This is a genomic window from Candidatus Acidiferrales bacterium (assembly GCA_035515795.1).
In the GTDB taxonomy this organism is placed as follows: Bacteria; Bacteroidota; Ignavibacteria; order Kryptoniales; family JAKASW01; genus JAKASW01.
In genome coordinates, this window is the sequence record DATJAY010000004.1 from 1 (window position 1) to 57,671 (window position 57,671).

The window sequence follows — 57,671 nt, forward strand, 5'->3', positions numbered from 1 at the left end:
TACAAAGACAAAACCCGAGAAGGCTCTCATAGTTCCTTTGAAGAGCACAGCCGGAAGAAACAACCAAGGAAGGATCACTTCCCGTCACCGGGGCGGGGCACATAAGAAGTTCTATCGCATAATAGATTTCAAGAGAAATAAAGTAGGGATCAATGCGAAAGTCGCTTCAATCGAATATGATCCGAACAGAAATGCCCGCATAGCGCTGCTCCACTATGTTGACGGCGAGAAGCGATATATCATTTCCCCCGACGGATTGAAAGTTGGCGAAATTGTCCAGACGGGTGAGCAGGCGGAAATCAAAGTCGGCAATGCGATGCCTTTGAAGAACGTACCGGTCGGAACGACGGTTCACGCAGTCGAGCTTAAGCCCGGCAAAGGAGCACAATTGGCTCGCAGTGCGGGAAATTCAGCTCAGCTCGCCGCGAAGGAAGGTGATTTCGCAACCCTCAGGCTCCCATCGGGTGAAATGCGGATGGTCAGAGCGGAGTGCATGGCAACGGTCGGCGTCGTCAGTAATGCAGAGTTTGAGAATATCAGCTGGGGAAAAGCGGGAAGGATGAGGTGGTTTGGACTCAGGCCTCAATCCCGCGGAGTAGTCATGAACCCGGTCGACCATCCTCACGGCGGCGGCGAAGGCAAATCTCCGCAGGGAAATCCGCATCCGGTTTCTCCGTGGGGCTGGAAAACAAAAGGTTTAAAGACACGCAAGAAGAAAAAGCAATCAAGCAAGTACATCGTTAAACGCAGGAAGTAGTAGTTGAGATAATATGGCACGTTCTGTAAAAAAAGGCATTTTTGTCGATCCTAAACTTCTTAAGAAGATCGAGGATCTGAACAAGAAAAATCAGAAAAAAGTGATCAAGACGTGGGCGCGCGACAGTATGATCGTTCCTGATTTTGTGGGTCATACTTTCGCGGTTCACAACGGAAACAAATTTATTCCCGTTTACATAATTGAAGCCATGGTAGGTCACAGGCTCGGCGAGTTTGCTCCCACACGCACTTTCAGAGTGCATCCCGGTGTGAAGAAAGAAACCGAAACCGCGCCGGCATCGTAAGGAGTCTAATCATATGGAATCACGTGCAGTAGCGAGATATATCGGATCGTCTCCAAGAAAGATGCGGCTGGTTGTCGATCTCATAAGGGGCAAAAGTGTCGGTCAGGCATTGTCCATACTTCACTTTTCCCCGAAGCACGCATCTAAGGATGCCGAGAAGGCCGTGAGATCCGCGGTCGCGAACATCATGAATCGGGAAGACGTCGGCAAGGTGGATGAAGAGAGTTTGTACGTCAAGGAAATTTTTATCGATGGCGGTCCGTCCGCGAAGAGAGTTTTACCCGCTCCGCAGGGACGAGCATATAGGATCAGAAAAAGAAGCAACCACATTACCGTGGTAGTTGCTACGAAAGAATGAATTAGGAGGAACTTTTGGGACAAAAAACTAACCCCATCGGCTTCAGACTCGGGATTACTCGCGATTGGGATTCGACATGGTTTGAACGCAAAGGGTATTCCAAATTGCTGGGTGAAGATGAGAAGGTCAGAAGTTATCTGCGGAGCCGCCTTGATAAAGCGGGCGTCTCGCGGGTAAGTATCGAGAGGAAAGGAAGTCAGATGACGGTTTCAATTCATACGAGCCGTCCGGGGATAGTCATCGGAAAAAGCGGCAAGGATGTGAACCAGCTCGAAGCTGAGTTAAAAAAGCTGACCAAGAGAGAAGCGGTGAAGATCAAGACTTTCGAGATCAAACGACCCGAGCTCGACGCTTATTTAGTTGCCGAAAATATAGCGACTCAAATCGAAGGACGGATAAATTTCCGGCGTGCCATGAAGAATGCCATTACATCGGCAACCCGAATGGGAGCAGAAGGAATTCGTGTGATGTGCGCGGGCAGACTCGGGGGAGCAGAAATTGCCCGAACGGAACAGTACCGCGAAGGAAGAGTTCCGCTCCATACCCTTCGTGCGGATATCGATTATGCAAGCCTGGCGGCGAGGACGATATACGGTTTGATCGGTGTGAAGGTTTGGATCTGCCGCGGCGAAGTTTACGGACCTCTGCCGAGGTAATGCAAGGAGAGATTGAAAAATGTTAATGCCGAAAAGAGTAAAATATAGAAAAGCCCAGCGCGGAAGGATGCGCGGCAAGGCCCAGCGCGGAAGCTCTGTCGCTTTCGGAGATTTCGGACTGAAGGCACTTGAACCGGGATGGATTACCGCAAGGCAAATCGAAGCTGCTCGTGTCGCGTTGACGCGACAGATGAAGCGTGACGGCAGAATCTGGATCAGAATATTTCCGGACAGGCCGGTTACCAAAAAACCCGCTGAAACAAGGATGGGAAAAGGAAAGGGTATGCCGGAGTTCTGGGTTGCTGTCGTAAAGCCGGGCAAGATAATGTTTGAAATAGGCGGCGTCGCTGCGCCTCTTGCCGAAGCGGCGCTGAGGCTGGCGGCTCACAAGCTTCCGATTAAGACGAAGTTTGTCGCACGAATGGATTACGAGGGTTAATGAGATGATCAAGCCTCATGAGATTCGGTCGATGTCAGAAAAAGAAATTTTGCAGCATATAAAAGAAAATGTTGAAGCATTGGATAAGATTAATTTCCAGAAGGCTGTTGGCGGAGAAGTGAAGAATCCGGTCCAGGTTAGATTCCTGAAGAAAGAGATTGCGAGAATGAAAACAATTCTCCGAGAGCGTCAAGCTGAAGCGGCGAAGAGTCCTTCTGAAAAGGAGACTGCGTGATGGAAGCGGCAAGCAGAAGTTTGAGAAAAGTGAGGATCGGAAAAGTCGTGAGCACGAAGATGCAGAAGTCTATCGTTGTAAGTATCGAGAGGCTTGTTCAGCATCCTATTTATAAGAAATATTCCAAGAGAACGACCAATCTGATGGCGCATGATGAAAAAAATGAAGCGGGTCTTGGAGACACCGTCAAGATCATGGAGACCCGGCCGCTGTCGAGCAGAAAACGCTGGCGTCTAGTCGAAATTGTCGAAAAAGCAAAGTAGAAACTGAAACTCATGGTACGTGAAGAGAAAAATAAGGTGGATCATTGTTTTTCATGGCACATGAAGAGTAAGAGAAGGTAGATCAGGAAATGATTCAGGAAGAGACTAATCTTGTCGTCGCCGACAATTCCGGTGCAAAGAAAGTACGATGTATTCGCGTGCTCGGCGGACATGATCGTCGTTATGCCGGGCTCGGAGATCTAATCGTGGTTTCGGTGAAACAGGCAATCCCGGGTGCCGAAGTGAAGAAGGGCGATGTGTCGAGAGCCGTTGTTGTACGCACGAAGAAAGAATACAAGAGGCCTGATGGTACTTTCATAAGATTCGATGAGAATGCGGCGGTGTTATTGAATCCGCAAGGCGAACCGCGCGGCACCAGAATTTTTGGGCCTGTTGCCCGTGAGCTCCGAGACAAGCAATTCATGAAAATAGTCTCGTTGGCGCCGGAAGTTCTCTAAGCAGAAAGGTTTCAAGAATGCACGTTCACAAAAATGACATGGTCCTGGTAATAAGCGGCAATTCGCGCGGCAAGACGGGAAAGGTCCTTCGCGTTCTCCCTGACAAGAAAAAAGTTCTGGTGGAAGGCGTAAATGTCAGAAAGCGCCACACGAGGCCGACGCAAAAAATGCCGGCGGGCGGAATACTCGAGCGCGAGATGCCGGTTCACGCTTCGACTGTAATGGTGATCTGTCCTAAGTGCAACAATGCGAGCCGGATCGGCTATGCGAGTGTTGCCGGAGCAGCAGGACGGAAACAAAAGATGAGAGTCTGCAAAAACTGCGAAGAAATGTTTTAAACGAGTTTTGAATATGGCAAAAGAAAAAACTAACGACCCCGCTCACAGGAAAGAGAATCCCCCGAAGGAATCGGCCGCGGCTGATCCTAAAACGGAGGCTGTGGAAAAAAAGAAGAAGCCTGCTCAGGCAAAACCGGCTACTGAGAAGTCCAAGGCGAAGCCGGAGAAAGCCAAAGCCGAGGAACCGCCGGAGCCGAAAGTACCCCCGCGTCTATTTGAGATTTACAGGAAAGATATCATCCCGGCTTTGATGAAAAGGTTCAGTTATAAAAATACCATGCAGGTGCCGAAGCTGGAGAAAATTGCTCTCAACTGCGGTGTCGGCGCTGCAACTCAGGATCCAAAAATTCTTGACACGGTTGTTCGGGAATTGACGGTTATCGCCGGTCAGAAACCCTCAATCAGAAAATCGAAGAAGGCGATCTCGAATTTCAAACTCCGTGAGAATATCCCGATCGGCTGCAAGGTTACGCTGCGAAGAGAGAAGATGTATGAATTCATGGATCGCCTGATAACTCTCGCGATTCCCCGCGTTCGCGACTTTCGCGGGGTGCCTGATAAATCCTTCGACGGCCGCGGCAATTACACGCTCGGCTTAAAAGAGCAAATCATTTTTCCGGAGATCGATGTCGACAAGGTAGAGAGAATTTTTGGTATGGACATCACTTTTGTAACTACAGCCAAGACCGATGAAGAAGCTTACGAATTGTTGAAAGGCTTCGGGATGCCTTTCAGAAAACGCGAAGCGTCCGAGGGAGAGTTTGGGAAAGCTGCCTAATCTCAAAAGGAGTAATTGAAAAGTGGCACGAACTGCAATGATCGTTAAGGCTCAGAGAGAGCCGAAATATAGAGTGAGAAAGCATAACCGATGCACGATATGCGGCAGGCCGAGGGCATATTATCGCAAGTTCGGTATTTGTCGTATATGTTTTAGAAAATTGGCGCTGGAAGGGTTAATACCCGGCGTCAAAAAAGCAAGTTGGTAATTTAATTTAGGAGTGGAAGTCGATGTCAATGACTGACCCCATTGCTGATTTTCTCACGAGGTTGAGAAACGCCGCGCTTGCACGACAGAGAAAAGTCGATGTGCCGGCAAGCAATTTGAAAAAAGCAATCACAAAAATACTTTATGAACAGCACTACATAGATAAATACACCGAGCTTCAGTCTCCTCCGCAGGGGACGATACGGATTTATCTTAGATACTACAACGGCATGCCGGTTCTTTCCGGAATGAAACGCGTTTCCGTTCCGGGACGCCGGGTGTACGCCGGAGCGGAGGAGCTTCCTCGCGTCCTTAACGGACTCGGGGTCGCAATCATCTCCACCAACAAAGGCGTGATGACCGACAAGGATGCGCGTCGCCTAAACGTGGGCGGTGAAGTAATCTGTTATATATGGTAAGGAGTTTCTAAAGTGTCACGAATTGGTAAAAAGCCCGTTCCCATTCCAAAAGGAGTAACGGTACAGGTCACCGGAAACGAAGTGAAAGTCAAAGGACCGAAGGGTGAAATGTCTACGGTTCTTCACCCCGATATTTCGATAGAAGTGAAACCCGAAGAAGTTGTTGTCAGAGTCAATAGTGACGATAATTTCCATAATGCCCTCCATGGTTTATGGAGAGCCAATCTTAACAACATGGTTAATGGAACGACCAGGGGCTATGAAAAGAAGCTTGAAATAGTAGGAGTTGGATATCGTGCCGAAATGAAAGGAACGAATATTCAGATGACACTTGGTTTCTCGCATTCAATTCTTTTTAAGCCTCCGAAAGGGATCAAGGTCGAGACACCTTCGCCTACCAACATCGTCGTGTCGGGTGTCGATAAGCAGCTTGTCGGACAGATTGCTGCGAAGCTAAGATCTTTTCGCCCGCCTGAGCCGTATAAAGGCAAAGGAGTCAAGTATGAAGGTGAGTTTATTCGCCGCAAAGCAGGCAAAGCAGCAGCTGCGGCCAAGTAAAATTAAAGGTTTGATTAAATGGGACGTCTTCAAGTAAAGAAAGAGCGCAGGGAAAGAGCCAAAAGAGGACTAAGGAAGAGTATCAGAGGAACATCTGACTGCCCGCGCCTGGTGATTTTCCGAAGCCTGAAACATATTTACGGCGCAATTGTCGATGACACGCAGGGGAAGACAATCCTGCAGGTGTCAAGCTTAAGTAAAGAAATTGCCGACGCAGTGAAGGCTGCGAAAGGGAAAACCAACCGAAGCAAAGCAGTTGGTGTTGCACTTGCCAAGAAGGCGCTCGAGAAAAACATTCAGAAAGTGGTATTTGACCGCGCAGGATATCTGTACCACGGCAGACTCAAGGCGTTTGCAGATGGTGCCCGCGAAGGCGGATTAAAATTTTGACCATGATTAAAGGGGTTTGGAAATGAAACTAAAAAACCTAAAAGGCGCACAAAGAGTTAAGCCGGATCAAACGGAGCTTAAAGAGAAGCTGGTTCATATTAACCGCGTTGCGAAAGTCGTCAAAGGCGGACGGCGTTTTAGCTTTAACGCGATAGTTGTTGTTGGTGATGGGAAGGGAAGCGTCGGCATCGGACTCGGTAAGGCAAACGAGGTCAACGATGCCATCAGCAAGGGAGTTGATGACGCGAAGAAAAACGTCGTACACGTAGCGGTTCTTAGAGGAACGATTCCTCACGCCATCGTCGGAAAGTTCGGAGCCGCGAAAGTTTTGCTGAAGCCGGCTACTCCGGGTACCGGTGTAATTGCCGGCGGAGGCGTACGGGCAGTTCTGGAGTCCGCGGGAGTTCAGGATGTCTTGACGAAGTCCATGGGTTCATCGAATCCACATAACGTTGTTAAGGCAACGATGCGCGCGCTTTTGAATCTTTCGGACCCAAGAATGGTAACTGAAAGAAGAGGACTGCAAATCAGGGATCTGTTCCCTCTAGAGCGGACGTCTTCCGACTCCAGTGCGGATGGATCGCAAGAATCTCCGCAGGTGACGAAATGAGTAGCGCGAAGAAAATCAAGATCACACAGATTAGAAGTACGATTGAGAGGCCTGAACCGCAGAAACGTACCATCAAGGCGCTTGGTTTAGGTAAGATCAGAAAATCGGTTGTAAAAGCAGACACTCCTCAGATAAGAGGAATGATTGCAAAGGTTCGACACCTGATTCAGGTCGAAGAGGCATAGGAGTTTTTTAGATGAATATTCTCGGAAATTTGAAGCATTCGCCGGGCGCGAGGAAAAAAGTGAAGCGGATTGGACGTGGCGTCGGCTCGGGACACGGCAAGACTGCCGGCAAAGGTCATAAAGGTCAGCGTTCACGGTCGGGAGACCAAATCAGGCCATGGTTCGAGGGCGGACAGATGCCTCTCAATCGCCGGATTCCAAAATTTGGTTTCAGGAGCCCGTTCCGTGTTGAGTACCAGGTTATCAATGTATCGACACTCGGCAAGTTGGCCGAAGCTGGTAAATTGCCGGATGGTGTGGTCACGCCGGAGATTCTATACAAAGTCGGCGCGGTGTCGAAGAAATCTCGGCCCGTGAAAATTCTCGGGGACGGCGAGCTCTCTAAAAAATTGGATGTCTCAGCGAACGCATTTAGCGGTTCAGCATCGAAAAAAATCGAAGCTGCCGGCGGCTCGGTGAAGAAAATCACGGAGCTATCCGCGGCAAAAACAATTGAGTCGTAACAAATGTCAAGACTAACTGACAGCCTGAGAAATATTTTCAAGGTCGAAGACCTGAGGAAGAGAATTCTTTATACCGCAGGGTTGCTTATCGTGGTACGCATCGGCGCACATATTACCCTGCCGGGAGTTGACGCTTCGTTACTAGCGGAGTCGATTCGAAACCAGTCACAGAACACTTTGTTCGGTCTTTATGATCTGTTTGCGGGCGGCGCGTTCCAGAACGCGGCGATATTTGCAGAAGGAATCATGCCGTATATCAGTGCGTCGATCGTCATACAGTTGCTGGGCGCCGTAGTTCCATATTTCCAGAAGCTCCAGAAGGAAGGCGAGGAAGGTCACAAGAAAATCACTCAACTGACGCGTTACGGCACGGTTTTGATCTCGGCTCTGCAAGGCTGGGGAATCAGCGTCAGACTCCAGAGCATGGTTGCAACCGGGGGTCTTCCTGTCGTTCCCGATCCAGTTCGTGGACTCGGATTTACGATCTCAACGGTCATAGTTCTGACGGCAGGGACGATCTTCATGATGTGGCTCGGCGAGCAGATGACCGAAAAAGGGATCGGCAACGGGATTTCGTTAATAATTACTATCGGCATCATCGCCAGGTTTCCGAATGCAGTTCTCGATGAGTATCAGCTTGTCAGCTCCGGTACGCGCGGGTTTATTTCCGAGGTTGTGATTGTCGCCCTCATGATTGCGATCGTCTCGGCGATTGTTTACGTCACGGACGGCACCCGAAAAATTCCCGTTCAATATGCGAAGAGAGTGGTCGGCCGAAAGGTTTACGGCGGTGTGACGCAGTACATTCCGATCAGAGTCAATACGGCAGGCGTCATGCCGATCATCTTCGCGCAGTCGATCATGTTTGTGCCGCAGACGATCTTGACTTTTTTCCCTGAAAACGAATTCATGCAGAGTATATCGGGATATTTTTCATATACGTCGTGGGTCTATTCGTTCATCTATGCACTTATGATTATTTTCTTCACGTATTTTTACACTGCCATCGCTTTTAATCCGAAGGACGTAGCGGACAATATGAAGAAACAGGGGGGGTTCGTCCCCGGAATCAGACCCGGGCAACATACTGCAGATTTCATTGACAACATTCTGACGAAAATCACTTTGCCGGGATCCATTTTTCTTTCGATCGTTGCCATTCTCCCCGCGTTTATGGTGAGATTTGGCGTAAGTTCATCATTCTCGTCGTTCTTTGGAGGAACAAGTTTGTTGATTATCGTCGGAGTTGCCCTCGATACGGTTCATCAAATCGAGTCGCAGCTCGTGATGCACCACTATGATGGCTTTATGAAGACGGGAAGATTGAAGAGCCGTCGTTACTCTTGATGGCTTATGATAAACATCAAAACATCCCGCGAAATAGATCAGATGCGCGAGGTCGGAAGAATAGTCGCTGGAATTCTTGATTTGGTTGAGAAAAATATAAAGTCTGGAATCACGACCAAGGAATTGGACGAACTCGCGGAAGATTATGTTCTTTCAAAAGGTGCGAAGCCTGCCTTCAAGGGCTATGGATTTGACAAGAAGAATCTTTTCCCTGCCACGATTTGCTTGTCGATTGACGATCAGGTCGTGCATGGCATCCCGGGTGCCCGCAAGTTAGAGAAAGGGCAGATTCTCTCCGTCGATGTCGGCGCTGTAAAGGATGGATATTATGGAGATGCCGCGAAGACTTTTGCGATCGGAGACGTATCCGAGGAAAAGAAAAAATTGGTGGAGGTGACGGAAAAAGCGCTTCAGCTCGGGATTGAGAATGCCGTAGCAGGAAACCATGTTGAAGATATTTCCCAAGCCATCCAGGAGTATGTCGAAGGAAACGGATTTTCCGTCGTCCGCGATTTGGTAGGCCATGGGATTGGAACAAAATTGCACGAAGATCCGCCCGTCCCCAATTACGGCAGGAAAGGGAAGGGATCTCTGTTGAGAAATGGAATGACGATCGCAATTGAACCGATGGTCAACGCAGGAGCCTATAAGGTTTTTACTGCGGAAGACGGTTGGACGGTCTATACATCGGACGGCAAACCTTCGGCGCATTTCGAGCACACGATCGTTGTGACTGATGGACGACCAGAGATATTGACGTTTTTAAATGGCTAAACAGGGACAAATTAAAGTCGACGGAACGATCACTGAGACTTTGCCGAACGCAACTTTTCATGTGAAGCTGGAGAACGGTCATGAGGTCCTGGCTCATATCTCCGGCAAGATGAGAATGAATTTCATAAAAATTCTTGTAGGAGATAAGGTCACGGTGGAGCTTTCGCCGTATGATCTCAGCAAAGGCAGAATCATTTACCGTTACAAATAAATATTTTGAAGTGGCAAAAATTTTATTAAAGAGAATCTAAGATGAAAGTCAGAGCATCGGTCAGAAAACTTTGCGATAATTGCAAGGTGATAAAACGTAAAGGCGTCGTTAGAGTCATTTGCAAGAAGAACCCCAAACACAAACAGCGCCAGGGGTGAGAGAGAATAAGGTGTCAGTCGATGACGGATGCCGATAGTTAACAAAAAGGAGAATTAAGTTGGCGAGAATTGCTGGAGTAGATTTACCGAAAGCCAAGCGCGCTGGCTACGGTTTGACATATATCTTCGGGATCGGTCACCATTCCGCCCTGCAAATATTGGACAAGGCAGGTGTGGATCCGACGAAGCATGTCGGTGAGCTGACCGATGAGGAAGTCGCGAGAATTCGACAGGTGATTACTTCGGATTACAAAGTTGAAGGCGCACTCAGAAGTGAGACACAAATGAATATCAAGCGCCTCATGGATATCGGTAGTTACCGCGGGCTCAGACATCGTAAGGGGCTTCCTGTGAGAGGACAGCGCACAAGGACGAATTCCCGCACCCGTAAGGGAAAAAGACGAACAGTTGCAGGGAAGAAGAAAGTTTTAGCTAAGAAGTAAAAAATAGGAGATTTTGATTTGGCGAAGGTTGCAAGCAAGAAGCGGAAAAAAACATCGGTCGATGCTCATGGAATAGCGCATATAAAAGCAACATTCAACAACACCGTTGTTGCTCTGACAGACATCTATGGAAACATTGTGGCGTGGTCATCTGCCGGCAAGATGGGATTCAAAGGGTCGAGAAAGAGCACACCGTATTCGGCGCAGATGGCCGCAGAGGCGGCAGCGAAGGAAGCTGCAAATCTGGGAATGAAGAAAGTAGAAGTGCTCGTGAAAGGCCCCGGGTCAGGCCGCGAGGCAGCTATCAGAGCGCTGCAAACCGGCGGTCTGGAAATTACAAGCATACGCGACGTCACGCCTATTCCGCATAACGGTTGCAGGCCCCCAAAGAGACGCAGAGTTTAATTAAAAATTTTTCGGAGTGGTAGATGGCAAGATATGTTGACGCAAGTTGCAGACTTTGCAGAAGAGAGAGACAAAAACTGTTTTTAAAAGGAGTAAAGTGCTACACGGAGAAATGCCCGCTCGAGAGGCGTAACTACGCTCCCGGTCAACACGGACTCCGCAGAAGAGCAAAGGTGAGCGAGTATGGAGTGCAGCTTCGCGAAAAACAAAAAGTGAAGAGGATTTACGGAGTGTTTGAACAGCAATTCAGACGCTACTTCGAGATGGCGACTCATCAAAAAGGAAGAACCGGCGAGAACCTGCTGAAACTTCTTGAGCGAAGACTCGATAATGTTTTGTATAGAATCGGATTTGCTCCATCCAGGAAATCTGCAAGGCAGCTTGTGCTCCACGGCCACTTTATGGTTAACGGCAGAAAAGTCGACGTCGGGTCTTTTCTACTCAGAGCGGGTGATGTAATCAAGGTTGCGGAGCGAAGCAACCAGGTCGATACGATTCACTCCTCCTTGAAACGAGTTAAAGACGGAATGTTGCCGTCGTATTTGCAGCTTGACAAGGCACAACTTACCGGTACATTTCTGCAAATCCCGGAACGCGCTGAAATACCGCTCCCGGATGTTAACGAGCAACTTATCGTCGAACTGTATTCCAAATAATACCATGGTACGTCTGAATTTCAGGATTAACGAAATCTTGAGAATTCTCTGAATCCAGGTCAAATTTTAATTGAGGTGAAAATCTAATGAGCACCGTGAAATTGCAAATGCCCGAAACGATAGTTTTAGACCAATCAACCTATAGCAACAATTTCGGCCGGTTTTTTGTGGAGCCGCTGGAACGCGGCTTCGGGACAACTTTAGGAAATTCATTCAGACGAGTTCTTTTGTCTTCAATTCCGGGATGGGCATTTACCCATTTTAGGATTCCAGGTGCTCTTCATGAGTTTTCGACCATAAAGGGTCTGTCGGAAGATCTCGTCGACTTTACCCTGAACTTGAAGGGTGTCCGGATCAAGCTGATAGATAAGAAATTGAACAAAATAAATCTTAAGCTGAAAGGTCCGATGGATTTCAAAGCTGAAGAAATTCAGAGGCAGTATCCGCAGATTGAGGTTTTGAATCCGGAACATCACGTAGGAACGTTGAGCGATTCTAAGGAATTGGAAATTGAATTGCGGATAGGAAGAGGAAAAGGTTATGAGCCCAGTGAGGATCATAAACTCACCGAGGCGCCGGAGGATCTGGTCTCGATAGACGCACTTTTTTCTCCGATCAAAAATGTCAGGTTCTTTGTCCAGCCGACCGGAGTCGGTGAGAAAACGACACTCGAAAAATTGACGATTGAAATCGAGACCGACGGTTCCATAACTCCTGAAGATGCATTGACCACTGCTGCGAAGATGTTGCAGGACCACATCCAATTATTCTTGAATCTTGGAATACATCAGGAATCCTCGGACGAGAGTTCGGCGGCGGAGGAAGAGGCTGCACGAATCAGAAAACTATTGAAAATGTCGGTGGACGAACTCGAACTTTCCGTCCGAGCTCACAATTGCCTGAAAGCTGCAAACATCCACACCATTTCTGAACTCGTGAACAAAGATGAGGCGGAACTTCTTCGCTTCAGAAACTTCGGACGGAAATCGCTGGCCGAACTCGCTGAGAAAATCGGGAGCATGGGACTCAATTTTGGGATGGACATCAGCAAGTATTTGAAAGACGACAACGAATAAGTTGAAAGCTAATAGTGAAGAGCTAAAAACGGGACGCTCCATTATTCTTAACTCTTCACTCCTGAAAGAATTGCGGAGTTTATTGAAATGAGACATCTGAATAAAGGAAGAAAACTGAAGAGAACGGCGAGTCATCGAGAGGCGCTGATGGAATCGCTGGCAACAAGCTTGATTCTTTACAAGCAAGTGCGGACGACTCTTGCTAAGGCAAAGGAAATGCGCAGTTTTATTGAGCCTCTGATCACGAAGGCAAAGAGCGATGGGGTTCCTGCACGGCGACAAGTTGCAAGATTTATCAAGAATCGGGATGCGGTGAAGATTCTTTTTAGTGAGATCGCGCCAAAGGTTATGGAGAGAGCAGGCGGATATACGAGAGTAGTGAAGTTGGGTCAACGGCATGGTGATGGCGGCGAGGTAGCCATTATCGAGCTGGTCGACTTCAATGCCGCCGACGAAGCGGAGAAGCGTCGGAAACAACCGAAGGAAAAAGAAGCTCAGCCAAAGGAAGAGAAATCTGAAAAGGCTACTTCAGGACAGGAATCAAAAGCAGAGTCCGCTGCCTCAAGGCAGTAATCGACACCTCCACCAGAGAGGCGCCCAATAAAGGACCAGCCGTGAAAGAAAAACTGTCACAGGCCGTCATTGTCTGGGTAGATTGAAATTTTCCCGCCTTTTTACTAAATTATAAATGATGTGAACAAGTCTAACTTTGATGGGGATATGACCTTATGAAAATTGACACGGCGAAATTTGTGACCAGTGCTGTGGACTACTCCCAAGTACCGGACACGGAATTACCGGAGATCGCATTTATCGGCAGGTCAAATGTCGGCAAGTCTTCCCTGATAAATAAGCTCTGCAATAAAAAGAATCTTGCGCAGGCAAGTTCAACTCCCGGGAAAACACGTTCTTTGAATTTTTTCCTGATAAACGAGGAGCGTTACTTCGTTGATCTACCGGGGTACGGTTACGCTATTGCTCCTGAACATATGAAATCAAGCTGGGCGAAACTAGTCGAAACCTACCTTCAAGAGCGAAAGCAGTTAAAACTTGTAATCCAGATATTGGACGCGCGACACGAACCGATGGAGTTGGACAAGATAATGATAGGCTGGCTTGAATTCTACAAAATCCCCTACGTGATAGTCATGACAAAAGCTGACAAGCTTTCCCAGAACAAGATGAACACGCACATGGCCCGTGCAAAGGCCCAGCTGCCGAACCTGAGGCTCTGTCAGTGCTTCTTACCTTTCTCGGCAATCTCCGGACAGGGACGGCCCGAGCTTGTGAAACTCATAGATGACTTCTCGCAGTCGAAAGACTGAGAGAAACAGGCTTAAATTCTACTTACACTATTAGGCGGGACCGCGGTGACGATGCGGGTCCAGCGTGTCGACCTCGCCTTGCTGCCCCTTAGCCGGCATAGATCTTCAGCCTCGTGAGCTCACTGCGGCTTTGTCTATCGCCATCACTTTAGAAATCATCCATCCAACAACACCAAGCCCCGCAACGAACAGAAGAAGAAAAATTATCATCGGGCTCCACTGAGTGTTTACGGTCTCCGTTGTAATATCCCGAAATCGAGATAGCTCTGTATTCTGCACCCACTGCCTGCTGATTGCATTCAATGTTATGACCACGAACTGCGCAAGTGCCGCAGTCGCTACCAAGCTCTTACTCGGCAGCAGATTCGATTTGACTCTCATGAACATCAGCAGCATAGCAAGCCATGGAGCACCGGGTGAAAGTGCGGTAAAGATGAAAAGAACAATCACCGATGGAGAATTACCAACGCGAGTCAGTGTGAACTCATCCAGCGCGCCGAAAATGTACCAGCTTCCGGTAACGGCGAACCAAATCGCTGCAAAGGTGAAAATGCCGAAGGCAAATCGTATAGCCCACGCCTTGTATCCGCTCGACGTAGAATCTTTTCTGAAGTAAAAAGCATCGAACACAATGTAAACAGCCGTCGTCATCATCGCTATCCCGAACATCATCAGCCACCGGGGAAACAGGGTCGGATCGGAAATGTTCAAGGCCTGGCCCGTCACTGCTCCTGCCGCGTTCGTTCGTTCGAAGATTCTTGTCCACTCGTTTACATTTACCATCAAACTAAAGTTGTTGGCAAAAAGAAATCCGATAATTATGAAAAGGATCGAGCTTACCCACGCCGATGCGACAGCGAATTTCGTCTTCCTGTTATTTCGAACGTTGAGCGAGTAGACGTAGACGCCATAGTAAGCAAAGACCAGAAGGAAGATCACGCTCAGCCACGGCCATCCTATTAAAACTCCGGCCGGATAGTAAAATTGATAATAGCTGACCTGTGTGAAGAGAAGAGGAACGATGCCGAGGTTGACACCCATTGCAACGATTATCGGCATACTTCGAGAAAGACGATGGGAAAGCTCTTCTGCGTGATTTTTCCCGAACGTTCCAAAGACCGCGACGATCAACATCCCGGCATACCAGATATTCATCGGGATCATGTGAAGAATAAATCCTAGGACTTTGAAGAAAGTTATGAACCAGAATGGTGCGGGGTTTCCGAGCGGTGAGGATGGCGCGATAAGATCTTGTGGATTCATTTCCCAATACCTCCTCCCTTCATTTGGGTTATGTCGGATTTTGAACGAATTGTTTCTCCCGAAAATATCATCCCGCTCGGGGAGTTGAGGGATATGCTTTCAAGAAATTTTGTTAGCAATATAGCCTCCTCCCTAGTTCCGCACCATGGCGGCATAAAGTAATGTGCCTTGTCGAGGTGGGTCACCACCGTATTGATCATGCTTTCACTCCAGCCGCGGGTGTATTCAGACACGCCCGAGAATCCTTTTTCCGAATGACAATCATTGCAATGATATTGGAAGAGGATTTTTCCAACCGCAAGTTGATCCGTTTCAGGCAACTGCAACAGTTTTGCACCATCTATATTTCCGTCCAAACCCATGACCTGCGGGTAGTGAGATCTAACAAATGCTTTTGTCCAGACCCCGCCGTTAAGGTATCCGGTCGCCTGCAGCTTTGGTATCTCTGAAGTGAGGACGTTGTTTCCTACCACATAATTATAGATGATGAAGGGTTTGCGCACACCTTCGCGGATGAACTCGCCGGTCGATGTGGCTGCTATTCCGATCGCAAAATATAGTATCGCAAATCCCGGATTGATCCAGCCCGGGTTCTTATGCGGGCCGAAGTACAGCATGAAGAAAACGACCGCCGAGGCTGCGAAGACGAGTGCGGTCAATACATTCAATGCGCTGGCGCCGGCGAGAGCTGCTTTACTGCTCGCAGGAAGGTTTATGTACCACCATGCTCCTCCGATCGTCACGAGCGCGGCTCCCACCATCGACCACGTAGCCGTTCTAGTTTCGACCAGAGATCGCAGATTTGAGTCGTTCTTCAATTTGAATGCCGCGTGCAAATAAATGTAGAGCGATGCCATCAGGAGGGAAGCTCCGCTTCTTGCGACAATCTGAGGCAACGTTTGCGGATTAAAAAATGCTACCCACATTCCTTTGTCGGGAGTCCAGGTTCCGATGTCAAGTTGGAACGCCGTAATGCCGGTTATTATCACGAGGCTCATATAGGCCGATACAGCATAGATCCAGCCTATGATCTTGTGCGTATGCGGGTCCAACTTTCCCCAGTAGTAGAAGAAAATAAATGCGGACGAAATCTCGAGCACGAAGAAGACGTACTCCATCGCCCATCCGAAAACGAATATATGAATCAACGATTCCGTGGCGAGTGGAGAGGAGAGTCCAATTATCCACCATATTCCGACCCCGGTTATTGCCCCGAAGACAACGGTGAGGAGGATAAAGAAAAACGTGTGTGATCTCAGGTAATCGAGAAGAGATTTGTTGTTTATTTTGTAGGCGTGAGAAACCTCACCTGCTAATACTATTCCACCGCCAACGGCGTACAACGAGGTGAAAATATGGATCGTGGCGATTAAAGCGATGAGCATTGGGGAGGTGAGGTATGGTACGTACCACCATGGATAATGCATTCAGTCCTCCGAAAAGGTTACGGCACAATTGAACGATGATGTATAGTGAAAAGTCTATAATGAATGGTCAACGGTGAGACCGCATTTTCTTTTGTCGATTCACTTTTAACTATTTTTGCGGAGAGGGAGGGATTCGAACCCTCGATACCCCGAAGGGTATTCCGGTTTTCAAGACCGGTCGATTCAACCACTCTCGCACCTCTCCAGTACGTCCTGGCACGATTTTTGGCTCCGGCCATGGTTGATGGCCGCCATGCGTTCAGGGACTACAGCAACAATTTACAGGTCTTCAGATAGAGTTACAATTCTTATAGCTGATTTCCCTCGAGTGACCTCTTGAAGATCACGAAGTTCAGGCCAAATGGAATCGGATGAGTATATTCGCCGGGTTTCAGTTTCTGAAGCACGTCTTGAACTTCATCTTCATACATGTGAATATCCACGGGCCCTAAATCTCCGCCATTTTGTGCTGAAGGGGAAGCGGAATATTTTTTAGCCAGAGACTCAAAACTATCTCCGGTCTGCAACGCAGCGTAGGCTGAATCGGCATCTGCCATAGTGGTACACATGATTTCTGAAAGCTTCATCATTAGAGGCGGCGACGGGATGACATGAGCAAGTTGTGAAATCTTTAACTGGATCGGCTTCCCGTTAGCCATAGCGGGTGAGTATCTCCATTGAAGAATGCACTTTACTGCCGCAGAATCCCATTGCGGATCGCCTGTAGAATTCTGAAGTTGTGCATAAAGGACTTTGCCTTCCTTGCTAATGAGCAGGTCCATTTTGAGATTGAAGTCAGATGATTTGAGAGCCGGTGGCGGAGAAGGAAGTGGAATCTTCTGGATCAACGTCGGCGGAGTGATTTCCGATCCCATTTGTCCGAATGTCGCGCAGCCGACATACAGAAATACTACGAGTCCCAGCGGAAGAACCTTTAACCCTGACATAGTAATCTCCTTTCTTTGTTCGTTGTTTTTACATTACTAACAAATGTTTTTAAAAGCAACTCTGGGGCCTTGTGGTCCAGTAGACTCGCTCGTGGACCTTGTCTCGTGTCAAAAACAAGAATAATGTCTCCACCAATAGAGGCAACTGATGGAGAAATCTCGACCGAAAACATGCAAAAGGACTTTTCTTAAGGTTTTGATCCATAGACTCAGGCGCTCCTTTGCTGAAAGAGCTGTGGTGTGGGTTGAACAAGTAGATTCCTTAATGTATATTGCTTTACTCCGACTAGTGGCCCGGAATTTCTGGGCTATTTTTTTAGAAGATATGGAAAAAACAGAGAAAATAGAGAGTTTAAAGAGATTGTTGAAACCGGCGATCGAAAGTAACGGAGCCTTCTTGGTAGATATTTCTCTTAAGGGAGACCAACGGCGGCCACTCCTTGAGGTCTTTTGTGAGACAGAGAGCGGAATATCAATTGACAAGTGTGCGGAGATTAGCAGAGAAATATTACCGTTGATCGACTCATCCAGAGTTCTGGGAGATAATTTCCGTTTAGATGTCTCTTCGCCGGGTATAGGAGTGCCACTGAAGGACAAGAGGCAATTTAAAAGAAACATCGGCAAGCTGATGTCCATCAAGTACCGTGACGAGCTAGAGGTGAAACATATTGAAGGCGATATGATCGATATAAAAGATGAGAAAATGGTCGTAAAGACGCAAAGTGGTACGGTCGAAGTCGGTTTTGATTTGGTCGATGAAGCAATTGTAAAAATAAGATGGTGACATCAACAACGAACGCCATCGGGAGAAGATAAATGCATACTGAAAAAAGTGAAATAATTTCAGCGGCTGCGGAGATTGCTAAGGAGAAGGGCATCGACAAAGAAGTCGTTTCGGAAATTTTGGAAGAGGTCTTCTCGGGAATTGTACAGAAGAAATACGGAGAAGACGTAGAAACAGATATAGTCACGAATGCGGACCGGGGTGAGATCGAGATTTACGTCATCAAGACGATCGTGGAACACGTGGATAACCCCGCAAAAGAAATCAGTCTTGAGGCGGTGAAACAATTGGACCCGAGCGGTGAGTTTGAAATAGGGGATCAGTATCCGGAAGAAATTTCTCCAGTGGATCTTGGCAGGCGGCTCGTGGTCTTTGCCAGACAGACGTTCCTACAGCGTCTCCACGAGTACGAAAAGAACGTCATCTACGACGAGTATAACAAGATGATCGGAGAGATCGTCGTCGGAGAGATTTACCAGGTCAAGCGCGACTTCATACTTGTTAATCACAACAGGCGTGAACTTTTTCTCCCACGTTCGGAGCAAATCTCGAATGAGCATTATAGAAAAAATTCTACGATCCGCGCCGTGGTCAAGGAGGTGCGGAAAGGAACTTCGGGACCTCAGGTGATCATATCGAGATCCGATCCGATGTTTCTTAAAAAACTGTTCGAGATGGAGATCCCTGAAATTTTTGACGGCGTTGTGGAAATCAAAGCAATTGCGCGTGAACCCGGCAAGAGAGCAAAAGTTGCGGTTCTTTCTATAGATTCGCGAGTTGACGCCGTCGGTGCTTGTGTCGGGATGAAAGGCGTGAGAATTCATTCGATCGTTCGCGAGCTGAATAATGAGAATATCGATGTCCTGAATTATTCCGACAATCCCACTCTTTTCGTAGAACGAGCACTTACTCCGGCAAAAGTCACGCGTGCTGAAGTGGACTTGGAAAACCACAAGGCTCAGGTGTGGGTCGACAATAATCAGGAGTCAATAGCGATCGGTAAGGAAGGCGTTAACGTGAAACTGGCATCGCGGTTGACAGGTTTCGACATAGATTTGATGAGAGAGAGCGCAGCACCCGAAACAAAGAGGGGTGAAAAGAGGCAAGCTGAAGAATATGATATCGATCTGTCCGAATTCAAAGAGGAACTTGGCGAGGTATTGTTGACAAGTTTTCTGGATGCCGGTTACCTGACTGCAAGGAACGTCTTGGAAGCGACAGAGGAAGAAATAAAGACCGATGTCGATATCTCTCTCGAGGAAATTTCCAAGATAAAGGACATGATGCGCAAAGAGCTTGAGGACGAACCTGAAAGCGAAGATGAGAATGAAATCGCAGATCAGCCGCAGGGTCTGAGCCAGACTCATGATGAGAAGACGGAATCTACCGAGGCGGTTCGCTCGGGCGAGGACAATCCAGCCGCTTCCGGAAATTCAGATGATGGGCCTTCCGCAGACGGAGAAACCGATAGCGCAAAGGTTGAGGATTCTGGCTCAAATGATGGAATAAATCCGGGCGTGAAAGAAGAATAGAGGCAAAGAGAAAACTCGACATGGCAGAAAGTACATTCAAGAAAAAACTCGTAACAAAAGTGGCTTCTGAGTTTCAAGTCTCTGCAAATGACATCGTAGATTTTTTGAAGACTAAGGGACACGACAAAATCAAGCGTACTTCGTCCATAGACGAGCAGATGTATAATGAGCTCGCTGCTCATTTTAAAAAGGAGCTTGATCAGGTTGAAAAGCGGCAGAAGATCAAAGAGCAGCTCACGGAGAAGCAAGAGGAAAAGGTAGCCGTCAAAAAACTAGTCGATACCGTGACTATTGAGAGACGCCTGCACATCGATGCAAAGGCGACTTCTCACATGCAAGAGGCTCCTTTGGCCGCTGAGGTAAAGGCTGAGCCAAGAGAAGACAAAGCCCTAGATGATGAGGTTTCCATCTCCTCAGCTGAGGTCTTAGATCGTGGCAAGATGGCACAATCTGACACTGTTTCAACGACGGCTGGAGGGTTTGAGAAGGAGCTCGAGTTAGGATCTGCCGAAACAGTCTCGGATACCTCGCCTATTAAGACGGAGGTCGAAAAAAAGGCTGCGAAGAAAAAAGCTGCGGAGACTCCTCAGGCAGCCGTGGATGTGAAGGCCAGGCATGCTGAAGTTCCTCCCGCAAGCAAAGAAGAGGGCGGGTTAAAAATTCGGGGACGGATCGACCTTCGTACTGGAAGGAAGATAACCGAGGAAGAACTCAGGTTGCAGCATGAACTCGAAGAAGCCGAGAAAAAAACAAAAGAAGCTGCGGCCGAACTGGAGACAGAAACATCAGCACACAAGAAGAAGAAGAAAAAGAAGAAAAAAATTCGAGAGGAAAGCTCTCCGGAGCCTGTGGTTGCAGCGGAAATTACCGAAGAAGACCTCAAGAAGCGGAAAAAGAAAAAGGGCAAACACCCGGATGTCGACGAAGCAGAGGTTGAGTTGGCTTTCCAGCGAACGATGGCAAGCCTCGATGACGCCGGGGAATCCGACCGGGCGGCGATGCGAAAGAAGAAAAGAAAGGAAAAGTTTGAGGCCGCCCAACGTGCTATCGAGGAGCAAGAAAAAGAGAAACGCAAATTAAGGCTTCCTGAGTTTGTCTCGGTCGGTGAGCTCGCAAAACTTATGGAAGTTGATGTTGCTGATGTTATTTCAAAGTGTATTTCCTTCGGCTTGATGGTTTCGATCAATCAAAGGCTTGATCTCGAGACAATTACTCTTCTCGCAGACGATTTCGGTTATGAGGTCGAGTTGCAGGAGGAATACACGGACGAACTCCTCGAGGATAAACCCGATTCCCCGGAGAGCCTGAAGCCTCGCCCGCCCGTTGTTACCATCATGGGACATGTAGATCACGGAAAGACTTCCCTGTTAGATTTCATAAGACAGACTAACGTAGTGGCGGGCGAAGCTGGTGGAATTACTCAGCATATCGGCGCCTATCAGGTAAGATTGAAAAACGACAAGCAAATAACTTTCCTCGATACGCCGGGGCATGAGGCGTTTACGGCTATGCGCGCCAGGGGCGCTCAAGTAACCGACATCGTCATTCTCGTGGTTGCCGCCGATGACAGCGTGATGCCGCAAACAATCGAAGCCATTAACCATGCACGCGCCGCCAATGTTCCGATGATCGTAGCAATAAATAAAATTGACAGACCTGAGGCCAATCCGGATCGGATTAGGAAGCAGTTAGCGGATCAGAATGTTCTCCTGGAAGAATGGGGTGGAAAGACTCAATCGGTGGAAATCTCTGCAAAAAAGGGAACTAATGTTGAGCTCTTGCTGGAAAAAGTTTTGCTCGAGGCCGAGATACTCGATCTCAAGGCGAACCCGAACAGGCTCGCAAGGGGCGTCGTGATAGAATCGACACTTGACAGAGGTCGCGGTGCAGTTGCGACCGTATTGGTTCAAAAGGGAATTCTGAAAATTGGAGATCCGTTTGTGGCGGGGACAAGCAACGGAAGAGTCAGGGCCATGGCAGATGAGCGCGGAAATCGAATCGAAGCCGCATTGCCATCGATGCCGGTTCAGGTCATCGGATTTGACGAACTCCCGACTGCGGGTGATATCATGGTCGCGGTCGTGAACGACAAGTTCGCTCGCGATATCAGCAACCGCAGAAAAATAATAAGACGCGAGCAGGAGATGCGCGGTACGCGCCAGCATGTGACTCTTGAAGATATCTCGAAAGAAATTAAAGAGGGGATGATTAAGCAGCTTAACATTGTCGTGAAAGGCGACGTCGATGGCTCAGTTGAGGCGTTGAGTGACGCTCTTGCAAAATTATCCAACGATGAGGTCCGAGTACAGGTTATCCACAAAGCGGTGGGCGGAATTTCCGAATCGGATGTTTTGCTCGCTGCCGCTTCGAATGCAGTTATTCTCGGATTCCACGTTAGGCCGGGGTCTGCCGCGAGGAAACTGGCGGAGACGGAATCTGTCGAAATCAAATTATACAGCATTATTTATGATGCGATTGAGAATGTACGGAAAGGATTGGAGGGATTACTTAGCCCGGAGATTCACGAAGATGTGGTGGGTTCGGTAGAAGTCAGACAAGTTTTCAAGGTCCCCAAGGTGGGAACGGTTGCGGGCTGCTATGTGGTCGACGGAAAGGTTCAGAGAAGCAACCGTGTAAGACTCATTCGAGACGGAATCGTAGTTTATGAAGGCACCATAGGCTCGTTAAAGAGGTTTAAAGATGACGTCAGGGAAATTGAAGAAGGTTATGAGTGCGGTTTGAGTCTCGAAAACTTCAACGACATAAAGGTTGGTGATACCATTGAAGCTTTTGTTATTGTTGAAACTCAACGAACGTTGGACTAGCGGCTAGCCGCTAGCGATAGGTATTTGGAATCCAGTATCTAAAATTTGTCCTAAAGTGTCTGTTAGAACAGAAAAAGTAGCTCACTTAATCAAGCAAGAAATCAGTCTCCTCATTGAACGGGATTACAGAACTTCAGAGATGGGGTTTATGACGGTTACGAAGGTAACCATGTCGCCTGATCTGAGACTGGCGAGAGTTTACATAAGCGTTCTTGGTGACACTAAGACGCAAGAGCGAACGCTCTTCCTGTTAAATGAAGCGAAGAAAGATATCAGGCAGTTCATCGGCAAAACGGTGAGGATTAAATTCACGCCTGAGATCGTCTTCTTCATCGACGATACCATGGATTACGTCGCCAACATAGAGCAGTTGTTGAAGAAAGCTCGTGAGAACGATGGCAAGTAGGATGAATGAGTGATGAGGTTGAGAGAATAATAAAGTGAGAACATTAGGAGAAATCATTCCGGTTTACAAACCGAAAGGTGTCACTTCCTTCGAAGTCGTCAGGATATTGCGGCGAGAGTTGTCGAAGGTTTCACCTGAGCGAAAGCCTGAGAAGATAGGCCATGCCGGCACACTTGATCCGCTGGCAGAAGGGCTGCTCATCGTTCTCACCGGGAATAAAACGAAACTGATGAACGAGTTCTTAAAACTTGATAAAGAGTACCTGGCGACATTCAGACTAGGAGCTACGTCGAAAAGCCACGATCTCGAGACGGAGCTTGTTGAACAGACCCCTCACGTAAGTTTGTCCGAGGAGCAGGTTCGCGACGCTTTGAAAAAATATATTGGAAAAATCGAGCAAATACCGCCGGAGTTTTCGGCGACGCGCATCAATGGCAAGAGGGCATATAAGCTGGCGCGACGTGGAGTGAAGTTCGAGTTGAAACCCAAAATAGTGTCAATAACCGAATTGGACGTTGAAGAATTTGCAGCAGCGCATCTCAAGGTGAGAATCGTGTGCTCAAGCGGTACTTACATTAGAAGTTTGGCAAGAGACATCGGCCGCGATCTTGGGTGCGGCGCGGTGCTGGAGGAACTCATCCGGATTCGTATCGGCTCTTACTATGCGAAGAACGCCGCTAAGCTTGACGAATTGAACTTGTCGGATGGCGTTTCCGGGAAGTCCGGGCCTTCGAATAATAAGCACGAAAGGGTCGCCGCGTGATTTGTTATTCCCTTGAGGAAATCAAACGCGATCCGAAATCGGTGGTCACTGTCGGGACATTCGACGGGATGCATGCGGCTCATCGCAAAATATTGGACACGCTTGTTGAAAAGACGATCGCGATCGGCGGAAGGAGTGTCGTGATTACCTTCAAGCCGCATCCACAGGAGACTCTTGGTAATGGAAGCGTCGAGCTTTTGATGACGGAAGAGGAACGTGTCGGGATGATGAGCGATGCCGGCATCAACGAGATTTGTGTCCTCCACTTCGATCGCAATTTTTCCCTTGTAACTGCCGAAGATTTTCTCGTTAAGCTGGTGAAAGAAAAAATCGGCTTGCACGAACTGGTACTCGGCTATAATCATACTTTCGGGCATAAGGCCCAAGGCACCGTCGAATTTGCCCGCGAAGTTGGCGGTAGAATCGGATTTGGTGTAGATTTCGTTGACAAAGTTCTGATTGAGGGAATGATTGTTTCAAGTTCCAGCATCAGGAAGCTTTTGAAAGAGGGAAACCTTCCTCTCGCAAACAAGATGCTCGATCGCTCATATTCGTTCGAGGGCTTCGTGATACGCGGCAACGGGCGGGGAAGACTTCTCGGTTATCCGACCGCAAATCTGAAGCTGGTCGATGACCGCCTCCTGGTTCCTTCTTTCGGAATATATATCGTGGAAGTCGCGGCGGAAGGGGAAAAATTCGTGGGACTCGCAAGCATCGGTGTGCGGCCGACATTCGAAAATTCCGGGCTCCCTATCGTGGAAGTCTGGATCTCCGACTTCGACCGGGACATTTATGGTAAGAAGATAAGAGTTTCTTTCATAAGGAGACTTAGAGAAGAAATGAAGTTCAATTCATCTGATGAGTTGATCTCGCAAATGAATGAGGATAAAAAAATGATGAATGAATATTTGATCAAAACATTCAGTAAACAAAAATAGGAGTCTTGTAATGCCTTTGACAAAGGAGCGAAAGCAAGAACTAATTAAGAAGTACGGCAAATCCACGAGTGACTCGGGTAATACCGAAGTCCAGATTGCAATTTTGACCGAAAGGATTAATGAACTATCGTCGCATTTCGAAGCCCACAAGGGAGATAACCATTCTCGCATGGGACTCCTCGGGATGGTCGGAAAAAGGAGACGTCTCCTGGACTATCTGCAATCGAAGAATATCGATCGATACAGGAAGATTGTGGACGAATTGGGACTCAGAAAGTGAACCCGCTGACCTTAAAGGTCTTTGAAAACTGTGAGGCCTTCGGGAACTTAAACGAAAAGGATAAATAATGGAAGATTTTATAAGTAAAGAGATTGAAATTGGCGGAAGAAAGTTGACTCTTGAAACGGGTCGACTTGCTAAACAGGCAAGTGGAGCAGTCTTGGTACGATATGCCGATACACTTGTTCTCACTACGGTAGTTGCAGCTGAGGAGGCGGTTGAGGGAACAGATTTCCTGCCGCTGCAGGTTGAATATCGGGAGAAGACTTCCGCTGCCGGAAAAATTCCCGGCGGGTTTATAAAGCGAGAGGGGAAACCGAGCGAGAAAGAGGTCCTTTCTGCAAGGCTGATCGACAGGCCGATCCGGCCGCTTTTTCCGAAGGAGTGGCGATATGAAACTCAAGTAGTCTCGACCGTTTTCTCGTTCGACGGTGAAAATGACGGCGACATTTTAGGTGCAATCGGGGCTTCGGCAGCGTTGGCAGTTTCAGATATTCCGTTCGACGGGCCGATTGCTGAAGTAAGGGTGGGAAGGGTCGATGGCCAATATGTGATCAACCCGACCATCCCACAACTGGGAAAGAGCGATATCGATTTGACTGTTGCCGGCACTGAAGATTCGATCGTGATGGTCGAAGGCGAAGCGAGGGAGATTTCGGAAGCTGAGATGATAGGCGCACTTGAGCTCGCGCATAACCACATAAAGGAAATTGTTGCTCTTCAAAAGGAATTTGCCGCTCTCGTTAACAAAACGAAGCGGGAAGTAAGTGCCCCGGAAGCAAACGAGCCGCTTGTCGTCGAAGTAAAATCCCTTGCTTGTGATCGCATCCGCGAATCAAACAGGACCCTTGCAAAGAAGGCAGAGAGAAGCGAGCGGACGAAAGCGATAAAGGCGGACGTACTGGCTGCACTTGCAGAAAAACATCCAGTCGAAGATCCTGTCTTGCGCGAGAAACAGGAAATGATCATCGGTGAGATTCTTCACGATATCGATCGGGAAGATATGCGTCAAATGATCTTGAAGGAAGGCCACAGGCTGGACGGAAGAGGATACAAGGACGTTCGCCCGATATCGTGCGAAATCGGCGTCCTCCCGCGTACTCACGGTTCTGCTCTCTTTACGAGAGGCGAAACTCAAAGCTTGACGACGGTTACGCTCGGGACGAAATTGGACGAGCAAACGATCGACGGTTTGCTCCCTGAATCGACCAAGCGCTTCATGCTTCACTATAACTTCCCGAGTTTTAGTGTGGGAGAAGTTGGAAGAATGTCAGGACCGGGTCGACGTGAGATAGGACATGGAAATCTTGCCGAGCGGGCATTGAAAAATCTCGTTCCCGGCGAAAAAGAGTTTCCGTACACGGTACGCATCGTGTCGGACATTCTTGAATCGAATGGGTCTTCTTCGATGGCGACTGTATGTGCGGGTTCTCTGGCTTTGATGGATGCAGGCGTGCCGCTTGCAAAGCCGGTTGCCGGAATCGCGATGGGATTGATCAAGGAGGGCGACGATGTTGCAATCATAACGGATATTCTCGGAAACGAGGATCATCTCGGCGACATGGATTTCAAAGTTGCCGGCACGCGAGATGGCATTACCGCGTTTCAGTTGGATATAAAAATCCGCGGTATATCGTTCGAAATCATGACTCGTGCGCTTGATCAGGCGAAAGAAGGGCGACACCACATTCTCAACATCATGGAACGGGCAATCTCAGAGCCCCGTAAGGAACTCTCAAAGTATGCACCTCGATTGACTTCGATCAAAATTCCTGTTGATATGATCGGAGCGGTGATAGGGCCGCAAGGAAAGGTCATCAAAAACATAGTCCTGCAAACAGGTGCCGAAGTAAACATCGAAGATGACGGGACGGTACTTATTGCAGCTGTATCCGGAGAAGCGAGTGATAAGGCGAAAGAAATGATTGAGCGACTTGTGGAATCGCCGGAAGTCGGAAAGATCTACAAGGGAACCGTAAAACGCCTCATGGACTTCGGTGTGTTCGTTGAATTTCTTCCGGGCAAAGAGGGTCTACTGCACATTTCGCAGATAGATCACAAACGAGTTAACAAGGTTGAGGATGTCTTCAAGGTCGGCGATGAGGTTGAAGTCAAGCTGATGGAAGTTGACGACATGGGAAGATACAATTTGAGCAGGAAAGTCTTGATCGAAAATCCTAATCCAAATCAGAACCCATCTGAAGGGTCCTTTGGAGAAGAGGAAAAACACAGGCATTCGCAGCATCGACATTCGCATTCCGACAGATCAAAGGGAAGAAGGTAAGCGTTGAGAGTCTAGCAGCTGTGGATTAGTACTTGGTCTGCAGCTCACGACCTGCATGTAAACCCATATATTGTTTTTTGGCCGACGGCCTTTTAATTTTATAACCCCATGCCGAAGTGGTGGAAATGGTAGACACACTGTCTTGAGGGGGCAGGGCCCGAAAGGGCGTGCGGGTTCGAGTCCCGCCTTCGGCACTAGACCGTGGGGTTAAACCACCTCTAGAAATTAATTCCCCGACATCCGTTTATTGTCCCTCGCGCTTGCTTATGATGATATTATGGATGGCCATGAACCATGGTTTAATGAGGGCGGATATGGTCTTCTTCTGCTTAGGATCTGAAGATGTCCATCAAAGATTACGGCCCGGTTGAACTACATAGGGTGCGGTTAGTTTATTCTTCGCCAAGGTATCCATGTTGTACTTTCGTGGTATGAAGTACCCCGTACTTTATTTTTGTTGTTGACAAATACAATTCAGTGAGTTATTATACAGCCGTAAAATAAATAGGAGAAAAGTCATGACTAGTGATGTTCAAAAAAGATTGAAGATAGTTCAGACTTACAAGAAAGTTGGAAGTCTTAGAGGTACGGCTGAAAAGGTTGGTGCCAATGTCAAGACAGTCAAGAAGTGGATTGACAGGTACTCCAAGTTCGGCCAGAAGGGACTTACAGATAAGAGATTCAAATCACCGAAAAGATAGATCACGCTGGCTGGGAGGACGGAAGTTCTAAACCGTCCTTTAAATTTGGTTGACGAGACTCGAAAATTCATTTTCGTTTTGCCGGCATGGTTAGAATAAGTCGGAGTCAACGCTTTGAAGAGACATTGGTGAACAATAGAGATAATATTTGCCAAAAAGAGATGTGAAAATTTGTGAGTCGTGGCCCGGCGAAGTGGGCGCCGGGAGCTCACCCACGCAACGGCAGAAAGTCCTTCAACATCTCCGGTGAGAATTCATTTTTAGAGTCAGTCTTAAGTTTGCTTTAGGGAGTTTCCGCAGATGATACAAAGTATGACAGGTTACGGAAAAGGCGAGGCAACGGTAGGGGTGTGCTATGCGCTGGCAGAGATACGGAGTGTCAATAGCAGATATTTAGAAATAAACGTCAAACTTCCCCAGAGTCTTTCAACTCGCGAGATTGACGTTCGAGAAATGGTGCGGCAGCAGATTTCTCGCGGGAAGCTATCGGTCCTTGTTTCAATGATTGGTCTAGGCAGCGAGGACGAAGTCACAGTTGATCCCGAGTCCGTAAAGCATATCTTAGAGCTTTTGAAGTCCTTGAAGAAGTATGCCAGAATTTCCGGTCCGATAAAGTTGGAACATGTTCTAAGCTTTAAGGATATTTTCAAAGGAGCAGCGAGTGAAACGTTGAACGGTGATGATTGGCAAGCAATCAAATTGGCAATCAATGATGCTATTGAACAACTGAAGCAGGCCAGACTCGCAGAAGGGTTATCGCTGAAGAACGACCTCTCAGTACGGATTGATAAATTGGACGCGGAACTCGGTAAGATAGAGAAGCTCTCGCATCTTAATATTGATGAAGAAAAGTCAAAACTCCGTCAAAAGGTTGATGAAGTTTTGAACGGAAAGGAAATTGATCCTGCGCGGATTGAGCTTGAAGTCGTATTGTTGGCTGACAAACTTGACATAACTGAGGAAGTGGTTAGATTCAGAACTCACAACAAGTTTTTTAGGGAGCTTCTCAACAGTGAGGACTCAAATGGGAGGAGATTGAATTTTCTTCTTCAGGAAATGAACAGGGAAGCAAACACAATGGGTTCAAAGGCGTTTGATGCCGGGATGTCTCACCTTGTTGTGGAGATCAAAGAGGAATTGGAGAAAATAAGAGAGCAGGTGCAAAATCTGGAATGACGTGATGTCAACACGGGCGGACTGATCTAACGCTGGTTCTGATATCCGCCTGAAAGAACTCCAAACATCGGATTCCAAATCCTGCGATGCCGGTATTCGGCGTATGATTAAATATCTTTGACGAGATAAGTTCGGAGCACAGACCGTTTTTCTTTCTAGTTTGGAATTTTAGGCTTGTGATTGTTTAGAATTTAGGCTTGAAATTTAGGACATCACTGGTGAACAGAGGATTGCTTCTCGTAATTTCGGCGCCCAGCGGGGCGGGGAAAACAACGATCGTGAGAGAGGTTTTACAGCGTTTCCCATCGTTTGAGTTTTCCGTATCAGCCACTACCCGTGAAATGCGACCCGGCGAGATAAATGGGCGAGATTATTTTTTCCTATCAAAATCGGACTTCGAAAATAAGATTGCCGGCGGTGAGCTCGTCGAATATGAAGAGATATACTCAAACTACTACGGCACGTTGAAAGGCGAAATCGAAAGAGCAATATCTGCGGGAGAGAACATAGTTTTCGACGTTGATGTGAAAGGTGGTTTGTCGATCAAGAAGAAGTTTCCTCAGGCGGTGACAATCTTCATCAAGCCGCCGAGCTTCGAAATACTGAAAGAAAGGCTTGAGATGCGAGGAAGCGAGACGAAGGAACAGATTGAAAGACGGCTGAAGCGGGTGCCGATGGAGCTTGAGAAAGGGGAATTTTATGACTATATTATTATAAATGATGATTTGGAAAGAGCGGTTTCTGAGGTTTCCGAGATCATAAATAACAAAATGAAGGAATTTTCCGGTGGGACTAAAACCAATTGAATTGTCACAACTCGACGTCGTAACGGGTAACGCCTACGAGGCGATCGCAGTCGCATCGCAAAGAGCAAGACAGATCAGCGACGAGAGAAAAGTCGAATTCACTCAACGGCTTGAGGGCATAAAACAGGTCCAGGAGTCGCTTGAGGAGGATGAGAAAGTAAATCCGGAGCAAGTTGAATTGAGCAAAGAATTCGATAAATGTTCGAAGCCAACGGAGCAAGCCCTCGATGAGCTGGTCCATGGCAAGATTGCTTATCGCTATAAATCGTCCGAATAAAAACCAATTCTTAGTTCATGCCCCATAGCTCCTAGAGTATATCATGGTCGTTCAACTATAAATTATGAGCCATGACCTCTCAACCATCATTTCTCAAAGATAAAAAGATAATTCTAGGAATATGCGGAAGCATAGCGGCTTATAAGAGCGCATATTTGCTCCGTGAGCTTCAGAGGAAGGGGGCCGACGTCAGAGTGGTAATGACTCGACCCGCTACTAACTTTATCGCACCCCTTACTTTTTCATCGCTCTCTCATAACCAGGTATATGTTGAAATGTTTCCAGATCAGGACACTTCCATCGAACATGTTAACCTTGGTTTATGGGCTGATGCGATGCTGATCGCGCCGATAACGGCATCTACTATTGCTAAGCTCGTTCAGGGTTTCGCGGATAATTTTCTTACTTCGACAGCGTTGGCGCTTCGTGCGCCGCTGATTATTGCGCCTGCCATGGACGTTGATATGTATGTCCACCCGGCAACGAAAGCCAATATTTCTAGATTGAAAGAGCGCGGCGTTGTGGTCATTGATTCTGAAGAAGGAGAGCTTGCCAGCGGACTCAGCGGTGCGGGACGACTCGCCGAAGTGGAAAAAATTGTTAATGAGGTCGAACGTTTATTTGAAAGTGGCCGTTGCGATCTCTCAGGCAAGAATATTCTTGTGACTGCGGGCCCGACTCAGGAGCCGATCGACGCAGTAAGGTTTATTTCGAACAGAAGTTCAGGCAAAATGGGGTTTGCTCTAGCATCTGCCGCGGCGAACCGAGGGGCCGAGGTGAAGTTGATTTCCGGTCCGGTTTCTCTGGAAACACCGCGAAATGTTGCAAGAGAAAATGTTTCGACGGCATACGATATGTATGAGGCTGTGCAGAAAAATTTCGATTGGTGCGATGCGCTGGTGATGACTGCAGCCGTATCTGATTACAGAGTCCCAGATCCATTCGATAGGAAGTTGAAGAGAGAGGGATCCGGCGGTCGGAATTTGGAGATCAGACTTGTCGAAAATATTGACATCTTGAAATCGCTGTCCGATAAGAAGGGAAAGCGGATAATTGTCGGCTTTGCACTTGAGACAGATGATGGCGTCGAAAATGCCGTCAAAAAACTAAGAGAGAAGTGCCTGGACATGATCGTGCTGAATAACCCTCGCGACGAGGGCTCTGGTTTTGGAACCGACACCAACAAAGTGACCCTCTTTTTGGGAGACGGCGAGAAAAAGGATATTCCGCTCTTGCCAAAGTACGAGGTAGCTCTGAAGATATTGGATGAGATAGTTGTCTTTCTTCGAGAGAAAGTTTGAAGTCGAAGCTTGTCCATGTGGCTTCTCAAAGCAGATGTTTCGGCTGACCATCAAGAAGTCGAGCCCCACATAATTTATCACACCTTCTGCCCCGGAGACATGCCGCGGATAGTTTCGCACAACAGGGCAATCTGCAAATCAACACTGATTAGATGATGCATTGAGTCGGAAAAGCTAAGCCACGCGCCCACCGAAATCTCAGCGCGGTAGATACGATTCATCTAATTGTTTTTCGTTTCAGGCTTTATTTCTCAAAGAGATTTCCAGTGATCGCGGTACATTCTGATCCGATCATTCGGTTGGTCGGTTAACTTTCCATAATTTCATGCAAATGACTGCAGAATAACAATTCGCATTCGTGGAAGAGTTTCCAACCATGTAATGTGCACTTTTCGGTCGCCTTTCAAAAGAATTGTGGTTTACCATCCTTCTAAGTCCAATGTTAGCGCTAACTTATAAAGATGCCCCTTAATTTTTCTCGATTTCTTAGCATTTAGAACCGCTTCCATAAGACAGAAGAAATCCTTAAGAAATGACTTGACAGGAATCTTTTGGTTGTTTATCATTTGGAACCGTTTCCAAAAATAAGAGGTTTATGGCTTTAAAGGTTACAATCTACGATATCGCAAGAGAGGCTAGCGTCGGCATCGGAACTGTTTCACGCGTTCTTAACAATCACCCAAATGTAACTCCTGAAACTCGCCAACGTGTGAAAGATGTTCTCAGAAGGTTGAAGTATCAGCCGCACACATATGCCCAACGCCTTGCACGCAGACAGTCTGAAACCGTTTCTGCAATAATTCCATTTTTTACAAACTACTTCTTCATTGAAGTGCTCCAGGGCGTCCAGGACAGGATTTCCCAGCTGGGATATGACTTGGTGCTCTACGGGGTAAACGATGTCAGTCAGGTTGAGGCCTATCTTGCGCGCGCTCTTCAGAGGGGGAAAGTGGATGGGATTTTATTTTTTTCCATGAAACTCCCTGAAAAAATAATTCCGAGATTGGAAGAGACCGGACTTCCCGTTGTGCTCGTTGATACCACGTCTCCCGATTTCGATTCGATTTCGGTGGCGAATGCCGAAGGTGCATACGCAGCCACAACACATCTAATCGAACTCGGCCACCGCAAGGTGGGATTGATAAATGCAAAACTCGCCAGCACGCCGGCTATCGAGCGGCTTCAAGGTTATAGACGCGCTCTTGAGAATCACGGGATAATTTTTTCCGATACTCTCGTAAGAACCGGAAACAACAACAAGCAAGATGGATTCAATCGCGAGGCGGGCTACGAAGCCATGATGGAGTTCATCAAGACGGGTTCGGAAATGCCGAGAGCATTTTTTATCTCCTCGGACATTCAAGCGATGGGCTCGATAGCGGCACTGGCGGAGAATGGATTAAAGGTCCCTGAGGACGTCGCAATTGTCGGATTCGATGACATTGAGCTCGCGAGGCATATCAAGCTGACCACAATGCGACAGCCGATGTACCAAATTGGAGTACTTGCCCTTGAGCGGCTTGTAGCACGGATGGCAAATCCGGATATGGAAGTGTTACACACCACATTTTCGCCGACGCTTATCGTGAGAGAAAGCTGCGGTGCTTTGAGGAGAAATCAAAATTGAGGTGACGATGCAAAAGATTTCTACTGCTTCATTGATTTTTTTTCTTTCATTAAAAGTTTTCGCCGGAGACACAGGCAAGATAGCCGGAAGAGTAGTGGATGGCTCGTCGAAAGAACCTCTAGTCGGAGCAACAGTCATGGTGGTAGGAACTTCCTTTGGTGCTGCTACCGATCTTGATGGAAGATATGTGATCCTGAATGTACAGCCGGGCGTGTACACAGTCCGGGCGAGCGCTGTCGGGTACCAGCCTGTCGAGAGTAAGAATAATAACGTATCAATTGATCTGACAACTGAAGTTGACTTCGAATTGAACGAGTCTGCCGTCACGACTGAACCCGTGGTAGTGACGGCACAGAAGCCGTTGGTCCAGAAAGACATGACCGCATCCACGGCGGTTGTCAGCAGCTCTCAGATCGAGGCCATGCCAGTTACCAGCATGCAGGATGTGCTGAATTTGCAGGCCGGAATTTATGTCGATAGAGATTTACACTTGCATGCCAGAGGCGGCCGCTGGGGTGAGGTAACCTATATGATCGACGGTGTGCCGGTTACAGACAGCTATGATGGCTCAACTGTTGTCGACGTCAACAAAAACTCAATTCAAGAAATGCAGCTCGTTACCGGTGCCTTCAACGCGGAATACGGACAGGCGATGAGCGGGATCGTAAATATTGCCACCAAGACAGGCGGCGATGAGTTCAAAGGGAGCATCACGGCGTATGGCGGGAGCTATGCGACTTCACACTCAGATATTTTCGCAGGGCTCCAAAAAATAGATCCGCTTTCTATTCGATGGCTCGAAGGATCGCTTGACGGCCCTATTGTCAGCGATAAGCTCTTCTTCTATGCCGATGCTCGTTATTACTACACGGCGGGCGACCTGATGGGCATTAGAAAGTTCAACACCTATGATCGGACAAATGCAATTGCTGCGAGCCCAAGTGATTGGATAATACGAGCAACCGGCAATGGGCAGGTCGTTCCGCTGGCTCCGTACTTGGAGGGATATGGCCAGGGAAAGCTCACATATAAAGTCACTCCGGAATTCCAGTTGTCATACAATTTTATTTTGGACAACGCGCGCGGAAAGGATTTTGACTGGAGTTACAAGTATAACCCTGATGGGGAGCTGAGCAATTTTAAGAAAGGGTACCTGAACACTCTTAACCTAACTCATACGTTGAACCCCTCAACATTTTACACTCTTGGACTTTCCTACTATTTCAGAGACTATCGCGAATACTTGGACGAAAGTCCTTTTTCAATTTCAGATTTGTTCGCAAGGCAGGACCCATTTAACCAGCAATATGTTCATACTGCACTCCTGCAGGCTCCTGAAGGGACCTTCCTCACGGGCGGAACGAACATGGCACACAATATTCACAGCACGAACACCTATGTCGCGAAGTTCGACATAACCAGTCAGGTCTCCGACGAACACATGATCAAAGCAGGTTTGGAATTCGACCAGTATCAATTGTTTCTACATAACATAAATTTGCAGATGCAAGGAAAAGATATCGAGCGTAACCCTATAACGGATGCGGATACCAACGCGTTTCTCGAATCACCTATATTCATCCCCGGGACAGAATCTCCGAATAACCTGATGTACCTCCATAAGCCGCAGCAATTCTCCGCTTATTTGCAGGACAAGATGGAATACAAGTCTCTTATCGTCAACTTAGGAGTGAGATTGGATTGGTTTCATCCAGACGGACAGATCCTTGCTAGTCCTGCCGATCCCAATGTGTACGCACCAGTCGAGCCGCAATATCAGGACAGTGTCATCGCTCCTGTTGGCAGCAGGATCAACGGCGTCACAGTAACATCGACCAATCAGCATGACCTTGCAGTGCAACAGAGGATGAAATTCTGGTACAGGAATGCCTCAGATAAATACCAGCTCAGTCCGAGGCTTGGCGTGTCGTTTCCCATAACGGACCGCGGCATCGTTCATTTTTCCTACGGGCTTTTCTTTCAAATGCCGTCGTTTGATGAGTTATATCAGAGCCCCGGCTACAAGTTACAGCTGGCGGGAAATTCCAATCTCGGAGTCATAGGAAATCCCGATCTGCAGCCCGAAGAAACGACGAGCGGCGAACTCGGGCTGCAGCAACAGCTCACGGACGATATTTCGATTGACATCACGGGATTTTTCAGGGACATCCGAAATTTGGCTGGAACGCTTAACGAGATTGAATACGTGGCAGGAGGTTCATATGAGTACAGCAAGTTCGTGAACACAGATTTCGGCTTTGTGAAAGGGATAGTGATCTCAGTAGACAAGAGATTCTCAAATTCTATTTCCGCAACGGTAGATTATACATTTCAAATCGCGAAAGGCGATGCATCGGATCCCAACGCTGCATTCAACCTGAGAAACAGCGGCGTGCAGCCCGAGACGCAGTTGATTCCGCTCGATTGGGATCAGCAGCATACTCTCAACGCATCACTCAATTACGATAACGCCGATGACTGGGGAGCCAGCTTCATATTCAGATACGGTAGTGGTACACCCTACACTCCGCAGGGGCTCTCGAATGTCGGAGAGCTTGTATATAACTCCGGCCTAAAACCTTCGACTTACAACCTGGATGCTCGCCTGTACAAGAATTTCAAACTCGGAACGACTTTGCTGTCGATTTTCTTGAGTGTCAACAACGTGCTCGATACGAAAAACGCCGTCAATGTTTACAACGATACAGGTTTGCCGGACGTTTCTCTGGCGGAAGAGTCGCTCCTGCAATCTAATCCTTCGCAGAGAGTTGCGACAGTTCAAGATTGGTACACAAATCCAAGTTTTTACTCCGAACCGAGAAGAGTCGAATTTGGAACAACAATTTCCTTTTAAGGTCAAGGATTGATCATGAGTAAATTCTCAATTGCATTTCTCGTCCTCCTTTTTTCAAGCGCAGGATTCGGACAAACGCCGGAGCTTCTAAACTGGGCGAAGACTCATGGAGGCAAGGCGCTCTATACCCGGTTTGGTGTTCACAACGGTAACAGAGTAGCGATCTCATTTCGCAGTGACGGCTCAATTTCAGGAACAAACGCAAACGATATTCGTGGAGAATGGCCCTATCCTGCGACCCATGATAGTTATATCGGGGACGTCACGCCTTTGGTGGGAATTGAAATACCGATTAGCGATTACACCGGCGACGGGATTCCGGATACTTTGCACTCAGTGACAATTTCTCCAGGCCCAAGAAACGGACAGAGCAACAAAGTCGATCCGAACACGGGTCAGTTTCAAGGATTTGAGCCTGAACCAGGATATGTCAATCTGAATCAGGATACAGTTGCGATGAGCCATATCCCTTCCAGTTGGCCATCAATATGGCCGGATCATCCGGATTGGATCGTTCCCGGCACCGGAAAATCATACTGGGACGGCTATTTCGGCAAAGGCGTCAATAACGCCGATCAAGAAAGCTATTTCGTGATGGATGATGCACAGGACAACAGCGTTCAACAGAGGACGCATTACTTGTTTCATCCGGACTCGACCGACACGTCCCGAAGCGGGATGGGATTAGTTGTAGCCGTCCGCGGTTTCCAGTGGTCGCAGATACAAGCTCAGGATGTGATCTTCTATCTCTACGATATAACCAACATAGGTACTACAAATTATAGTAAAGCAGATTTTGGTTTGATCATAGGAGGATGCGTCGGAGGTTATGACAACGATTTGAACGATTTGGGCAATGTATGCAAAGACAATCTTGCGTATTTCGATCTAAATAATAATCTGACTTATACATGGCAGGCGAACGATAATGTGTACGAAGTTCGTTTCACTCCAATAAGTCAGGTCTTACCTGGAGTTCGGAATAGCATAGGCTATGCCGCATACTCATATTTGGAAAGTCCGGGGAACCCGTACGATGCCATCGACAACAACAACAGCAGCGAAGAACCGAATGCTCCTGTGTTCAGCGAGAATGATTTCACTTTCAATTCGTCGACGGCCAGTTATCTTGCCACGCGGACCCTACATAGGACGGATGATGGCAAGAATCCTAATTTCCCCAGCGATAAGATTGTCCTGATCACTCTTACTCCTGAAATAATCACAGGCGGTACTCAAACACCGTTCCAGGTGATTCGGTACGAAAGACAGGTTGTTCTGTTGGATACGCTCCTGAGGAGCGCGGCGGATACGGAGACTGTCTATTCGCAAGGAATCCCTTACAGGATATATGACGGCGAGGTTTTAGCCGATATTCCGAATAACGGATACGACGATAATCTCAACGGAATAATCGATGAGAATCACGATCTGCATTATCAAAGAATATTTCGAGATGCAAATGGAAATGTAATCAAGCAAGATACCAGACCCCTTGCATACGCCAATTATGTGACGGGAGCAGGTACGGACAATACCATGGTCGATGAGGCACGCGACAGCGGGCCGGGGCACGTAGTCACCGGATACGTTCCCGATTACACGCAGCCCCGCGATTTGTCAACCGGTAAGTATCCTCCTGCCATGAAATCGCATTGGTCGGGTGATGAGAATGGAAACTGGAATCCGAATTTTGATGATGTTGGAGCTGACGGCGTCCCGCATACAGGTGATTTTGGAGAAGGTGACGGCATACCGACCGAGGGTGAGCCTCATTTTGATCAAACGGATGTTAATGAGTCCGACCAGCTCGGATTGACGAGTTTCAATTTCTTCAACCAAAGTGAATCTCCCGACATGAGCAAAAGCGAGGTCCTATGGAACAGGATGATCCCGGGATATTTTGACGTCATACCGCAGACCCCGATGGATGGAGATTTCATTTTTGCGTCCGGTTACTTCCCGCTTCCTTCGCTGCACACCGAGAGATTTTCTATGGCATTGGTATTCGGTCCGGACAGTTCGACCGTATTTGAAAACAAACAAGTTGTCCAACAGATTTACGACAACAATTATAATTTTACCAAGCCACCGTACAAGCCGACGCTGACCGCAATTCCCGGAGATAAGAAGGTTACTCTTTTATGGAACTCGATTGCAGAGAGCTTTGTAGACAATACGATTCAGGATACCACAAAGCAGCACACATTTGAAGGATACAAGGTTTATCGCTCGACCGACCCGGGATTTACTGAAGGAGATGGGCAGGCTATAGCAACATTTGATCTTGTGGATCAGGTGAGAGGTTATTTCCTGCCGCAGACACAGGCGCTTGCAGCCTTGCCGAAGTTCTATCTGGGGAATGATGTTGGGTTGGTTCACACTTACGTTGACAGCGGCCTTCAGAATGGTGAGGGATATTTCTACGCGGTCACAGCATATACAAAAGGCGATGCGGGAAACAGCGTCTATCCTGCGGAGACTCCTAAGTTCGTTACTATTGACGCTCAAGGGATTGCGCATCCTGATATTAATGTAGCCTATGTCGTTCCCCAGGCCCCATCTGCGGGGTACAATGCTCCCGGCACACCTAACGTCCTTTCGGCGGTTCCCGGCACCACGCTCACAGGAACGGGAACTGTCAGCCTCAATGTTGCGAATCCTCGCGCGGTTTTCAACAAGACTTACCGGGTAACATTTAGTGACACGCTCGCAAATTTCGTCCCCTCAACCACCGGTTACTATGTGGTTGATTACACGGACTCATTATCGCCGGATACGCTGGTGAAAGCACAATTGGTGCAAAATGAAACCGTTGGGACATTCGATAACTATTTGTTCGACGGCATGTACATAACTGTAAACAATTCGTGGAGTGTTTCGCCGATCGATACATTATCGGGCTGGAATAGGAACTACGCGCTGCCGAACTATACTTTCAAAGGACCCATACCTTTGCCGGCAAACAATATCCCTAACACCATGGATGTAGGTGTTGCATATCCTGAAGACTATATCATCGTATTCGACTCGACCCTCTCTGACACGACGACTGCGTTTTCGTTTCATACGAAGAGCGGCGGGCTCCTTCTGGCTCCCAGAATAGCTGTCAACTTTCGAGTATACGACGCACATACGCATGAGCCGATCGGGTTTGTTTTTTCTCCCGGGACTTCAACCAAATACCGGCCACTGGGTTTCGTTGTTGCAAATTCCCAGGTCATTCTGCTCAAGAATGTCAAAACTGCGTCTGGCGCCGACTCCGCAATTACGACATGGTTCTATACATTTTCGGGCGCAGATTCGACTCGCCATATCCCCTCGGTTGGAGACACGCTTCTCCTTTACACTTCCAAACCTTTTTCAAGTGCAGATGTTTTTCAGGCAAAGACTCAAGCCCAGGGTGTCAACAATAAGCTTGGCGCCTCACAACTTGCCAATATAAGAGTGGTTCCGAATCCTTACATCGCCGCGACGACGCAAGAGCAACCTCTACCGCCGGGAATCAACAGCGGCCGTGGCACAAGGAAAATTTCATTTATCCACCTGCCGCCGCGTTCAACGATTTACATTTTTACGTCACGCGGAGAACTGGTGAAAAAGATCATCATGCCTTCCGGGCAGGATATTGCAGATGGCACCGTCGATTGGGATTTGCGAACCGATGCAAATTTGGACGTGGCATTCGGAGTTTATTTCTATCTCGTCGACGCACCCGGCGTCGGTCAGAAGTACGGAAAAATTGCGATTATTAAGTGAGGTACGCAATGAAGGAAAAATTAATAGCTATCATTTTGATTCTGAGTGCTGCTCAAGCGTATTCCCAAAACAAAGTGGGAACAACCGCCGTCCCGTTTCTTGGAATCGGTGCAGGGCCAGCCGCGATTGGCATGGGCGGGGCGTTTACCGCGGTTGCAACGGATCCGTCCGCGCTATACTGGAACCCCGGAGGTATCTCAAGAATCGGACAGACAGGCGCTTTGCTGGAGCACACGAACTATCTCGTCGGCACTAGCTATAACTACTTCGCCGGCGTTGTCGCCTTCGATGAAGACAACGCCGTAGGTTTGAGCATAACCGATCTTAACTATGGCAGCGACATTGTGACCACTGTTGAAAATCCCGACGGCACGGGTGAGACATGGAGCGCCAGCGATTGGGCAATTGGGCTGACTTACGCTAGAAACTTAACCGATAGATTTTCTATAGGTGGCACGGCCAAGATGATCATGGAGAACATTTATCGGGAATCTTCGACGGGATGGGCGCTCGATGCCGGGCTTCTCTATATAACTCCTTTTAACGACATGAAAATTGGAATGGAGATCTCGAACTTCGGCACGGACATGCAGCTCTCGGGTTCCGATCTTTTGATCACTTATGATCCTGATAAATCGCTGGCAGGAAACAACAAAAACATTCCGGCGCAATACTACACAGAGTCTGCTCCCCTGCCTCTCTTCTTCCGCGTCGGCCTGGCGATGGATGTGGTTAAAGGCAATGACAACCGTCTCACGCTCGCGGTGGATGCCATTCATCCGAGCGACAATCTGCAAAGCGTCAACGTCGGAGCGGAATATTCATGGAACAACCTTCTCTTCGCGCGCGCAGGCTATAAGTCGCTGTTTCTTCCGAACACTCAGGAAGGATTGACCCTCGGAGTGGGACTTCGCTACGAGATAACTTCTCTCCTCACAGTAAAGTTGGATTATGGCTATGAAGATTTCGGAATCTTGAAAAACCTGCAGGAGTTTGCCTTGACAGTTGGATTTTGATTCGGTCAGGATATGAGATTATGAACGGAAAAATTTTCTTCTTTTTGGTTCTGACGGCGACGGTTTCATTTGCACAAACGTCGACGATTCCGGTCACGTTTTATCTGAACAGAACACTTCTATCAAATGAAGTCGGCATCGGCTTAAACGGCACATTTAATAATTGGGGAAATAATTCCGACGGCACAGGCTCCAACAAACATTTGATTCCGCTGACAGATAACGGGAGTAATCTGTGGACCGTAACGATAAATGTACCGGCCGCCGTGTACGCTTATAAGTTTATTACTTATTCGGTTAATGCAGGCGATACGATCGTTGACGTGTGGATAACTGATCCGGACAATCCGAAGGTCGATGGATCAGGATATAACAACAGCATTATCAACGTGAAGGACCCTATGATCTATTACGTTACGCCGTTGGACGGATCCACCATCAATAATTTTTCGTCGACGATATCCGCGAAAATTTCATGGGCCGACAGTTCGGACGTTACCGGGGCCAATATCGGGATCTCCGTCGATAACTTTTCGCTTGGGAATACAGGTCAATATTTCGATAAGACTTCTCGCGTTATCTCCTATACTCCTACTCCGTTTACTTTTACGACCCATTCGGTGATGATCACCGTAAGAAATTCGCACGGCAGCGTCGACACGGCAGTTTCAACATTCAAAGTTGTAAATCAAATTATCGCTGCGCCATATACCTTCTATTTCGATCCGGGGTCGCCCAATCTTCAGCTCGTCGGCAAACTTAATTCCATTTCTGTAAAAGGATTATTCAACAGCTATGGGAGTGACCCGCTCTCGGGACCGGACAGCGACGGCGTATATTCGATTACTGAGCAGCTCGCGATCGGTGTTCCATTTCCATATCAGTACATAATAAACGGCGGACAGTACATCGATGATCCGGACAATCCATTGATGACTTCGGATTTCGAGACGATCGCCATCAAGCATGTCATATCCAATCCGTACTTCAACGTGGTTTCTCCACGGCAGGGCCAGGTTTTCGCGGCAGGCAATGCATTATCAATCGGTGGTTATTTGATGATGAGCGATTCCGGAAAAGCGATCGATAAATCATCGATTGCCGTTTATCTGGACGGCTCTCCAATTTCCATTGCTGCCGTCGATTCCGTCGCGGGCGGAGTTTCTTTTCAGACAGGTACTTTCACTCCGGCGCAGGGAAGACATCAACTTAGATTTTTTGGATCCGACATAGGAGGAAATTCAACCACCAGTTATCTGACGTTCGGCTCTTTCCAGCCTAATTCAGGGTTTCATTATATCGATGCAGATCTCGATGACAACGGACCGGGCAATTATAAGTACCCATCATTTAGTCCAAGCGGTTCTGCCGACATAAAAGAAATAGACATTGATACAAACGCGACCGACGATTCGCTCGTGTTTAATATCGAGATGGCTTCCATCTCGGACTACACACGTATGTCATTCGAGATTGTAAATTCTCTCGGCGATTCACTGATCATGGATCCGAACAAAGCGGGAATTCAAATTCCGGACTTTGCTGACCATGGCGTTTATTTCATCCTTGCTGCGCCGAATTCGTCCGTCCTTGCGGGAACTGAAAACCAGATTTACGCGCAGCAGAATATTTATTCTCCTTCGGTCGCTAATATAGCGGTCAACTCCGATGCGAAAGCTTCCGGGATATTCAGATTCGGAATCCCAATAAGCTTGTTGGAATCGACGATGGGAACTTTTGCAAAAGGGTGCTACTTCATCGCGTATTCCTATCTCGGGAATACGAACGGCGCTTGGAAGGTGACTCAGACTTATGGCGGCTCACTTTTCGACGAACAACCAAACATCTATGACGGCGCATTTTTCTATAATTCACAGATTGAGAAACGCAACCTCGCAAATTTTAATTACTCATTCAACAACGGCGGCTCGCGGTATGTAAAACTCGCCTCAAACCGCAGGGGAGCCCTGCTTATAATGCCGGGCGACATATCTTCATCTCTCGCCAATAAACCTTATGTCAAAATTCTCACGGACGGCGGAGACATAAGGTGGAGTGATACCATTAAAGTTTATGTTGCCGTGAGTGATTCCAGCGCGCATACTGGTACACTATCGGTTGGCGGGACCAATTATGATCTAGATTTTTCGAGTGACACGGCTTCAGTCAATATCACTCTTCTGGAAGGAATAAATCAGCTTCAGGCATCTGTGCCTTACGGATCCGGCCAAACGAGCTACAGTACGAAAGTCTATTTCGATAGAATCAAAGATCACGAGCCGGCGATAACGATTGTGAAAGGTATTCCTGGAGGTACAGCGTCACTCGACGGCAGCGGCACGACAAATCCAGACGGACTCCCGATGACATTCGCATGGTCGCAAGACCGTGCAAACCCGCAGGCAGTGAATTTTTCTTCGACGACGTCATCGTCGGTAACGTTTTCTGCCCCCACAGCAAAGGGGGACTACTTCTTCACCGTCACCTGTTCGACATCTAAAGACACATCTTATCAACGCGTGGCGTTGGTCGTCGACTCATCAGGTAATCATTTCCCGGACATCTCCAATTGGCACGCATCATGGATTGATTCCGCAGTGATTTACGAAGTATACGTAAAGACATTCAGCCTCGACGGGGATTTCACTGCACTTACGAACAGGATCCAGCAAATAAAAAATCTCGGTATAAATGTAATCTGGCTGATGCCGATTCATCCGACTCCGCAACTCTCGCCGAGCAATCCGGGTTATGCGATTGAGAATTATTTCGCCGTTAATCCGCAGTACGGCTCATTCACCGATTTCAAGACTTTTGTCGATTCTGCACACGCGAACGGCATAAGAGTAATGATGGACTATGTGGTCAACCACACTCACAACACGCACGGTTTCATGCTTGATGCTATGAAATATGGCATGGCGTCCCCGTATCATGGATTCTACGATTGGAATCCCGATGGAACGTACCAGTATATGTTCACCTGGACGGACCTTCCGTCGATCAGCTATGACGGTCCGGACAGCGCGAGGAACATGAATTATCTCATCAACATGGCAAAGTTCTGGATGGAGAATTATAGAGTTGATGGGTTCAGATGTGATGTTGCATGGGGAATAAACGACACGCGCAGAAACGGCCCGGAGTTTTGGCAGAAATGGCGGCAGGCATTAAAGACAATCAAGCCCGACGCGTTTCTGCTCGGCGAACTTGATGCAATGGATACCTCGCGCACGTACTTCGACAAAAAATTCGACGCCGGCTATGACTACAGTACGATTAACGCTTTGCGAAATGCGCTCTCAAACAACACTCTAATTCCGCAGCTTGGCCTCGTTGAAAACTATTACGCATCTCCTAGTTATCCGTCCTATGCGGTTCCGATGAAATATATTGAAAATCACGATGAGCCCCGGTTTATATCTCAATATAATCCTGCGGAAACGAAAGCCGCAGCCACTATAGAATTTACACTTCCGGGCGTTCCGTTAATTTACGCAGGGCAAGAGGTAGGAGAGACGACCCAACGCGGCCTTGTGACCTGGACTGACCCAAATGGTCTCCTGCCTTTTTATCAGAAGCTTGTCAGTTATCGACACAAATTCAAAGCGCTGGAGTTTGGAAAATATCTTACGGTGAACACCACCGCGGCGGATACTGTTTTTGCTTTTGCCCGTGTCTCCGATACTCTTCCCGCGATCGTTGCCGCGAACCTTACCGGCGGGCGTGCCACTTTCGCTCTCTCGATTGATTCAACCACATTCAACATGGCGCAATCGCGATCATATTATCTTAACGATTTGATGAGCGGAAGCATCTATCCGGTCAGCCGAACGACCATAGGGAATTTCACAATGACTCTTGCGCCCTACCAGACCGCCGTCATGATTCTCGCCGATACGGCGTTTGTCACTTCGGTCCAGGAGCCGCCGAACATTGCCACCAAATACGAACTTCTCCAGAATTATCCAAACCCGTTTAATCCGAGTACGATCATAAGCTATCAGCTGCCGGTGGCCGGCCATGTTACTTTAAAGGTTTATGATGTGCTGGGCAGAGAGGTAAAAACACTGGTCGACGAAGCTAAGCAGCCCGGAAGATACGAGATCAGGTTCGACGGATCGCGTCTCGCAAGCGGGGTTTACTTCTATGTGCTTAAGACAAACACTTTTTTCCAGGCAAAGAAAATGCTGATGATAAAATGACGAATCCGTTTCATTGGGAATCCTGCCTGGGCGGAATTTCCTTCAAAGTGAGGAGGTGGTACATCCATCGAGTTTTTCTGTCTAAGATCCTCCCGTGATGCGGGAAGAGATTTGAACTTATTAACAACAACCAAAAAGAGGAGTAAAAAAATGTCAAAGCGTTTCATGACATTAATGGCTGCGGCTTTTGTAATAGCAACGAGCTCGCAGTCCTTTGCCACAAAGAACGTGACGTTCCAGGTGGACATGGGCATCTACGTCCAGATTGGCTTGTTCAATCTCGCTACGGATACTGTTGTAATCCGTGGTGATTTCCAACTGATGGCCGGGGACACCGGATATTATGGCGCCGGCCTCACCAGTCACAACTGGGGTGGAAGAGCGTTTATGATGGCACCATCCATGACGAACGATTCCATTTACACCCTGACCGTGGCTTTCCCCGACTCTGCTGCCGGAAAGACGATCAATTATAAGTTCGTCATCATTAACGCGGCCAATCACTACGTTGATAGCACCACAAATGGCGGCAGTTGGGAGAGTATAAACAATCGCACGTATGCGATTACATCGGATGCCAATCAACAGATTCCGGTTGATTATTTTAACCAGCGTTACACAGCCGGAGTGCAGGCGAATATTACTTTTCAGGCTGACATGACAAATCTGATCTCCGAGGGATTTGACCCGGCTCACGATTCGATAGGCGTGAGGGGCCCTACTGCACCTCTCAGCTGGGGAAGTTCGATAACGATGGCGCCAATTTTTGGGACGCCCACCACGTATTCTGTTACGGTATCAATGACTGCTGCCGTCGGTTCATCACAAGAATATAAATTCTTCGCGCAAGGAAGAGATCTGTTCACGAATGGTGGATGGGAAAATTCAGGAGCCGGAGATGGTTGGGATGCTGGCGGCAACAGAGTCTTTACGTTCCCGTCGGCCAGTGACACAACGTTAACCGCGGTCGCCCCGAATCTCGATGTCACTGCTGCAACAACGACTGCAGACACCGTCACTTTTTCGGTCGACATGACCGGTGCTAAGGAGCGATACCACAATAGTGAGATTACCGGACTGACGCTCGTTGTCTTGAAAGGCGGTGATGCGCCGCTGACCTGGGGAGGAACCTGGGTGACTGGTGATACCGCATCGCCAAGTACAGACGTAGTTCTCGCGGATTCCGGCAACGGCATTTGGTGGGCAAAAGTAGTTTTCCCTGTCCAATCCGTTTCAGCTCTTGGTTACAAATATGGTTCGTACTTTTCCGGCGCCGATACTCTCAATGGCGGCACAGACTATATGGATAACGAGGCTGGTTTTGGTGTGAACCATAATGTGACTCTTGCTGGCACCAATCAGTATTTACACAGCAAATTTGGCGACCAAGCAACTGCCATACGTCAGAACCCGAACGGGGTCAAGCTGCCGCAAAATTATTCTCTGAGCCAGAATTATCCGAACCCATTTAACCCGACTACTCAGATCAATTATTCCATACCGAAGAACGGATATGTGACTTTGAAAGTTTACAACGTTCTCGGACAGGAAGTTGCGACGTTGTTTGAAGGCAATCAAAAGGCCGGGGATTACATCGCAACGTTTGACGCGAACAGATTTGCCAGCGGAGTTTATTTCTATCGTCTGGAAGCCGGCACATTCTCCACCGTCAAAAAGATGGTATTGATGAAGTAACCATTATCTCTCCAATTAACTATCCCGCAAAGTCGCCGAGGCTTTGCGGGATTCTATTTTCAAAAAGAGAAGTGAAACCCTCCAGCAAAGAAATAGAAGAGTCTCAAGGCCGATTCGGGTCGAGGAGGCAAACTGCAATTTTCTACGTCGCCATGGTGTTGATCCCTGTCCTTTTCTTTGTTCTTTTGGAGATGGTGCTGAGAGTCTTCAACTACGGTGATGGCTTTGCACAATGGACGAGCTACGGAAATGGGACACTCAAGTTAAATCCTGACATAGCACGCAAGTATTTTTACAGCATTCGGAACATTCCTCATCCTGACGGAGACACTTTTGACGAAATCAAAATGCCTGACTCCTTCAGGATATTCGTGCTCGGAGAAAGTGCAGCTGCCGGCTATCCTTTTTTGCCGAACGGAGCATTCTCACGATATCTTCAGCAGCGTCTCAGCCTTGCATTTCCCGCATCGAAAATTGAAGTGGTCAACTGTGCCATGACGGCCATTAACAGTTTTGCGATGCGCGATATGATGCCTGGCATTCTCAAAGAGAAACCGGATTTGATAGTAATTTATGCGGGGAATAACGAATATTACGGCTCACTTGGAGTGGGTTCTATGGAGTCATTCGGAACTTCGCGTGCCATGGTCGATATGGTATTGTACCTCGAACGGTTCAGGACGTTTCAACTATTAAGAAATCTAATGAGGGACATCGGCGGCATCTTTCTGAAGCAGCAGGAGCCATCCGGCACGCTGATGTCCCGTATTGCACGCGACCAGTACATCGGTCTTGGTTCAAAAATTTATAATGAGGGAATTGAGCAATTTGAAGGAAATATGGGAGATATCCTCGAGATGGCGAGCGAACGTCATGTCCCGGTTATCCTGGGAACTCTTGCCTGCAACTTGAAAGATCAATATCCGTTTATCTCGATCGCCGAACACGGATTTCCACGAGCCGACTCTGTTTTCAGACAGGCGAACCGAGCACTTGCGGGCAAAGATCTTGATGCCGCCGATTCGCTTTTCAGGTATGCGAAAGACCTCGACGCTCTAAGATTCAGAGCTCCCTCCGAGCTTAACGATGTGATAGAAAGTTTGGGAATAAAATTCCATGATCCTGTTATCAAAATCGATTCCGCATTTGATGCAATGAGTCCCGACCACGTCGTCGGCGATAACCTCATGAGCGACCATCTTCACCCTACTCTTTACGGATACCGGCTAATCGGTAAACTCTATTACGACGAGATGGAACAGAAAGGATTGCTCCCGAAATCCAGGCCGCTCGGTATCAACGACGGGGAGCAGGACAGTCTCACGATTGCAAAGTTCGCATTCTGCCCCCTTGATTCGGTAATAGGCGATTTTAGAATAAAACTATTGAAAAATGATTGGCCGTTTGTGGAGAAGGATGATGAAGCGTCCAAATATACTCTGCTTGGGGCAAAGAATTACATCGATTCTCTCGCCTATGAGGTCATTGAAGAGAGAAATGATTGGGCGACCGCTCATCGTGAAGCGGCAAGATGGTACGCCGAGAGGAGCGACCTTACCTCCTTTGTTCGGGTGATGAACGTTCTGATTGCCCAATATCCATCGACAGTTGAGAATTATGATTATGCTGCAGATGTACTCATGAAGTCAAAGCAATTTGATGCGGCGTACGATTATTTGAAGAAAAGGAATGGAATAGCCCACAGTGCATATTCGGATAAATGGCTCGGAGCCATCGATCTTAATGAAAAACGGATTTCATCCGCAAAGGATTACCTTTGTGAAAGCATAAAATATGATAACAGCGACCCTCAGGTGTGGTACAACCTTGCAGGTGTATACATCGCAGAAAAGGATTTTCAAGATGCACTTCAGTCGATCAATATGGCACTGTCATTGCTTCCGAATTACTCGAGTGCAATCGCTTTGAAGGAACAGTTGATTAAGGCGGTCAAATGAAAAGGGACGCAAAAAATATTTCAATTGCCGGCCGTTTTGGAAAATCCACTTTAGTTTGTCGTTCTTTCCCGGGCTTGGCGCCGCCAGGGAGACTACGACAAAACATGCGCCGACGTCAAGTGAAACTTTTGGAGGAGGAAATATGAAAAGATTGATTCTAATAATTATGATGCTCGCATGGTCATCATTTGTAACAGCGACCACTTATCACACCGTGAGCTTCTCAGGGACGCCGAGCTCTGATTTTGCTTCCGATGAAGCCGTCTCCACTTCATCCGGCGGGGTCACTGCCTACCTGACGTGGGACGCCACGAACCTTTACCTCGCTTATGCCGCTAACAATGGAGAACCGGTCGTCATTTATATAGACACCGATCCGCAATTAACTCCGACAAATGGAACCGGAACGACTGGAGGTTTTAATTATGACGGCATAACGCCGTCGTTACCATTTACGGCAAATTTTGTCGCGTTCTTGAAAAACGGCTATCAAGAATATCGAACTTGGACGGGCAGCGCCTGGAGTTCCAACACAACGACTGGGATTTCCACTTACTTTGGGACGAATACCGAAGAGTATTCAATTCCGTGGTCGACGATGGGCGGAAAACCGACGACAGTTTATTTCCTGATGTACAAAGACAACGGCGGAACCTACGTATATGGACAAGCACCTGCACAAGTGAGCGATGGAACGAATTCATCGCCGACATTCGCCTATTTTTACTCCGATGAAGTGACGACTGGAATTTCTCCGTTCGGCAGCTACGATGTAGCCCTATCGGTTGATATGTCCTCCTATTCAGCAAGTTATGCTTACAACGCAGTTACTTTGAATTGGAGAACTCAATCCGAGATCAGCAATGCAGGATTCAACATTTACCGCAAAGCGTCGACCGATGCGAGCTATTCTGGAATCGCAAGTTATGCCAGTGACATTTCTCTTTGTGGTCTCGGTACAAGTGCGACAGGCAAGTCGTACTCGTTCACAGATAGGAAGATAGCGGGCGGAACAATTTATGACTACAGGATAGAGGAAGTATCAATGAGCGGCTCGATTAGAGAATTCGGGCCAATCCGGATTCAAGCGTCGAATTCGATTCCGTCTGCGTACCAACTCCACCAAAATTATCCGAACCCGTTCAATCCATCCACCACTATAACGGTCGATGTGAAGAAAGACGGCTATGCCCGCCTTGAAGTTTTCAACGCACTCGGAGAAAAAGTCGTGACTCTTTTCGACGGCTACATTCAAGCCGGAACGCGCCCGTTTACATGGGACGGTTCAAAGACGCCGAGCGGAATATATTTGTATCGATTTACCGTCGACGGCTTCACGGCGGTGAAGAAAATGATTTTGATGAAATAAGTTTTTGTTGGATCCTTCTGATTGCATGGCTGAAGGTGACAGGGCTGTGGGCAGTTTTTTCCTGCCGCAGCTCTTTGTTATTTGTCGGTTGCCGGAAAGTTCCGGCAACCTTTAGGACATTCCGAACTGGTTCGGGGTCTTGAGAAGTCGAGATCTCGAATCGTGTTCCGGATGGCAAAAAATAGGAACGAAGATGCATAAGATTTTTCTTATCTCCACGGCGGCTTTTTTAATCGCAAGCTCTCTGTATGCCCAGGACAGCGTTGACGTAACTTTTTATTTTAAACCTACGGACAATCCAACCGTCGTTTACCTGCCGGGCGAATTCAATAATTGGGCAAACAATAACCAGGGCGTTATTGCGCCGGGTTCGCCTACTGCGATGACGAAAGATGCTGGAACGGGTATCTGGTCAAAGACTTACCGGTTGAAGGTGGAAGGACCACAATCTGGAGGCGGAGTCGCCGGTGCGTACCAATATAAGATCAACGAAAATGGCACATCGAATGGATGGCTTCCGGATCCGCTTAACCCGTATCAGAATTCCGCGGACAATAATAATTCGATGCTCTACGTGAAGAGTCCGACAGTTTTTCATTTTCTTCCGAATTCAAAATCAGGGATTGTCAGCTCGCAGCAGCCTGTGATCTCCGCGTACATTTTCCCTTCACTTGCGAGCGCAGTCGACACGTCAAGCTTCATGGTACAGATTGACGCGGTCCTATATAAAATAGCCGGAGCGGCTTACAATCCTGCAACGAATTTTCTAAGCTTCCTTTCTCCAATCTCATTGCAAAATGGCACGCGGACCATGAAGCTTTCTGTGAAGAACCTAGCGGGAAATTTGATTTCGGACTCGACCTCTTTTGTCGTCGAGGCGGGCGCAATTCAAATATTAAATCAGGGCGGACATGTGACCGTCAAACCGGGAACGACAATTCTCGGGGTTGTGGAGGATACTTCAGTTCATAACGTGGAAATTGTTCAGAACGGGACGGATACCATAGGCGTCCCTGCAAATGACGGAAATTTTTCTTTTAGCGCCTCGTACACCGAGGGACTAAACACTTTTGTTGCAGTCGCAAAAGACAGCAGCGGTGCAACGATAGTATCCAGCCCATTCACGATCACATATCTTGTCAATCACTCGCCAAACGCCGTGATCAGTTTCTCGTCCAATGGAAACTCTATAACTCTTTTCGCAGGAAACAGCACCGACCCGGATCCAGGCGAGTCCGCACTACTGACTTTTGCATGGGGGGTAGATCCATCTAATCCTTCCGTCGTAAATGGAGTTCAAGGATCGACATCCTCATCGATAACCGTTCCCCGGCCGTCGAAACCGGGTGAGTATTATTTCTCGTTGATCGCCACCGATTCGAGCGGCAACAAAGATACCACACGTTCATATTTCACGATTGATACAAACGACTCAGTGACCTTTCCGACGTACGCTTCAAATCCTCTATGGGCCAAGATGGGACGGATCTATGAGATTTTCTTCAATTCATTCACACCGCAGCAGACGATCAACGCCGCAACTCAGAAGCTGGACTATTTGCAGGAGATGGGCTTTAACATTATCTGGGTGATGCCGGTCATGAAAAACAATCAGCCGATCGATAATTCATCCGGAACCGGTTACAACATCGTTGATTTTTATACTGTGGCACCTCAATATGGTACAAATGCCGACTTCAAGGACTTCGTCGATAGAGCTCATCAACTTGGCATGAAGGTCATTCTTGATGTCACCCCGAATCAGACGAGCTACAATCATCCGTTTGTCAACGACGCACGGTTGTTCAAGACGTATTCTTTCTATTGGGGATTTTACCAGCATCAGCTTATTACCAATTCCAATTATCACCCTAACTTTTCGGAATCCATAACGAGTGATGGTTTCGTTTACTACAGCGGCTTCAGCGACCAACTCTTGAATTATAATTGGAGCGATCTCGATTCGCGCACGTACATGGAAGGGGTTTACAAGTGGTGGGTCCAGCAGATGGGACTTGACGGGTACAGATTTGATTCTTATTGGGGTCCGCACGATCGAGCGGATAACGGGAATGGCGGCGAAAATGAAATGGGAACTCCTACACGGACTCTGCTTAAGCACATCAAGCCGGATATTTTTTTCCTTGGAGAGACTGCGGGAACTGGAACGGGAACCGAGGTTAATTATGCAGACGACGGAGGGGGTCTCGATGCTGCTTATGATTGGAACATGCTTCACAACGCGGTTCAGTCGTTCAACTTCGGAAGTTCGTCGAGCGTCTCGAATCTGAATAATTATGTCACGAATGGCGGAGGCGCGTCCATGGGATTTACTCCAGGTCCGAATGCGCTGTTCATGCGCGGCATGGAGAACCACGACGAGGATCGCATCGCGTATACTTATGGCTCTTACGCCAAGACGATGCCTATGGGGACCGTGATCTTCACTATTCCGGGAATTCCAATGCTCTACTCCGGGCAGGAGGTGGGATGGGGTCTCGGTATTTCAGATTTCGATCAGCGCCGGCGAGGGGTTATAGATTGGAATAGTGCGGGCAAGTCGCTGCTGACTCCACATTACCAGAGACTCGCGTGGATTCGGGCGACGTTCGCGGGATTTTCGACACAGACGTTTGATGAATTGTCCACGGGAAATGGCTGGGTCTATGGTTACACGAGGCCCTATGTCGATCAGAATGGGATCGCTTTAGAAAATTTCGGCGGTTCACCTGCAACGGCGAGCATCACGCTTGTCGGGAGCGGAAACTCGCCGAACGTTTACTTTGCAGGCGGAGCGGTCGATGGGAAAACTTATTACATGAACGACGTTTATAACGATTCCTCTTCGGCGGTTACATTCAGCGGCGGTTCGTTAAATTTAAGCGTGACGCTTCCCGCATATGGCTCAGCAGTTTATGTCCTCAGCGATTCGCTTATAAACCTGGCCGTGCCGACTTCGGTAAGAACCGGTGACTTAAACATTCCCGAACGCTGCACGCTGGAGCAAAATTATCCGAATCCGTTTAATCCCACCACGGTCATCGGTTATCAGTTATCTGTTGTGACTCACGTAACGCTAAAAGTCTACGATGTGCTTGGAAGGTCGGTCGCCACACTGGTAAATGAAAAGCAGGGTGCCGGCACCCATGTGGCCACGTTCGACGGCTCGCGTCTTTCGAGCGGCGTTTATTTTTATCGGCTGCAAGCCGGAGCATTTACGGATGTAAAAAAGTTGATGCTGATGAAATAATGCCGAAGGATAAAGTGAAAAAAAAGAATTTGAGTCTTGAGTGTCTGCCTGGTTTCTTATCTTTTCTCCTTTTGATCTTTTCACCTCCGCCGGGAATTCTAGCCCAGAATCAATCTAGCACCGGCTCACGCAAGGTTGATACTCTCGCTGTCGTTGATGGCCAGCCGATTACGAGCGAAGATTTTCTCAACCGGTTTGAAATGTCCGTCTATCCAGGGAAGGACAACCCGACTTATCTTGAAGCCGAAAAGCGGGAGTTCCTGAATTCGATGATTGCTGAGAAACTCCTTTCGAATGCGGCTTCACGATCGAACTTACCTTACACGGAGCAGGAGGAAGAGCTTTGCATGGTGATGGAAGAGATATTCATGCGCGATGCCCTGTACCGGCAGGAAATTGTTCCGCACGTCAAAATAAGCAACGACGATTTGCTTCACGGCTTTGATATTTCCGTTTACAAATATTTGGTAGATGCCTTTTATTTTGACGACAGCGCTTCTGCCGGCAGTTTCTATTCGCTGCTGCGAGAAAATTCTAGAGAGAATATTTACGCTCTGGCCGATAGTCTCCACATATCTCATGACACATTGGAAATTCCCTATGGCGAATCGACCGATAAGATCGAAGATGCATTCTTCGGTCATAGGAAAGGTTTTGTTTCCACACCTGTAATCACGGAAGACGGCTGGGTGATTTTCAAAATTCTATCCCGCTCGTTGAACGAAAGATTTACGACCGGTTCGACCCCCGATCGGTTAGGCAGAATTCGAGAGATCCTGGCCGGCAGAGAAGAGGAACAGTTGGGCAACCTGTATATAGAATCTATGATGAAAGATATAGAAGTGAGTGTCAACTACGAAATCTTCCGACCATTGGTTTATGCTATTCGGAAGATTTTTGAGAAGAAAAATCCCCCTTCTTACGACCCGTATTATCAACTAAATCCGGCGGATCTGACGGCGCTCGCGAATAAATTTTCTTCCTATCTGGATGATCCGCTGCTGAGTTTTAAAGGCGGCTCTCTGTCTCTGCGGAAAGTTTTGCTGGAGCTTCCTACGGCAATGTTTGCGGCTAAAGATTCAACGGTCCCTGAAATCACTTTTGCGCTTCACAGTTCGCTCCGTTTTATTTCCCAGAATTATTTTCTTGTAAGGCGGGCCGATGATCTCGGCCTGGAAAATTCTCAAGAAGTCACATACAACGTGCGGATGGTTCTCGATGCGTTCAGATCGTACAGGATTGCGAACGAAATTACCGACACGGTGAGGGTGACGCAGGGTGAGGCGGATAAATTTTTCGCGGAGCACCACGATGAGGTTTTAAACTCGGTGAGACTGAAACTGAAGATGTACGGAGTCGATAACATAAATCAAGCAATCGAAGTTTTTGATGAGGTCAACAAAGAGAAAAACGATGCCACCGACACTCTTGGAGCGACCTGGATAAACGCCTTCAACCTTGGTGAGATCGGGGCTGTCCTATCTGAACTGAAGAAGGGCGACGTTTACGGACCGGTCGAGGACAACGGGAAATTTCACATTTATCAATTATTGGACAAGAAATCTTCTATCGATGATTCCGCAATTGAAAACAGTATCGAGGTTGCAAAAGAGATATTGTCGGCTCAAGAAAAAAGAAAGGCTCTCGGTAGGTATATTGCAAAGTTAGCCGAAGATGATAACGTAAAGATCTTTCCGCAAAAGCTTGTCGATGTGAAAGCGACGCCTTTTCAGATGTTGACTTTTCGATATATCGGCTTCGGCGGCAGGATTATCGCGGTGCCGCAGTTGTTTCCTCGAGAAGACTGGGTAAAGTACTATCAATACAAGAAACCTCCTGTACCATGATGGGAATCGGTGCCGTTCGATCTTCAAGGTCGTCATGAAACCTCTCGGCCACACTCTGCGCTTCTGTGCCTTTGTGCTTCTGTGTATGTGTAGTTTTTCTTGTTCAAGGAGCACTCTCGAAGATCCGCACCAAATCGTCATCTGGCATACGATGCATCCCGATGAGCAGGAAGAGTTTAACAAGATTTTGCAGGAGTACATGGCCCAAAATCCGGATATCAAGATCACGGCTCTTTACAAAGAAACCGAGACGCTGCGCTCAGGTTTTCAGATTGCCGCCATCGGAGGCGCTGGCCCGGACATTGTTTGGGGACCTTCGGATCAGGTCGGACCGTTTGAAGCGATGGGGATCATACTCCCGCTGGACACTCTGTTTGATAAGAAGTACCTCTCCAAATTTGATCCGAAAGCCCTTGTTTACGGACACGGGCATTTGTATTCCATCGCCGACAAAATCGGCAACCATCTCATGCTGATCTACAATAAGTCGTTGCTTCCCGATCCACCCAGGACAATGGATGAATTGATTGCGGACGGAGAAAAATTCGATGAGGCAACGAAGGGACACGCGCTGGTTTGGAATTACACCGAGCCATATTTTTTCATTCCTTTCCTGACCGGCTTTAACGGATGGGTCATGGACTCGCTCGGCAATCCGACTCTCGATACTCAGGCGATGATTAGTGCACTCGAATTCATGAAAGACTTGCGGGACAAATATGAAATTATCCCGAAGTCATGCGACTACGAGACCGCGGACGCACTTTTCAAGGAGGGAAAAGCAGAGATGATCATCAATGGTCCATGGTCGTTCGGAAGTTACAAACGAGCGGGGCTCGATTTCGGGGTGGCGAGGATTCCTTTCATGAAAGAAACAGGATTATGGCCCGCGCCAATGGTATCGCCGATGGGGTACTCGATCAATGCTTCGATTCCTTCGTGGAAAATTCCTGAAGTAGTGAAGTTCGTAAGGTTCCTTCTCAGTCCGCAAGTCCAGCTTGAATTCACGACGCACTTCGAGACGATTCCTACGCTCACCGAGCTTTACAATGACACGTCGGTCCAAAACAATGAAGTCATAAAAGGTTCTGAAGATGAAATGGAGGTCGGCCGGCCGATGCCGATAATTCCGGAGTTGAGGGCAATATGGGATGCCATGAGACCGAGTTATCAAGCAGTCCTTGGAGGGACCGAAACTCCTGAGCAAGCCGCGAAAGAGATGCAGAGGAGCGCGGTGCAGAAAATAAAAGAGATGAACGAGTGATGAGAGCGAGGGGTCATTATCAATTATCGATCAGCACATTATGATTCAACAAAATAAAGAGTGTCATTCCGAGGAACGAAGTGACGAAGCAATGACAGGTGCGCCGGATTTTTGCAGGCAACTGTAAGGATGTCCTTTTGGAAGAACGAGTGAAAAACGATTCGGCAGAAAAGATGTCATCGAGAGCTTTTTTTGACACGGAGAGAATTTCTCCCAACACATTCGCCTACATTCTCATGGTCCCGGCGGCGTTGGTAATGTTCGGGGTCGTCATCTATCCTTTCTTCTACAACGTCCTGCTGTCGTTTTCCAACATGAGTTTGCGCCACTTCAAAGACTGGCATATTATCGGCTTCAGGCAATATGGAGAAGTATTCAGCGAGAAAATATTTTATTCGGTTTTCTTCAAGACGTTAGTCTGGACTTTTGTCAATATTTTCTTTCATGTTACAATCGGAGTTGCGCTTGCAATAATCCTGAATAGGAAACTTTTTGGAAAGGGTGCGATTCGTACTTTGTTGATCCTGCCCTGGGCAATTCCACAGGTCATTGTTGCTTTGACATGGCGCAGCATGTTCAATTATGAATACGGTGCGATCAATCTTTTCATCGCGCAATACTTCCACATGACGCCCATTCAATGGCTGGGGAAGCCTCTTGAAGCGTTCAGTGCCTGTATAATAACAAACATCTGGCTCGGCTTTCCTTTCATGATGACGATTGCACTCGGAGGACTCCAGAGCATTCCGCGGGAGCTTTACGAGGCTGCCGACATCGACGGCGCTACCGGCTGGCAGAAATTCTGGACGGTCACCGCCCCTCTACTAAGGCCGGTTATGATACCTGCAATAACGCTCGGCATAATCTGGACATTCAATAACGTAAACATAATCTGGCTTGTGTCGAATGGAGGCGAGCCATCAGACCAAACTCACATTCTCGTTTCGTACGTTTACAAAGCGGCATTTAACCTTTACAGGTACGGTTACGCCGCAGCATTGTCTATGGTAATCTTTGCGATACTACTTATTTTCAGCCTGTTCTTTTTGAATAGGACGAGAGCGTCGGAGGCAGCGTACTGAGGATGAAATCAGAGGTCAAAAGGCTTGCCCTGAACGGAGTGAAGGGTCAAAAGTCAAAATCCCAAATTGTAAATCTTAAATCTAAGATTTCAAATCTCATTCTTTATTTCCTTCTTCTCGGCTTCACCCTTGTCGTTCTTTACCCGATCATAAACGTCTTCAGTATTTCACTGCGTCCGTCA

The 57,671-nt window shown here is 47.8% G+C and carries 54 protein-coding genes and 2 tRNA genes (1 of these 56 running past the window's edge); 52 read left to right on the forward strand and 4 right to left on the reverse strand.

Features of this window, described 5'->3' with window-relative positions; translation table 11 throughout:
• From rplB to yihA, 25 genes are all read left to right on the forward strand, one after another.
• On the forward strand, positions 1 to 757 hold a 757-nt coding region (rplB, locus tag VLX91_02700), incomplete at its 5' end, for a 50S ribosomal protein L2 (GenBank protein ID HUI29101.1).
• A 13-nt stretch (positions 758 to 770) separates the two neighbouring features.
• The gene (gene rpsS / locus VLX91_02705; GenBank protein ID HUI29102.1) at positions 771 to 1,061 is read left to right on the forward strand and encodes a 30S ribosomal protein S19; all 291 of its coding nucleotides are present in this window, start codon (positions 771 to 773) and stop codon (positions 1,059 to 1,061) included.
• A gap of 13 nt (positions 1,062 to 1,074) precedes the next feature.
• Entirely contained in the window at positions 1,075 to 1,419 is a 345-nt protein-coding gene (gene rplV / locus VLX91_02710) for a 50S ribosomal protein L22 (protein HUI29103.1), read from the forward strand.
• A gap of 14 nt (positions 1,420 to 1,433) precedes the next feature.
• Complete coding sequence (gene rpsC, locus VLX91_02715) at positions 1,434 to 2,075, forward strand: 30S ribosomal protein S3 (protein ID HUI29104.1); 642 nt, start codon at positions 1,434 to 1,436, stop codon at positions 2,073 to 2,075.
• Positions 2,076 to 2,100: 25 nt separating this feature from the next.
• Positions 2,101 to 2,514: a 50S ribosomal protein L16 gene (gene rplP, locus VLX91_02720; GenBank protein ID HUI29105.1), complete on the forward strand. Its 414-nt coding sequence runs from the start codon at positions 2,101 to 2,103 to the stop codon at positions 2,512 to 2,514.
• Between the two features lie 31 nt (positions 2,515 to 2,545).
• Positions 2,546 to 2,749 carry a 50S ribosomal protein L29 gene (gene rpmC / locus VLX91_02725; GenBank protein ID HUI29106.1) on the forward strand — a complete coding sequence of 68 codons (204 nt, stop codon included), beginning with the start codon at positions 2,546 to 2,548 and terminating at the stop codon, positions 2,747 to 2,749.
• The gene (gene rpsQ, locus VLX91_02730) at positions 2,749 to 3,012 is read left to right on the forward strand and encodes a 30S ribosomal protein S17 (GenBank protein HUI29107.1); all 264 of its coding nucleotides are present in this window, start codon (positions 2,749 to 2,751) and stop codon (positions 3,010 to 3,012) included. Before rpmC ends, rpsQ begins: the two co-directional genes overlap by 1 nt.
• Before the next feature lie 89 nt (positions 3,013 to 3,101).
• Positions 3,102 to 3,470: a 50S ribosomal protein L14 gene (gene rplN, locus VLX91_02735; protein ID HUI29108.1), complete on the forward strand. Its 369-nt coding sequence runs from the start codon at positions 3,102 to 3,104 to the stop codon at positions 3,468 to 3,470.
• Positions 3,471 to 3,487: 17 nt separating this feature from the next.
• Positions 3,488 to 3,808, forward strand: a complete 321-nt coding sequence (gene rplX, locus VLX91_02740) for a 50S ribosomal protein L24 (GenBank protein HUI29109.1) — start codon at positions 3,488 to 3,490, stop codon at positions 3,806 to 3,808.
• Between the two features lie 13 nt (positions 3,809 to 3,821).
• A complete protein-coding gene (gene rplE / locus VLX91_02745) occupies positions 3,822 to 4,586 on the forward strand; it encodes a 50S ribosomal protein L5 (GenBank protein HUI29110.1) in 765 nt (254 codons plus the stop codon).
• A gap of 230 nt (positions 4,587 to 4,816) precedes the next feature.
• Positions 4,817 to 5,212: a 30S ribosomal protein S8 gene (gene rpsH, locus VLX91_02750; GenBank protein ID HUI29111.1), complete on the forward strand. Its 396-nt coding sequence runs from the start codon at positions 4,817 to 4,819 to the stop codon at positions 5,210 to 5,212.
• A gap of 12 nt (positions 5,213 to 5,224) precedes the next feature.
• Positions 5,225 to 5,770, forward strand: a complete 546-nt coding sequence (rplF, locus tag VLX91_02755) for a 50S ribosomal protein L6 (protein HUI29112.1) — start codon at positions 5,225 to 5,227, stop codon at positions 5,768 to 5,770.
• Between the two features lie 18 nt (positions 5,771 to 5,788).
• Positions 5,789 to 6,160 (forward strand): 50S ribosomal protein L18, encoded by a 372-nt coding sequence (rplR, locus tag VLX91_02760; GenBank protein ID HUI29113.1) that lies wholly within the window; start codon positions 5,789 to 5,791, stop codon positions 6,158 to 6,160.
• 22 nt (positions 6,161 to 6,182) lie between these two features.
• Complete coding sequence (gene rpsE, locus VLX91_02765; GenBank protein ID HUI29114.1) at positions 6,183 to 6,770, forward strand: 30S ribosomal protein S5; 588 nt, start codon at positions 6,183 to 6,185, stop codon at positions 6,768 to 6,770.
• Positions 6,767 to 6,955 carry a 50S ribosomal protein L30 gene (rpmD, locus tag VLX91_02770; GenBank protein HUI29115.1) on the forward strand — a complete coding sequence of 63 codons (189 nt, stop codon included), beginning with the start codon at positions 6,767 to 6,769 and terminating at the stop codon, positions 6,953 to 6,955. The genes rpsE and rpmD overlap by 4 nt, the downstream gene beginning before the upstream one ends.
• Positions 6,956 to 6,966: 11 nt before the next feature.
• Positions 6,967 to 7,458 carry a 50S ribosomal protein L15 gene (gene rplO / locus VLX91_02775; protein HUI29116.1) on the forward strand — a complete coding sequence of 164 codons (492 nt, stop codon included), beginning with the start codon at positions 6,967 to 6,969 and terminating at the stop codon, positions 7,456 to 7,458.
• Positions 7,459 to 7,461: 3 nt separating this feature from the next.
• Positions 7,462 to 8,805 carry a preprotein translocase subunit SecY gene (gene secY / locus VLX91_02780; protein ID HUI29117.1) on the forward strand — a complete coding sequence of 448 codons (1,344 nt, stop codon included), beginning with the start codon at positions 7,462 to 7,464 and terminating at the stop codon, positions 8,803 to 8,805.
• Positions 8,806 to 8,811: 6 nt separating this feature from the next.
• On the forward strand, positions 8,812 to 9,579 hold the full coding sequence (gene map, locus VLX91_02785; GenBank protein ID HUI29118.1) for a type I methionyl aminopeptidase: 768 nt from the start codon (positions 8,812 to 8,814) through the stop codon (positions 9,577 to 9,579).
• Positions 9,572 to 9,790 (forward strand): translation initiation factor IF-1, encoded by a 219-nt coding sequence (gene infA / locus VLX91_02790; protein HUI29119.1) that lies wholly within the window; start codon positions 9,572 to 9,574, stop codon positions 9,788 to 9,790. The genes map and infA overlap by 8 nt, the downstream gene beginning before the upstream one ends.
• A 217-nt stretch (positions 9,791 to 10,007) precedes the next feature.
• Positions 10,008 to 10,391 carry a 30S ribosomal protein S13 gene (rpsM, locus tag VLX91_02795; GenBank protein ID HUI29120.1) on the forward strand — a complete coding sequence of 128 codons (384 nt, stop codon included), beginning with the start codon at positions 10,008 to 10,010 and terminating at the stop codon, positions 10,389 to 10,391.
• Between the two features lie 18 nt (positions 10,392 to 10,409).
• Positions 10,410 to 10,796, forward strand: a complete 387-nt coding sequence (rpsK, locus tag VLX91_02800) for a 30S ribosomal protein S11 (protein HUI29121.1) — start codon at positions 10,410 to 10,412, stop codon at positions 10,794 to 10,796.
• Between the two features lie 23 nt (positions 10,797 to 10,819).
• Positions 10,820 to 11,452, forward strand: a complete 633-nt coding sequence (gene rpsD, locus VLX91_02805) for a 30S ribosomal protein S4 (GenBank protein ID HUI29122.1) — start codon at positions 10,820 to 10,822, stop codon at positions 11,450 to 11,452.
• 86 nt (positions 11,453 to 11,538) lie between these two features.
• On the forward strand, positions 11,539 to 12,528 hold the full coding sequence (locus tag VLX91_02810; GenBank protein ID HUI29123.1) for a DNA-directed RNA polymerase subunit alpha: 990 nt from the start codon (positions 11,539 to 11,541) through the stop codon (positions 12,526 to 12,528).
• Between the two features lie 87 nt (positions 12,529 to 12,615).
• Positions 12,616 to 13,101, forward strand: coding sequence for a 50S ribosomal protein L17 (rplQ, locus tag VLX91_02815; protein ID HUI29124.1), 486 nt, complete (start codon positions 12,616 to 12,618; stop codon positions 13,099 to 13,101).
• A gap of 155 nt (positions 13,102 to 13,256) precedes the next feature.
• Positions 13,257 to 13,853, forward strand: coding sequence for a ribosome biogenesis GTP-binding protein YihA/YsxC (yihA, locus tag VLX91_02820; GenBank protein HUI29125.1), 597 nt, complete (start codon positions 13,257 to 13,259; stop codon positions 13,851 to 13,853).
• A gap of 105 nt (positions 13,854 to 13,958) precedes the next feature.
• Here the strand turns inward: yihA and VLX91_02825 are convergent, their stop codons facing one another.
• The 4 genes from VLX91_02825 to VLX91_02840 form a co-directional block, all read right to left on the reverse strand.
• The gene (locus VLX91_02825) at positions 13,959 to 15,116 is read right to left on the reverse strand and encodes a hypothetical protein (GenBank protein HUI29126.1); all 1,158 of its coding nucleotides are present in this window, start codon (positions 15,114 to 15,116) and stop codon (positions 13,959 to 13,961) included.
• Positions 15,113 to 16,543, reverse strand: coding sequence for a hypothetical protein (locus tag VLX91_02830; protein HUI29127.1), 1,431 nt, complete (start codon positions 16,541 to 16,543; stop codon positions 15,113 to 15,115). Before VLX91_02830 ends, VLX91_02825 begins: the two co-directional genes overlap by 4 nt.
• Before the next feature lie 118 nt (positions 16,544 to 16,661).
• Positions 16,662 to 16,748: transfer RNA gene (locus VLX91_02835), tRNA-Ser, on the reverse strand.
• Positions 16,749 to 16,851: 103 nt separating this feature from the next.
• Positions 16,852 to 17,490: a TonB family protein gene (locus tag VLX91_02840; GenBank protein HUI29128.1), complete on the reverse strand. Its 639-nt coding sequence runs from the start codon at positions 17,488 to 17,490 to the stop codon at positions 16,852 to 16,854.
• A gap of 148 nt (positions 17,491 to 17,638) precedes the next feature.
• Here VLX91_02840 and VLX91_02845 point away from each other — a divergent pair, with 148 nt between their 5' ends.
• The 27 genes from VLX91_02845 to VLX91_02975 all read left to right on the forward strand — a co-directional run.
• A complete protein-coding gene (locus VLX91_02845; protein ID HUI29129.1) occupies positions 17,639 to 18,274 on the forward strand; it encodes a hypothetical protein in 636 nt (211 codons plus the stop codon).
• Between the two features lie 32 nt (positions 18,275 to 18,306).
• Positions 18,307 to 19,806, forward strand: coding sequence for a transcription termination factor NusA (gene nusA, locus VLX91_02850; GenBank protein ID HUI29130.1), 1,500 nt, complete (start codon positions 18,307 to 18,309; stop codon positions 19,804 to 19,806).
• A 20-nt stretch (positions 19,807 to 19,826) separates the two neighbouring features.
• Positions 19,827 to 22,631 (forward strand): translation initiation factor IF-2, encoded by a 2,805-nt coding sequence (infB, locus tag VLX91_02855; protein HUI29131.1) that lies wholly within the window; start codon positions 19,827 to 19,829, stop codon positions 22,629 to 22,631.
• A gap of 55 nt (positions 22,632 to 22,686) precedes the next feature.
• Positions 22,687 to 23,037 (forward strand): 30S ribosome-binding factor RbfA, encoded by a 351-nt coding sequence (gene rbfA, locus VLX91_02860; protein HUI29132.1) that lies wholly within the window; start codon positions 22,687 to 22,689, stop codon positions 23,035 to 23,037.
• Positions 23,038 to 23,071: 34 nt separating this feature from the next.
• Positions 23,072 to 23,800 carry a tRNA pseudouridine(55) synthase TruB gene (gene truB, locus VLX91_02865; GenBank protein HUI29133.1) on the forward strand — a complete coding sequence of 243 codons (729 nt, stop codon included), beginning with the start codon at positions 23,072 to 23,074 and terminating at the stop codon, positions 23,798 to 23,800.
• Complete coding sequence (locus tag VLX91_02870; protein ID HUI29134.1) at positions 23,797 to 24,738, forward strand: bifunctional riboflavin kinase/FAD synthetase; 942 nt, start codon at positions 23,797 to 23,799, stop codon at positions 24,736 to 24,738. Before truB ends, VLX91_02870 begins: the two co-directional genes overlap by 4 nt.
• A gap of 10 nt (positions 24,739 to 24,748) precedes the next feature.
• Positions 24,749 to 25,018: a 30S ribosomal protein S15 gene (rpsO, locus tag VLX91_02875; protein ID HUI29135.1), complete on the forward strand. Its 270-nt coding sequence runs from the start codon at positions 24,749 to 24,751 to the stop codon at positions 25,016 to 25,018.
• A 67-nt stretch (positions 25,019 to 25,085) separates the two neighbouring features.
• Positions 25,086 to 27,302, forward strand: a complete 2,217-nt coding sequence (gene pnp, locus VLX91_02880) for a polyribonucleotide nucleotidyltransferase (protein ID HUI29136.1) — start codon at positions 25,086 to 25,088, stop codon at positions 27,300 to 27,302.
• A 110-nt stretch (positions 27,303 to 27,412) separates the two neighbouring features.
• Positions 27,413 to 27,496: transfer RNA gene (locus VLX91_02885), tRNA-Leu, on the forward strand.
• Positions 27,497 to 27,820: 324 nt separating this feature from the next.
• Positions 27,821 to 28,003, forward strand: a complete 183-nt coding sequence (locus VLX91_02890) for a helix-turn-helix domain-containing protein (protein ID HUI29137.1) — start codon at positions 27,821 to 27,823, stop codon at positions 28,001 to 28,003.
• A 300-nt stretch (positions 28,004 to 28,303) separates the two neighbouring features.
• On the forward strand, positions 28,304 to 29,179 hold the full coding sequence (locus VLX91_02895; GenBank protein ID HUI29138.1) for a YicC/YloC family endoribonuclease: 876 nt from the start codon (positions 28,304 to 28,306) through the stop codon (positions 29,177 to 29,179).
• A 218-nt stretch (positions 29,180 to 29,397) separates the two neighbouring features.
• Complete coding sequence (gene gmk, locus VLX91_02900; protein ID HUI29139.1) at positions 29,398 to 29,985, forward strand: guanylate kinase; 588 nt, start codon at positions 29,398 to 29,400, stop codon at positions 29,983 to 29,985.
• Positions 29,966 to 30,262, forward strand: a complete 297-nt coding sequence (locus VLX91_02905; GenBank protein ID HUI29140.1) for a DNA-directed RNA polymerase subunit omega — start codon at positions 29,966 to 29,968, stop codon at positions 30,260 to 30,262. Before gmk ends, VLX91_02905 begins: the two co-directional genes overlap by 20 nt.
• A 71-nt stretch (positions 30,263 to 30,333) precedes the next feature.
• Positions 30,334 to 31,563: a bifunctional phosphopantothenoylcysteine decarboxylase/phosphopantothenate--cysteine ligase CoaBC gene (coaBC, locus tag VLX91_02910; protein ID HUI29141.1), complete on the forward strand. Its 1,230-nt coding sequence runs from the start codon at positions 30,334 to 30,336 to the stop codon at positions 31,561 to 31,563.
• A 595-nt stretch (positions 31,564 to 32,158) separates the two neighbouring features.
• Positions 32,159 to 33,190, forward strand: a complete 1,032-nt coding sequence (locus VLX91_02915; protein ID HUI29142.1) for a LacI family DNA-binding transcriptional regulator — start codon at positions 32,159 to 32,161, stop codon at positions 33,188 to 33,190.
• A 7-nt stretch (positions 33,191 to 33,197) separates the two neighbouring features.
• Positions 33,198 to 36,044, forward strand: coding sequence for a TonB-dependent receptor (locus tag VLX91_02920; GenBank protein HUI29143.1), 2,847 nt, complete (start codon positions 33,198 to 33,200; stop codon positions 36,042 to 36,044).
• A gap of 15 nt (positions 36,045 to 36,059) precedes the next feature.
• On the forward strand, positions 36,060 to 39,803 hold the full coding sequence (locus VLX91_02925) for a hypothetical protein (protein ID HUI29144.1): 3,744 nt from the start codon (positions 36,060 to 36,062) through the stop codon (positions 39,801 to 39,803).
• An 8-nt stretch (positions 39,804 to 39,811) separates the two neighbouring features.
• Positions 39,812 to 40,819 carry a PorV/PorQ family protein gene (locus tag VLX91_02930; protein HUI29145.1) on the forward strand — a complete coding sequence of 336 codons (1,008 nt, stop codon included), beginning with the start codon at positions 39,812 to 39,814 and terminating at the stop codon, positions 40,817 to 40,819.
• 20 nt (positions 40,820 to 40,839) lie between these two features.
• A complete protein-coding gene (locus VLX91_02935; protein HUI29146.1) occupies positions 40,840 to 45,024 on the forward strand; it encodes an alpha-amylase family glycosyl hydrolase in 4,185 nt (1,394 codons plus the stop codon).
• A 150-nt stretch (positions 45,025 to 45,174) separates the two neighbouring features.
• Complete coding sequence (locus VLX91_02940; GenBank protein HUI29147.1) at positions 45,175 to 46,719, forward strand: T9SS type A sorting domain-containing protein; 1,545 nt, start codon at positions 45,175 to 45,177, stop codon at positions 46,717 to 46,719.
• Positions 46,720 to 46,790: 71 nt separating this feature from the next.
• A complete protein-coding gene (locus tag VLX91_02945) occupies positions 46,791 to 48,677 on the forward strand; it encodes a hypothetical protein (protein HUI29148.1) in 1,887 nt (628 codons plus the stop codon).
• Between the two features lie 142 nt (positions 48,678 to 48,819).
• A complete protein-coding gene (locus VLX91_02950) occupies positions 48,820 to 50,046 on the forward strand; it encodes a T9SS type A sorting domain-containing protein (protein ID HUI29149.1) in 1,227 nt (408 codons plus the stop codon).
• A 193-nt stretch (positions 50,047 to 50,239) separates the two neighbouring features.
• Positions 50,240 to 53,296 carry an alpha-amylase family glycosyl hydrolase gene (locus VLX91_02955; GenBank protein HUI29150.1) on the forward strand — a complete coding sequence of 1,019 codons (3,057 nt, stop codon included), beginning with the start codon at positions 50,240 to 50,242 and terminating at the stop codon, positions 53,294 to 53,296.
• A gap of 14 nt (positions 53,297 to 53,310) precedes the next feature.
• Positions 53,311 to 55,143: a hypothetical protein gene (locus VLX91_02960; protein ID HUI29151.1), complete on the forward strand. Its 1,833-nt coding sequence runs from the start codon at positions 53,311 to 53,313 to the stop codon at positions 55,141 to 55,143.
• Positions 55,144 to 55,294: 151 nt separating this feature from the next.
• Positions 55,295 to 56,407, forward strand: coding sequence for an extracellular solute-binding protein (locus VLX91_02965; GenBank protein HUI29152.1), 1,113 nt, complete (start codon positions 55,295 to 55,297; stop codon positions 56,405 to 56,407).
• Positions 56,408 to 56,556: 149 nt separating this feature from the next.
• A complete protein-coding gene (locus tag VLX91_02970; GenBank protein ID HUI29153.1) occupies positions 56,557 to 57,489 on the forward strand; it encodes a sugar ABC transporter permease in 933 nt (310 codons plus the stop codon).
• 2 nt (positions 57,490 to 57,491) lie between these two features.
• On the forward strand, positions 57,492 to 57,671 hold the 5' end (the start) of the coding sequence (locus VLX91_02975) for a sugar ABC transporter permease (GenBank protein HUI29154.1). It continues 720 nt past the right edge of the window; only the first 180 of its 900 coding nucleotides appear in the window; it begins with the start codon at positions 57,492 to 57,494; its stop codon lies beyond the right edge, outside the window.

What these genes read in the sequence shown, in the direction of transcription:
- rplO (HUI29116.1), top strand. Translation starts at nt 6,967, where the DNA reads ATGAATATTCTCGGAAATTTGAAGCATTCGCCGGGCGCGAGGAAAAAA.
- nusA (HUI29130.1), top strand. Translation starts at nt 18,307, where the DNA reads ATGCATACTGAAAAAAGTGAAATAATTTCAGCGGCTGCGGAGATTGCT.
- VLX91_02825 (HUI29126.1), bottom strand. Translation starts at nt 15,116, where the DNA reads ATGAATCCACAAGATCTTATCGCGCCATCCTCACCGCTCGGAAACCCC.
- rpmD (HUI29115.1), top strand. Translation starts at nt 6,767, where the DNA reads ATGAGTAGCGCGAAGAAAATCAAGATCACACAGATTAGAAGTACGATT.
- rplP (HUI29105.1), top strand. Translation starts at nt 2,101, where the DNA reads ATGCCGAAAAGAGTAAAATATAGAAAAGCCCAGCGCGGAAGGATGCGC.
- map (HUI29118.1), top strand. Translation starts at nt 8,812, where the DNA reads ATGATAAACATCAAAACATCCCGCGAAATAGATCAGATGCGCGAGGTC.
- VLX91_02840 (HUI29128.1), bottom strand. Translation starts at nt 17,490, where the DNA reads ATGTCAGGGTTAAAGGTTCTTCCGCTGGGACTCGTAGTATTTCTGTAT.
- rplE (HUI29110.1), top strand. Translation starts at nt 3,822, where the DNA reads ATGGCAAAAGAAAAAACTAACGACCCCGCTCACAGGAAAGAGAATCCC.
- VLX91_02845 (HUI29129.1), top strand. Translation starts at nt 17,639, where the DNA reads ATGGAGAAATCTCGACCGAAAACATGCAAAAGGACTTTTCTTAAGGTT.
- VLX91_02915 (HUI29142.1), top strand. Translation starts at nt 32,159, where the DNA reads ATGGCTTTAAAGGTTACAATCTACGATATCGCAAGAGAGGCTAGCGTC.
- rpsO (HUI29135.1), top strand. Translation starts at nt 24,749, where the DNA reads ATGCCTTTGACAAAGGAGCGAAAGCAAGAACTAATTAAGAAGTACGGC.
- rpsH (HUI29111.1), top strand. Translation starts at nt 4,817, where the DNA reads ATGTCAATGACTGACCCCATTGCTGATTTTCTCACGAGGTTGAGAAAC.
- VLX91_02925 (HUI29144.1), top strand. Translation starts at nt 36,060, where the DNA reads ATGAGTAAATTCTCAATTGCATTTCTCGTCCTCCTTTTTTCAAGCGCA.
- rplX (HUI29109.1), top strand. Translation starts at nt 3,488, where the DNA reads ATGCACGTTCACAAAAATGACATGGTCCTGGTAATAAGCGGCAATTCG.
- infA (HUI29119.1), top strand. Translation starts at nt 9,572, where the DNA reads ATGGCTAAACAGGGACAAATTAAAGTCGACGGAACGATCACTGAGACT.
- yihA (HUI29125.1), top strand. Translation starts at nt 13,257, where the DNA reads ATGAAAATTGACACGGCGAAATTTGTGACCAGTGCTGTGGACTACTCC.
- rpsS (HUI29102.1), top strand. Translation starts at nt 771, where the DNA reads ATGGCACGTTCTGTAAAAAAAGGCATTTTTGTCGATCCTAAACTTCTT.
- infB (HUI29131.1), top strand. Translation starts at nt 19,827, where the DNA reads ATGGCAGAAAGTACATTCAAGAAAAAACTCGTAACAAAAGTGGCTTCT.
- VLX91_02950 (HUI29149.1), top strand. Translation starts at nt 48,820, where the DNA reads ATGAAAAGATTGATTCTAATAATTATGATGCTCGCATGGTCATCATTT.
- VLX91_02940 (HUI29147.1), top strand. Translation starts at nt 45,175, where the DNA reads ATGTCAAAGCGTTTCATGACATTAATGGCTGCGGCTTTTGTAATAGCA.
- rpsD (HUI29122.1), top strand. Translation starts at nt 10,820, where the DNA reads ATGGCAAGATATGTTGACGCAAGTTGCAGACTTTGCAGAAGAGAGAGA.
- rpsE (HUI29114.1), top strand. Translation starts at nt 6,183, where the DNA reads ATGAAACTAAAAAACCTAAAAGGCGCACAAAGAGTTAAGCCGGATCAA.
- secY (HUI29117.1), top strand. Translation starts at nt 7,462, where the DNA reads ATGTCAAGACTAACTGACAGCCTGAGAAATATTTTCAAGGTCGAAGAC.
- VLX91_02895 (HUI29138.1), top strand. Translation starts at nt 28,304, where the DNA reads ATGATACAAAGTATGACAGGTTACGGAAAAGGCGAGGCAACGGTAGGG.
- VLX91_02955 (HUI29150.1), top strand. Translation starts at nt 50,240, where the DNA reads ATGCATAAGATTTTTCTTATCTCCACGGCGGCTTTTTTAATCGCAAGC.
- rplQ (HUI29124.1), top strand. Translation starts at nt 12,616, where the DNA reads ATGAGACATCTGAATAAAGGAAGAAAACTGAAGAGAACGGCGAGTCAT.
- VLX91_02935 (HUI29146.1), top strand. Translation starts at nt 40,840, where the DNA reads ATGAACGGAAAAATTTTCTTCTTTTTGGTTCTGACGGCGACGGTTTCA.
- VLX91_02830 (HUI29127.1), bottom strand. Translation starts at nt 16,543, where the DNA reads ATGCATTATCCATGGTGGTACGTACCATACCTCACCTCCCCAATGCTC.
- rplV (HUI29103.1), top strand. Translation starts at nt 1,075, where the DNA reads ATGGAATCACGTGCAGTAGCGAGATATATCGGATCGTCTCCAAGAAAG.
- rpsQ (HUI29107.1), top strand. Translation starts at nt 2,749, where the DNA reads ATGGAAGCGGCAAGCAGAAGTTTGAGAAAAGTGAGGATCGGAAAAGTC.
- VLX91_02920 (HUI29143.1), top strand. Translation starts at nt 33,198, where the DNA reads ATGCAAAAGATTTCTACTGCTTCATTGATTTTTTTTCTTTCATTAAAA.
- rpmC (HUI29106.1), top strand. Translation starts at nt 2,546, where the DNA reads ATGTCAGAAAAAGAAATTTTGCAGCATATAAAAGAAAATGTTGAAGCA.
- VLX91_02965 (HUI29152.1), top strand. Translation starts at nt 55,295, where the DNA reads ATGCATCCCGATGAGCAGGAAGAGTTTAACAAGATTTTGCAGGAGTAC.
- rplR (HUI29113.1), top strand. Translation starts at nt 5,789, where the DNA reads ATGGGACGTCTTCAAGTAAAGAAAGAGCGCAGGGAAAGAGCCAAAAGA.
- VLX91_02890 (HUI29137.1), top strand. Translation starts at nt 27,821, where the DNA reads ATGACTAGTGATGTTCAAAAAAGATTGAAGATAGTTCAGACTTACAAG.
- rplN (HUI29108.1), top strand. Translation starts at nt 3,102, where the DNA reads ATGATTCAGGAAGAGACTAATCTTGTCGTCGCCGACAATTCCGGTGCA.
- pnp (HUI29136.1), top strand. Translation starts at nt 25,086, where the DNA reads ATGGAAGATTTTATAAGTAAAGAGATTGAAATTGGCGGAAGAAAGTTG.
- coaBC (HUI29141.1), top strand. Translation starts at nt 30,334, where the DNA reads ATGACCTCTCAACCATCATTTCTCAAAGATAAAAAGATAATTCTAGGA.
- VLX91_02930 (HUI29145.1), top strand. Translation starts at nt 39,812, where the DNA reads ATGAAGGAAAAATTAATAGCTATCATTTTGATTCTGAGTGCTGCTCAA.
- VLX91_02810 (HUI29123.1), top strand. Translation starts at nt 11,539, where the DNA reads ATGAGCACCGTGAAATTGCAAATGCCCGAAACGATAGTTTTAGACCAA.